Genomic DNA, 57,671 nt, shown 5'->3' with positions numbered 1-57,671 from the left:
TTTTGCCGTGTTCTTTTCATCATGGAGACATGGTTGGCTTAGAGAAAAGACCAAAGCCGTCATCCACGAGTTGTCTCGTTCATTCGCTGTCTAGCGACAAGTCTGCAAGGTCGATTTCCGATCCGTCTCTCGTTGTCAAAAGTGCTCATACACTAGCAAAAACAATCTTTTTGATGTTTTTTACTAATGCATGGGCACTTTAAATCCGGCGTTTGGTCTTATGTGCGAGGGATTGTAGGAATCTCTCAGTCGTGCAGCTCGATGCCGCGGGCGTCACGATGCCAGGAGGAACCGGGCCGGGAGCACATGATCGCGGCACCCTCGACGAACCCCCAGATGCCCATCGCGACCGGCGCGATGATCGTCGCCGCGCCGACAACGGTAATGCCGAGCTGGATGAACGCGCGAATCCGGCGGCCGCGGTAGAAGTTGTGGATGCCGAACGCACCGAGGAACAGGCCGGTGAAGCCGGCGATCAGCTTGCTCTTCGACTTGAGATACGGGGCAAGGTCGGCGTCGGTGACGGGCGAATCGTCACCGTTGCGAAGCCGCTGTTCCTCCAGCGCATGACGGACCTCGTCGGCATAGGAATCGAAGCGCTCGCGGCGTAGCTGCTCTTCCTGCTGGCAGAACAGGGCGGTGCCGGCAATCAGGCAGCCGGTGCCGATGACGAGCAGGAACATGCCGAAACCGTACGTCGAGCCGCTGCTCGTGCGGATCTCGACGACGGCGAGGGATAGCAGGAAGCCGAAGAAGACCGCCGCGATGGCCGAGCAGATCGGCGCGAACATCTGGCGGCGCTGCAGCATGCCGAACACGGCGACGATGGCGCAGCCGATCGGAATGATGATGAGCAGCGTCAGCGGCCATATGGCGCCGAGCATGTCGGCGAGGGAATACGAATAGGAATAGCTGCCGTAGCCTGACGTGTATTCCTCGACCGGCACGAACATGGCGATCGTCGCCAGGATGGCGCCGGCCAGCGTGAAGATGAAATCAAGTCCGATCGGATTGGTCGGTGGCAGGCTGCTGGTATCCGGTAGCTGCTGCATTGGTGGCATGCCCTGTGTCGGCGGCACGTTACCCATCGGCACGCCGGGCTGGCCGTACGGTTGCCGATACTGCTGCTGGTATGGAGACTGCCGGTACGGCTGCTGCGGATACTGCTGACGAACAGGTTGCTGCTGGATGGTCAGCTGCGGAGCGTGGGCTGGCTGCCGGTATTGCTGCGGCTGCGTTGGCCGGACGTATTGTTGCGTCGGTTGTTCGCTGATGTCGGGTTGACGATCCGTCCCGTCGCCGGAAATCGGTTGCTGGTCTGGATTGGTGTCGGATGAGGTCATGATGAAGTTCGAACCCTCTTTCCGGAACGTTTCCGGTCGCCGAACTGAAGCGTCGAGTCTGCCGTTGCGTTCCAACTGGAACGATACGTATGTCTTGCCGTGCATGAAAAGAAAGATCAGTGAAAGGCTGAATTGGGGTATTGATGGCTGGCACGATTCGGTTACGCAATTTGATCCTGCTCTAGAAAGCCGGGGATTATTTGAATTATGACGAGGATGATGATGAACGATTCGTGCTTAAATGGAGCGTGAATCCAGGACAAGGGGATGGCATGAAAAACGAAGCGGAGTTCGAAGAGGAACTGATCCACTATCTCGAGTCGATTGGCGGAACCAAGCAGTGGCGATATGAGCCAGGCATCAAGACCATCGACGGACTGTGGAACAACTTCCGGACCATCCTCAACCGCAACAATGCGGACAAGCTCGGCGGCCAACCCCTCACCGACAATGAATTCGCACAGATCAAGACAGTAATCAGCAGTCTCAAGACACCATATGATGCCGGACGCTGGATCTACGGCATGAACGGCGTCACCCAGGTCGAAATCGAGAGGGATGAACCCAATGACGCCGCTCCTAACGGCCATGCTTTCCTCACGGTCTTCGACCAGGATCAGGTCGGCGCCGGCAACACCGTCTACCAGATCGTCAACCAGATCCAGCGCCCGCACGTGCAGGCCGGGCGCAAGGACAGCAGGTTCGATACCACCCTGCTTATCAACGGCCTGCCGATCATTCACATCGAGGAAAAATTCGATGGCCACGACGCCATCGAAGCACTCAACCAGATCCACCAGTACATACAGGTCGGCGCCTTCTCCGAGATCTACTCGACGGTACAGATCTTCGTCGGCATGACACCGCACATGGCCCGGTACATGGCCAACACGACCGCCGAGAATTTCAACCTCGCCTTCGCCTTCCGCTGGCAGCGTGAACACGACAGCAAGCCGGTCTCGGACTGGAAGGAATTCTGCAACCTGATGCTGTCCATTCCCATGGCACACCAGATGGCCACCAACTACATGATCCTCGACAGCGATCCGCATCACAGGAACCTCATGGTCATGCGGCCCTATCAGGTGTATGCCACCCGTCGCGTCATCGACAAGCTGCGCACCCATGTCTTCGGTGTCGGTGGCAATCAGGAAGTCGGCTACGTGTGGCACACCACCGGCTCGGGCAAGACCATCAGCAGCTTCAAGACGGCATGGCTCGCCTCCCGCCTGCCCAACGTCGACAAGGTCGTCTTCGTCGTCGACCGCATCGCCCTCACCGACCAGACCTACGAAAAGTATCAGGCCTACGATCCAGACACCAGCGAGGAAAACGGCGAAGGAGTCATCGTCGACACCAACAACACCGGAGAACTGGCCAGAAAACTCAAGAGTCGCCTCAAGGCCAACTCCATCATCGTCACCTCCATCCAGAAACTGTCCCGCCTCGTCTCCCGCAAGAACTTCAAGGCACCCGATCAGAACATTGTCTTCATCGTCGACGAAGCCCACCGGTCGACCAACGGTCCGATGATGGAACAGATCAAGCATGCCTTCCCGCAATCCGCATGGGTCGGCTACACTGGCACACCGGTATTCGACGGCGACATGACCCATGGAGTCTTCGGCGACCTCATCCACGCCTACACCATCCGAGAAGCCATCGCCGACCGCAACGTCCTCGGCTTCAAGGTCGACTTCGAAAACACCATCGACGAAGACGACATCAAGGAACAGCTCCTGCCCGAACTCATCAAGCGTCGCTATCCGGACTGGGACGACAACCGCATCGAACACAAGATCGCCCGCATGAGTCCTGACGAAGTCGACGACTACATCGACTCCGGCATCTACGACGACAACCACGACCACGTCAAGGCCGTCGTCGACGATATTCTCAAGCACTGGCGCAACCGCTCCCACGACGGACGCTACAGCGCCATGCTCACCACCCACGTCGGCGGCGGCAAACCCTCCGCCAACATGGCCATGATGTACTTCGATGAATTCCAGAAACGCAACCAGCAACTCATCGACGAAGGCAAACGACCCCTCAACGTCGCCGTCACCTTCTCCTATGCCACCGACAACAGTGACTCCATGGTCGCCAAGAACAACGGACTACGCCGCGCCATCGAAACCTACAACGCCACCTTCGGCACTGCATTCGACGACACCACCGTCGACCAGTACTTCTCCGACGTCACCCAGCGACTCAAGGGCGAAGCCGAAGGCGAGAAACTCGACATCTGCATCGTCATCGACCAGCTCCTGACCGGTTTCGACGCCAAGATGGTCAACACCCTCTACGTCGACCGCACCCTCTCCGGCGCCAACCTTATCCAGGCCTACTCGCGCACCAACCGAATCGACAACTTCGACGACAAGCCCAACGGACGCATCGTCAACTACCGCTGGCCACAAACCTCCAAGAAACTCATGGACGCCGCGCTCGCGGTATATGCCAACCGTGATTCGGCCTTGGTGCAGGGCACTATTGGCGAAGCACTCAAGGACGAAGGTCTGCTCGCCAAGGACCATGCTGTTCTTGTCGACGAGGCCAGGGAAGTCGTCGAGTCTCTTGCCGAGCTGACCGACAATTTCACGCAGATTCCTCCGAGCGAAGCGGCACAGCAGAAACTCCTCACCGAGTACGCTCGGTATAACGGTCTCGTCGGCAAATTGAAGGAAGATGATTCCTACGACTATGACCGACCCGAGCTCCTGCTGGAACAACTCGGATTGACGGCAGATGACGAACATCGCGTGTATGGCTATGTCCTTGACGTCAAGCGTCGCATACAGGAACGCTCCGGCGAAGAAGACCTTCCCGTCGACTTGGACTTCTCGGTCCAGCACATCGCCGAAGTGGAAATCAACTACGACTACATCAACGAACTGCTTGCCGCACTCATCAACTGCAAACACAGTGGCGATGACGAGAATACAGAAAACGCCTTCCAGCGCGTGGTTCGTGCCATCGACCAGCTTCCCGACCGCAAGCAGGCGGAACAGTACAAGGCCGTCGCTTCGGGCATTGTCGACGGCAGCATGGAACTCGATGACGTCTCCTATCCCGTCGAGGCCGATGATGTTCCGGAAATCGTTCGCAACGTAGCGGGCCAGAGCCGACGCCGCGCCATCCTCAAATTCAAGGAAAAGTGGGGACTGGTGGACATCGTCACCGCGAATTTCCTGATCGACAAGATGCTGGAACGCCATGTTGTCGGAGACGACGACACTAACCTCGGCAACGAACTCACCGACCTGGTAACGGAAGCCCAGAAATACTACAAGGAAGACGCCGCGGACGAAGACATTCGCAAGCTATCCAAGATCAAGTACAACACCAGCCTGAAAAAGGCCTTCCGCGAATTCGCCGACTACATTGTCAACCACTACGGCGAATAAAATCGCCGATGATCAGGCAAAAGGCGTAACGAAGATGAAACCGCTAAGCTTACGCCTAGACTGAGCGTAAGTTCGGATATGCGAAGGAGTACAGACAATGGCGGGTTCCGCGAAGCAATTGACATCGCAGCTTTGGGACATGGCAAACGCCCTGCGAGGCAAGATGGACGCTTCCATGTACCAGAACTACATTCTCGGCTTCATCTTCTACCGGTACCTCTCCGAATATCAGGAACACTATCTTGTCGACAGCGGCCTGCTCGACGTGCGGGACAGTGAAACGGTCAACGCCGCCTATGTCCGGGAAGCGACCGGCGAGGAACTCGATGACTGGCGCGAAAACCTCAGCGACGAACTCGGCTACGCCATCGACCCCGAATACACATGGGAATCTCTCATCGGAAAAATCCAGAACCAGACACTCAAGCCCGAAGACTTCCAGGAGATGCTCATCCGCTTCAACCGGAACACGCAACTCAACAAGAACGCCGAAGCAGACTTCTCGCACGTCTTCGACGACATCAACCTCAACGACTCCAAGCTTGGCAACAACACCAACGAACGCGCCAAGAGCCTGGCAACTCTGATGGACAAGATCAACGGCATCCAGTTCATCGACGACAACGGCCACGACATCCTCGGAGACGTCTACGAATACCTCATCGCGGAATTCGCCGGCAACTCCGGCAAGAAGGCCGGAGAATTCTACACGCCGCACGAAGTCTCGCGCATCCTCGCCAAGCTCGTCAGCTACGGACGCGAGAAAGACAGGGAAGTAGCCGACGAATTCTCCGTCTACGACCCAACCATGGGATCGGGTTCGCTACTGCTCACCGTCGAATCCGAAATGCCCCAAATCGACGGCAACAAGCCAATCGTGCAATTCTACGGTCAGGAACTCAACAGCACCACCTTCAACCTGGCACGAATGAACCTCATGATGCACAGCGTCCGCTACGACCGAATGACACTGCGCAACGCGGACACCCTCGAAATGGACTGGCCGGACAGTGCCGACACCAACGGCATCGACTACCCGCTCCTGTTCGACGGCGTCGTCGCCAACCCGCCATACTCCCAGCACTGGGACAACAATGCAAGCAAGATGAAGGATCCCCGCTTCAAGGACTACGGCAAGCTCGCACCGAAGACCAAGGCCGACTACGCCTTCGTGGAACACGGCCTCTACCACCTGAAAGACACCGGCCGCATGGCCATCGTCCTGCCACACGGCGTCCTCTTCCGTGGAGCCGCCGAAGGAACCATCCGCAAGGCCATCATCGACAAGAACTACCTCGACGCCGTCATCGGCCTGCCCGCCAACCTCTTCTACTCAACCGGCATCCCCACGGTCGTGCTCGTCTTCGCCAAGAACCGCACGAACACGGACGTCCTGTTCATTGACGCCTCCAAGGACTTCGAAAAGAACAAGAACCGCAATCATCTCCGCGAAGAAGACATCGACAAGATCATCAAGACATACGGCGCTCGCGAAGACGTCGAGAAGTATGCCCATGTGGCCACGCTCGACGAAATCAAGGAGAACGACTACAACCTCAACATTCCGCGATACGTCGACACGTTCGAAGAAGAAGAGCCGATCGACATCAACGAGGTGAACCGTCAGCTCGCTGAAGTCGACAAGGAAATCGCCGATCTGACTGCCCAGTTCGAAGCCATGATCGCCGATCTGGTCTGGACCGATCCGGAGAAGCACAAGAACGATCATCTGCTGTGACGGCCGTGTCTTGTTGATGGTAAACGTAACGAATCTTTTGAGGTGATGACGATGTCGAAGAATGACGAGAACAAGAAACTGGTACCAGAGCTACGTTTCAAGGGGTTCACTGATCCTTGGGAACAGCGTAAGCTTTCTGAGATTGCTGAAACCTATTCTGGAGGAACTCCCACGGTGGGGAAAACAGAATACTACGGCGGGTCAATCCCCTTCATAAGGTCTGCCGAAATCAACTCGGATTCCACGGAGCTTTATCTAACAAAAGAAGGGCTGGGCAATTCATCTGCCCGTATGGTCGCCAAGGGAGATATTCTATATGCTCTTTATGGGGCGACAAGTGGAGAGGTTGGGATCAGTAAGGTAGAAGGAGCCATCAATCAAGCTGTTCTTGCAATTCTACCCATTTCAAAGGTTAAGAGAGAGTATCTCCTTCAATGGTTGCTGAAGAGCAAAAAGGCTATCATCTCAACATATCTTCAAGGTGGCCAAGGAAACTTATCAGGGCAGATTATAAAAGGATTGGAAGTGGATCTTCCCTCCGACGCAGAGCAGCAACGCATTGGTCAGATGCTACAGCTTTTGGATGAAGTTATCACCCTTCATCAGCGTAAGCTCGACCTCCTCAAGCAGAAAAAACAGTTCTTCCTGCAGGCTATTCTCTCCCAACAGCTGCGTTTCAAAGAATTCGCCGCTCCTTGGGAGCAACGTAAGCTGGGGCAGCTTGCTTCCAGAGTTAGTGAAAGACTCGTCAAATCGACTCTGCCGCGTGTTGAATATGAAGATATTATTTCAGGATCCGGAGAGCTTAATAAAGCTACTTCTGAGTTAGGGCAAGAGAAGGAGGGAATTCATTTTCAATATGAAGACATCTTATACGGGAAGTTGCGTCCCTATTTGCATAACTGGCTTCATGCCACATTTGAAGGTGTAGCAGTAGGAGATTTCTGGGTTTTAAGAGCCAAGGATGTTGAGCCAGCATTCCTTTATAGACTTATCAGCGGAAATCAGTTTGATTCCTTGGCTAATATTTCTTCAGGGTCGAAAATGCCGAGAGCGGATTGGTCTCTTGTCAGTCAAGCTAATTTTGCTGTTCCGCTCGATAGGGATGAGCAACGGAGCATAGGCAAACTCTTCAAGGTTCTTGATAACCTTATTGTCCTTCATCGGAAGCGAATGTTACTTTTAGAACAGTTGAAGGCTTTTCATTTGCAGAACCTCTTTGTCTAGAATTAGGCATCAAATAAAGAGATTCTGCAAATAATAATTCTTCAACTGTTCGAGGAGATTAATTTGTTTCTGGCCGAGAGCGACGAGGCGGTCAAGTAGATTAAATAGGTTGGATATGATTTCCTGCTCTTTCCTACCTGGTACCGCCACCGTGAGTTTTGCAAATTCTGGGTATTTAAGTGTCAACGTATCTTTTGAGTTTCCCTGAGAATAGCGAAGAAATATATTGAGCATTTTCGGGGAACTCAAACTTCTCACAAAGAAAGAAGAAACGGTATTTGAGTTTGGCTTCGCCACTACATAGGCCGGGCTTACTATGCCTTCGTAGTTGCTTGCGCCAAGAGCGCCTTGCCAAAGTCGCATGCTGTTGTAGACAAAATCTCCTTTTTGGACGACTTTGTAATTCGTTATGCTTGCACCCGGGTCCGTATGCCTATCCGAATTGCATGCCGGATAGATTCCGTTCCGCATGCTTACAGATAGAATTTCCATGTCAGAAGACTTCTCGTCGCGTTCGGAGAAATAATCTGCCAGCTTGCCCTTTTCCCAGGGTGCGGCGAATTCTTTGAAACGCAGCTGTTGGGAGAGAATAGCCTGCAGGAAGAACTGTTTTTTCTGCTTGAGGAGGTCGAGCTTACGCTGATGAAGAGTGATAGTTTTATCAAGTTTAGCCAAGAAAAAACCGATTTGTTGTTGTTCTTTAAAGTTTGGGAATAAAGCCTCCATTTGCTTAAACTTTTTCAATGATAAAACATGTTGACCCGTTCCTTCAGCGGCCTTTTCTAATTGTTGCCTCATGCCAGTATTTAGCCTATAAAGCAAGAAATCGGAATCAACTTTTCGTGGCTTGAAAACAGGATAGAAATAGCTAATAATTCCTTTGTTTATCACATTATTCCGATTAAAAACAAAAACGTTATTGTCGCTTCGACTACGATATGTAAAGTAGCCTATCGGTAATACGTAGTATCCAATATTACTGTCTCTAGTTACCTGATGATCAGCAAAATAGTCTTTCTGCAAAACTACGCCCATTTGTTGCGAAGATGTCAAAACCGGATATTGATTTTCGACAATGGTTTTTTCAAGATAATCTTCTATTACGTCTCCGAACTTACGCTGTTCCCAGAAGAGAGTAAGGCTTCGTCACAGGTGTGATGAAGCCATTTGGAATTGGGCTACAGCGTGCTCAGGAATTGCATGACTTTGTCGGTATCCTGATGCTCAAGCTCGCGAATGACATGCAGATATGTTGTCTGTGTTGTAGTCATGTTGGAATGGCCGAGTCGTTTGGCGACAGACGCCGTGGAGACTCCGGCATACAGCAACAATGAGGCGTGAGTATGACGAAGGCCGTGCAATGAGATTGTCGGCACTGATGCCTGTTCGCATAATCGTTCAAGTCTGTCGTTGACGGTGGTGTTGAAGACGCGAGAATCGTTCTTGATGAAGATTGGCTGGTCTGCTGGCAGATTCTTGATCAACTGGCTGAATTGCATGGCGAGTTGCCAATCGAGACGGATCTTGCGAATCGACGACGAATTCTTCGTCGGGGCGAACTTGCCGGTCGGCGACTTGTAATCCCAGGTCTTGCTGATCGACAGTGTCTGGCGCTGGAAATCAAAGTCGACAGGCGTCAGTCCAAGTGCTTCGGCAAAGCGGAGTCCGGTCTTGGCGATGAGCAGGATGAGGTAGTCCCAGTTGATTTCAGTGCCGAGGTCGAGCTTGCCGAGCAACTGTTGCAACTCTTGCTGATTGAGGAACTTGGGCTTGTGTTTACGCGAGATGGTGCCCTTGATGACGATTCGTCTTGTCGGATCCTTGCCAAGCATGCCTTCCTCGACGGCATCCAACAACGCGCTCTTGAGCTGATGATGAAAATCCATCGTCGTCTGCTTCTCGTGCGACTTGGCGTACCGGTTGAGCAGTCTCTGATATTCGAGTCTCGTTACTTTGCCGAGCCGAAGATCAGGGGCGAGCTCCTTGATTTTCCGATGGGTGATTTCGTATTTGTGGTAGGTGACATCAGTAACAGCGCCCAGCTTATATGTTTCCATCCACTCCTTGAAATAGGCATGAAGTGTCTGATTCTTATGCACGGTGTAACTCCTTTTTCAGAGGTGTACGAACCTGCCATGAAAATAGGCAGATATTGGACGAAACCGAGCGTAGGGGAGTAGCTGCGGTGGCTCCAAAGCAAAAAATATTCTGATAATTTTGCCGGATGAATACATGGTTTCAGCAGGGTCGTTCGTTGGTTCGGTGAGCACCATTTGGCTCTGCTATTGCTATGTTCGTAGACAGCCACTCGATATTGTTCTTGAGGGATATCTATGTCTCAGGCGATTTGGAAGCCAAAGGAGACGAAGATCCCCTCGCTGTTGCTAAATGAAAGACGCTCATCTTTCAGGCTGGTTGGGTATTCATTTTCTTGTTTTGCCTATAATTCGACTCATGTCACAAAGACGTGACAGGAGAAGGGGAAAATCCGGCACCCTGGAACCGGTGGAGGTTACTATGCGTGAAATGGTGAAGAGAATCCATCCCGTTGTTAAGACACTTGGTTTGCTAGCTACGATGGCCCTTGTAATGATCTCGGTAGTTATTGTGGTTAGGGGAGCGACATCAAGTTCTGAATACACTGCTATGGCTACGGCGCAGGAGTCCGGGAAAGCAAATGCCGATGAGATCGTAGAAATCGACAGAGGAGAACCCGACTTCACCTATATGGTGTCGAAAACCTATTCGACGGTCAAGAAATTTGTTGAGGATCTCAAAGAGGTAGGCTATGACTGTCCTATTTTCCATCAGACGAACATCGTGACGAATGCAGCCTCTTCAGGTTACTGCAGCGCAAATGATGTCGTAAGCGTGTATGCGAGTGCTGATCGACGCGACAACCAAGTCGACATTATGAAAGCTTTGTCCGAAGGAACAGATGTCGGAGGTCATCTTGTTATTGGCGGTAACTGGATGCTGAATACGAGTGATTCCAAGTATTGGTCGGAGGTCACAGGAGGCATTGAAGTTGTGTGGTAACGATGACGCGATCCTAGTCGGAAGAAATAACTGCAATATGGAAAGTGGTACATGCGGATTTGAAGAAGTGCATCCAATGCCTTGAGAATGATGTGTTCAAAAGACAGGCGACACTATGCATGAAATGCATCGAGGCCAGATTTGACCGGCAGGGAATGCTTATGATCGGTGAATTCCAAAACAGGTCAAAGCCTGTATCCTGCCGTTGCCTGAAATGCGGGGTGGAAGCCGACTATGTTCCTTATACGGTATGGGGCAGAGAAGATGGTAGAACTGGCCGCCCAGCTTGTGATGTCTGTTATTACAGATGGAAATTCTACGAACCGAGATATCATTCCTTTTTCCTGGAAAACCATACGGATAAACAAATTGCTGAGCGATGCGACAAAGCAAAGTTGGATCTCATTAAGGTATTTCGCGAAAACGGACATGATTACGCAGCATTGGTCAAGTGTCGACGATGCCAGCGTCGGACAGTGAAAGACTGGGGCGATATTGGCTTTGGATGCGTATGCCTGAGCCGAACTGGTTCTCCGAAACCTCCTTCTCGTAAAAAGAGCAGTAGCCGGCTACCTGAAGACGATGCAGATAGTATGAGCAAACAATCGCCGCTGAGACAACCATTGTCAGAATGCTGTCCAGAAATTGCTGCTCAATGGGTCTATGAAATGAATGGTCGGTTTACGCCGGAAACAGTGAAGGGAACATCGCGAAGGAAAATCTGGTGGCGATGTGAGAGCTGCGGGAAAGTGTGGCAGGAAAATCCTTATGCAAGATTGCACAATAGGCCATTATGGCGCTGTAGGGATTGCGAAATTCCTTTGGGGTCGCTTGCCTATTGCGCACCCGATCTGGCCGAAGAATGGGCTCCCGAGAATCCAGTATCGGCGTGGCATGTGACGGCTACCGGACAAACGGTATTCATCCCAGAATGGATTTGTCGAAATGATCCATCCCACCGCTGGCACGCCAAGGTGGAAACGCGATATCACGGTGGCTCGCCATGTCCTGACTGCAAGGAACGTGGCAAGTCAAGGGTGGAATTGGAATATTGCGAAGCTGCCAAAGCAATGTTCAACGAGGTGAAGTCGGGACCGATATTGACAAATCAGAAATTTAGTCGGGGCACGCGATGGCGCCCAGACATCCTCTTTTTATTTGAGGAAGCCGAAGTCGCTGTGGAGTATGACGGTGCTTACTGGCATCAGGACAAGCGCGAAACTGATCTTCGAAAATCCTTGGATTTACTTGATGCCGGGTATCGTGTGGTACGGCTGAGAGAAGACAGCCTGCCTGGGCTGGATATCACAGATGCAGCTTATCTGGAATTGCATATTGACTCGGCACATCCGATGCCGGAATCCGCGATGCTCGCCATTAAGGACTGGCTCTTGAAATAAGATATGTGTAAAACTGCGCATTCCTGATTGCACTAACTGATCTACATGGGACAGTGTGCAACGTAATGCTCCTGATATGAAACACCGGTCTGCGCTCGCAATCGCCTGTGAGCGCAGGAATCGTTCTGTATTCTTCCTGTCACTATCCGGCTGGCCGAATTGACGACGATCGCCGCCGGCCGCCAATACAATGAAGCCAGTTTGACGTGACGGGAGATAAGAATCATGGGCGATACGGACCTGAACGTGATGACGGTGACAATGCAGATCATCGACGGCAATCCCGACGGCATACGCATCTGCCGGTGGGAAGGCGAGTCGATGATCACTGTTGTCGTGCCGCGCACACTCGTCGCCCAGGCCGGACGGTTGCCGGGATTGCCATATCGCGGCGTCTACTATCTGCTCGACGACATGCACGGCCAAGTCGGCCGCATCTACATTGGCCAGACCACGCAGGGCATCAACCGGCTTGACGCCCACGTCGTCCGGAAGGATTTCTGGAAGGTCGCTGTCATGTTTCTCGACAGCGACGACAACCTCGACCGCGACGTGCTCGACGGACTCGAGGCCACGCTCATCGCACGCGCCCATCGCGACGGCCTCCACGACCTCGACAACCGCGCACGGCCGGCAGCCGCAACCAACCCGTACCGGAAACGTCGCATCCGCGAACTCGCCGACAACATCCAGCTGCGCATGCGAGTACTCGGATTCCCGGTGTCCGGACAGAGTAACTCCGACAACCGGAAACACGCGGGGAAGCGGCGACAAGACCCGACAGCCACCACGATGCCGCCGACAAACCGGCGAACCTCCCCACCGCCAACCAGTCATGCGACTAACAGAACACTTGAGTCGCCGCCGACGATTTTCCATACTCGACGCAACGGCATCACCGGCCGTGCCATCTACGATCCCGCCACCGGATCCATGACCGTCCTCGCCGGATCGCAAGTCGACCTGACCAGACCGGTAGTCAACTCAGCCACCGTCATCGGCGAACGCGAACGCCTGTTCCATGACATGACCGGCGTGACCCGGCTCGACGAAAACATCACGTTCACGTCCCCGTCCGCGGCAGCCACATTTGTCCTTGGCGGTTCAGTCAATGGATGGATCGAATGGGTCGACGACAACGATTACACCCTCGACCATCTCCACCGCCGCCGTGGCCTGTCCGACACGAAACTCGCGCTGCCAAACATCGACGGAATGGAAACGGGGAGGCCGGCGAAGGCACCTACTGCGACGAAATGACACCATGAAGAAACACGAACACCATGGAAATGCGTCATGAAGAGGCCCGGCAATCGCATCTGCCAATTTACTAGGGACAACAGGAACATATCTTCAAACCGATCATGCCTACAGAACGAGCATGATGACAGCGACACAGGACTCCCAGAGTTTTACCGGGTACCGGACATGAGAAAACAACTTGTCTACCTTCCCTCGACAGATAAGATGGTCTCCACGCAGCGCCGTCAACGAAGACAAACACCGCAACCAATAACGAAGGAGACCGGGAACCGATGAAACCGACAAATGACAACAATGACTCCGTTCGAAAAGATCTACCATCGAAAATTGGCGACCGGGCAATCCTATGCACTATCACATACGAAGAGAATGGCGCCTACGCCGTAACGGAACACTGCTCCACGCCCGACGATGCATCGGACAAATACCGGGAAGCGCATCGGATTTTCCCGCTCATCGCGGCAGACTGGTGGAGAAAATCACTGGACGACGGCAACCCCCTCGCCGAACAACACGCAGACATCATCCTGCCCGATCCCAAATGGAAATGCCGCATATGCATCGCCGAAGCCGTCGGCATCGACGAACACGGCAATATCGAGCTCGCAATCATCGAATCCGACCAGTTCGCGCTCGCGGACGCCGTCCCGCTGAGTTTCCTCTTCGAGGACTTCGAGGTCTCCCAGAAAGAAGAACTGGCAGCCGAGGCGGAACTCGTCGCCGCCCAGCAAACCGGCGACGAAACCGCCATCAGCCAGGCTCAACTCCACTTCGACACCATCGGAAAACAGGCCGAGGAGATCCATCAGCGCATGGAAGAACGGATCGCCAGACTATACGGCGAAAACGCGCCGAACTAAACCGAAGACATCACTTCGCGGAGTCGTCGCGTGGATGTTTCTACTTATTTTTGTTCCGCGGTGGCACGATAGCACTATCGAATGGTATCGCAAGGGGACAGGAGGAAATCATGTTCAGGCGCAGGGAGGTGGAGACCATGCATTGTTGGCACCAGCGTCCCGAATCCTCTTGTTGGTGGCATGGCGTTGCTTGCGGGGTATATAGCGGTCCTCGGTAAGCTGTCGGTCGATGATGCCGACGACGAGCTCGAACTTGCCACGCACCTAGCGGCCGACCGGCGGTGTTTCGGAACAGTCCTGAGTGTGGGCGTATCCGCCACGGTCTTGACGTTCAATTGCATTTCCTCTGCGATCCTGGCGAGCGGGATGCCGCGCGTCAAGGATCCTGATACGTTGTTGTATTGATACCGGTTCGGGTATGATGCCGGCTCCTTCGTCGCGATATTCTCGTGGAGGAACTGCTTTCACCGCTGAAACCTAGGAGTGGCTGCCGGCTCGGTATCGCCTCACGCGACCCGGCAAAATCATCCAAAAAGGAACGCCAACACCATCCGTTTTTGACGGCAACACCGACCTATTTAATTAGACTAAATACATCTGCTAAGGATCTGAAACAGCGAACACGCACGTGACGCAAAACCAAGAGTTTCCTAGATGGCTGGTCTGCTAAGGATCTGAAACAAAAAGCGGATCCGTATCGGGAGTCCGATAGTTTCCTAGATAGCTGGTCTGCTAAGGATCTGAAACCCAGTATTCGCCGGTACCCTTGTCGGCGTGGTTTCCTAGATAGCTGGTCTGCTAAGGATCTGAAACTCGACTCCATGTCGGTGCCGGCCGCGGCGGGTTTCCTAGATAGCTGGTCTGCTAAGGATCTGAAACGCAAATGCTGTGCGAAATGGCCATGAGCGAGTTTCCTAGATAGCTGGTCTGCTAAGGATCTGAAACCGCAAGTACGTGGGAGCGGCCGCATGAATCGTTTCCTAGATAGCTGGTCTGCTAAGGATCTGAAACTGTATCCGGCACGTTCGCCATCCGATGTGAGTTTCCTAGATAGCTGGTCTGCTAAGGATCTGAAACTCCACTGGCTGGGGGCTGGCGGTTATGCATGTTTCCTCGATAGCTGGTCTGCTAAGGATCTGAAACCACTGGAAGCTCGCGATCGACTCGTTCCTCGTTTCCTAGATAGCTGGTCTGCTAAGGATCTGAAACTGGCGATCTTGGTGATGTCGTCGTCGGTGAGTTTCCTAGATAGCTGGTCTGCTAAGGATCTGAAACCGACTGCCGTGCCCTTGTTGGCAATGAACTGTTTCCTAGATAGCTGGTCTGCTAAGGATCTGAAACTACTCCAGTGGAAATCGCTTTTGAGGCGATGTTTCCTAGATAGCTGGTCTGCTAAGGATCTGAAACTACCAGAACGCCGCATGGGGCAACACGACGGTTTCCTAGATAGCTGGTCTGCTAAGGATCTGAAACGGCGGGTCAGGTTCACGTTGCGGTCGTCGGGTTTCCTAGATAGCTGGTCTGCTAAGGATCTGAAACACACGACCGTGTAGGTGCGCGACTGGACGGGTTTCCTAGATAGCTGGTCTGCTAAGGATCTGAAACTGAAAACTTTAAAGAACGACGCCAATCATTGTTTCCTAGATAGCTGGTCTGCTAAGGATCTGAAACACAGAAGCTCACGCCTGAACAGGCGGAAATGTTTCCTAGATAGCTGGTCTGCTAAGGATCTGAAACTATTCCTCTGGCTGGGACTCTTGGCCGGCGGTTTCCTAGATAGCTGGTCTGCTAAGGATCTGAAACGTACGCGTCCAACGCCCAGACGTCCTATCAGTTTCCTAGATAGCTGGTCTGCTAAGGATCTGAAACACTGTCGGCCATCGTCCCGCCCGATGTTGTGTTTCCTAGATAGCTGGTCTGCTAAGGATCTGAAACCACCTTCTCGCTGTGCAAGATCTTGTGGCTGTTTCCTAGATAGCTGGTCTGCTAAGGATCTGAAACGTCGAATTTCATCAAGTATTTCGGGCTTGCGTTTCCTAGATAGCTGGTCTGCTAAGGATCTGAAACGGGGGACGCCCTTTTAAAATTTCGGCGTCAGTTTCCTAGATAGCTGGTCTGCTGAGGATCTGAAACGACATTGCCAATCGACAGTTCGACGGTCCCGTTTCCTAGATAGCTGGTCTGCTAAGGATCTGAAACCTGTTTTCGACCTTGTTGTTGTGGCGCGGGGTTTCCTAGATAGCTGGTCTGCTAAGGATCTGAAACCGTCCAGAAATTGCACAGGTACAGGTCGCCGTTTCCTAGATAGCTGGTCTGCTAAGGATCTGAAACACGAACCCGAACCCGACGAGGCGACGTTCGGTTTCCTAGATAGCTGGTCTGCTAAGGATCTGAAACATTCCGCCTTGCACTACGCCTTACGGTACCGTTTCCTAGATAGCTGGTCTGCTAAGGATCTGAAACGTTGACGGGGGTGCGCGATGAGCTGGCAGGGTTTCCTAGATAGCTGGTCTGCTAAGGATCTGAAACTAACCAACCGGGTTGAGCGCGAACCCGTACGTTTCCTAGATAGCTGGTCTGCTAAGGATCTGAAACCTTCCGACGGGCCCATCGTCTCCATCAGCTGTTTCCTAGATAGCTGGTCTGCTAAGGATCTGAAACTACGGGGCGAATGCGGTGCGCGAGGTCCATGTTTCCTAGATAGCTGGTCTGCTAAGGATCTGAAACAGCCGGTCCGTCCAGACTCGCTCGCCGACTGTTTCCTAGATAGCTGGTCTGCTAAGGATCTGAAACTCTCGCAGTTCGGCATCATGACGGATTCGGGTTTCCTAGATAGCTGGTCTGCTAAGGATCTGAAACTTACTTCACCAATGCCTTCCACAACTCACTGTTTCCTAGATAGCTGGTCTGCTAAGGATCTGAAACTCCTTGCCCGTTCGCGATCTGTCTCTCCGAGTTTCCTAGATAGCTGGTCTGCTAAGGATCTGAAACCCCGGTCACGATGATTTGGCAAACGCCCGCGTTTCCTAGATAGCTGGTCTGCTAAGGATCTGAAACATGGATTGAAGCCCAGCCTCAACTTACAGTGTTTCCTAGATAGCTGGTCTGCTAAGGATCTGAAACGCAACGTGAACGGGCTCGGCGCGGCCTACAGTTTCCTAGATAGCTGGTCTGCTAAGGATCTGAAACAGAAGGGGTGATGGCGGCGGCTAGTTGTCGGTTTCCTAGATAGCTGGTCTGCTAAGGATCTGAAACTGGTCACCATTAGGAAGAAAACAAAGAACAGTTTCCTAGATAGCTGGTCTGCTAAGGATCTGAAACAATCGTCCTGTACAACGTCGCAGCATATTCGTTTCCTAGATAGCTGGTCTGCTAAGGATCTGAAACCACCGACGTGTACGTCAACGCCCAGCTGATGTTTCCTAGATAGCTGGTCTGCTAAGGATCTGAAACCAGAGCGCGGAGGCGATGCACCAGGCGGAAGTTTCCTAGATAGCTGGTCTGCTAAGGATCTGAAACGCCACTCGCACAAATCAGCCCAGCAGCCGCGTTTCCTAGATAGCTGGTCTGCTAAGGATCTGAAACCATGGCCCTAGCCTATGGACCGGCCGGCTCGTTTCCTAGATAGCTGGTCTGCTAAGGATCTGAAACGTTCCAGACGTTCCGCACCAGCCCGAAGAAGTTTCCTAGATAGCTGGTCTGCTAAGGATCTGAAACATCCGCGCCGCGCCAACGGCTACCGCCGCGGTTTCCTAGATAGCTGGTCTGCTAAGGATCTGAAACGACGGGCGATGCTGTCTTCTCCATTGGCTCGTTTCCTAGATAGCTGGTCTGCTAAGGATCTGAAACCGGCAGCTCGGCCGCAAAACCGTCGACCTGGTTTCCTAGATAGCTGGTCTGCTAAGGATCTGAAACGACATTGATGTTTTCTCGTTCGCCGGATTCGTTTCCTAGATAGCTGGTCTGCTAAGGATCTGAAACCGCACATCCACGCCGGCATCCTCGCCGACATGTTTCCTAGATAGCTGGTCTGCTAAGGATCTGAAACACGGCATCCAGGTCCTCGACACCCTCACCGGTTTCCTAGATAGCTGGTCTGCTAAGGATCTGAAACGTGGGCGCTGAATACGGCGACGGCGGTGCTGTTTCCTAGATAGCTGGTCTGCTAAGGATCTGAAACGTGCGACGCCGCTATCTGACGCTCGATGAAGTTTCCTAGATAGCTGGTCTGCTAAGGATCTGAAACTCGGATACAGGCTGGCGGCAGCCTTCTGCAGTTTCCTAGATAGCTGGTCTGCTAAGGATCTGAAACCTCCGCCAGTGTTCGACGTGACCAGAAGAAGTTTCCTAGATAGCTGGTCTGCTAAGGATCTGAAACCCGCCCTCGACACGTTCGACACCGAACAGTGTTTCCTAGATAGCTGGTCTGCTAAGGATCTGAAACTCGTCTTGGCGAGCTGTTCGGCCTGCTTTTGTTTCCTAGATAGCTGGTCTGCTAAGGATCTGAAACCATAGAGCAGAAGGGGATCACGCAGAAGGAGTTTCCTAGATAGCTGGTCTGCTAAGGATCTGAAACGCGGCCGACGGACGGCCACGCTACCAGATCGTTTCCTAGATAGCTGGTCTGCTAAGGATCTGAAACAAGACCGGCGAGTTTGCGCGGTTCAAGCAGGTTTCCTAGATAGCTGGTCTGCTAAGGATCTGAAACTGCTCGTCGCGCACGTACTCGCTGCGCTGCGTTTCCTAGATAGCTGGTCTGCTAAGGATCTGAAACTATTCGCGTGGTGACGGTCTCGAGATCGTCGTTTCCTAGATAGCTGGTCTGCTAAGGATCTGAAACCGGCCCGAATTCCTTGCGGACGGCCTTGTAGTTTCCTAGATAGCTGGTCTGCTAAGGATCTGAAACGGAGACTCCTTCTACAACCTGTAGACGAGCGTTTCCTAGATAGCTGGTCTGCTAAGGATCTGAAACTGTGGTTGTGGTCGAAAACTGTTGGGCAGCGTTTCCTAGATAGCTGGTCTGCTAAGGATCTGAAACTGATCAAGTTCAACTGGGGCGAAACCGCGTGTTTCCTAGATAGCTGGTCTGCTAAGGATCTGAAACTACCCGTTCGTCACCGTCCAGCGGACGGGGGTTTCCTAGATAGCTGGTCTGCTAAGGATCTGAAACTACAGCCGCAACTGGTAACATAGGGGCATAGTTTCCTAGATAGCTGGTCTGCTAAGGATCTGAAACTCCAGCGACGAGCTGATTTTCTGCACCGACGTTTCCTAGATAGCTGGTCTGCTAAGGATCTGAAACCGATAGCCTTAGAGATTCCTGAACGGTTCACGTGAACTGAACATAATCTCTATCGACATAATGGTCTCGTATTCCTTCCAAACCAGAGTGCTGGTCAGTGCACTCGATATCTAGGAGTTGTATCTCTTGGTCAAGAAGATACTGATGTAGCGATTTTATTTGTGCTATCTGACAATATTGAGTTATATGAAGCATCACGAGCGTCCGCTGTTCATGCAGAGCCCCCATAAGCTCTACAATATCCCGGATCTCCTCAAAAATCGATGCTGGCTCTTCCAGCATGATAGACGGCTTGTATAGCGATATTATCTTTTTGACGTCGAACGTTGATGCGAGCGTCAGTGGAAGGTCTTCCATCCATACTTTTTGCTGAATTTGATTATGCAAATTAGCATAGAGGTCATGGATTTCCATTAACTCGATGTCGGCAAACGACTCTGTGAGCTTTGCGAGGACATCTTTCAGCAGGAGACTGTTGAGATCAGGGGGAGTGGCTGCGTCCCCAAGAAATAACATGACATGATTAGCTGAAACAGGATTGTTGTCTAGGGACAAAATCACGTTGTCTTGTTCCGACCGTAAGCCTCTGATGAACTGGAAGAAAAGGCGTGGGTTGCCGAGCGTGATGCGGTTGAATCCTGTCGTCAGGCTCATGGGCTCGTATGGGAAAACAGTGATGTTGTCGATCATAGGAAAATAGTTCTTTCGTCGCTGTTACGTATATCATCAACGGGAGTTCCAGACAGGAAACGCATAGATGCATATTGTTTTTCTGTTACAAGTAGCGACTGGACAACGCCCTCCGACGGTACGATCTCCGCGATTCGTTTTTCCAGTGCAATCGCACTGACGCGGTTCGTGGTAATGCGAATATAGACGGACTCTTGGATCATGAGGAATCCTTCCTCTAAGAGGTTTTTCCGGAAATCTCGATAAGCACGGCGTTGCCTGGCAGTTGTGACCGGCAGATCAAAGAAGATCACGACTCTCATGACTTGGTACCTCATTCCGCGAACGACCTAACTTGCGGCAGCTCCGCGTTTTCTTCTCGTAGGTATCGCAATGCCTTACTGACGAACCCCTCGATGGCGACGGCAAGAGAGGTGCGAAGTCGATCATTGTCTCTTCGTAACAATCGTATGAGTCGCTGTTTGATTTCGGGCGTCAGCGGTGTGCTACCAATGGCGAAGGCTTCCTCGTCTACGAAGGGGCGGAAAGGCTCCATGAGGTCACATGCAAGATTGTATGGATTGTGGTCGTTGTCATGATGGATGCCGAATTCGTTGAGGTAGCCGTGCAGTGCGATGCAACGCGATACTTCGGAGAGAATGATGGCATAGCCGTAATTGAGCAGTGAGTTGATGTTCTGCTCTTCATCGTTACGAGTGAATTCGTAACTAAATAGTCTGGGAAAATACAGATGGGAGGCCACGGCTTCCCTGTTATCGGCATCTCCTGGCGTAACTTGAGCAATTAGAGAAAAGAGCTCGGAGGTTTTCCCGATATCGAGGTATTCGAGAGTCTGGGCTTGAATGCGAATTTTTTCCTGAATGATGTGCTGCCAAAGTCTGTCCTTGCGTAGTTGATCCCAATGCATTTGCATCATGATTTTCTGTCGACGTCCAGTACTGGAACGTTTTGGCATGATTTGCCCGTTAGGGAAGCCTTTGTCATCGCAACAGATAATTCTGATGTCTTTCTTGAGGAGCTCGTCTATGGCGTGAGTGGTGATTACCGAGCGGGTAGAGTTAATGAGTACGGTGCCGATATCGGAGAGAGGGACGGAATGGACACCGTCGTCGTTCTGGATGATAAGCAGATTGTTTTTCGAGGAAATCTTACTTTGGGTAATGATGGCTACAGTTCTCCAAGTCATAGGCGCCCTTTCAGTTGTTATCTCGTTTTCTAGATAAATGGTTGGCAAAGCACTGAAGTACTGCTATTATTGCTAGCGGATCGTTTGGTCGATGATCCACAGTTTCCTATAGCTGGTCTGCTAGGGATACATTGAAATAAAACAAGGCGAAAGCTGCGTTTCACAGGATTGAAAAATCCAGCCTTATGGCCTTGATGGCCCCGGAGCTTGCCTCCGGGGCCATCCTTTTGTCAGGAGAGTCCAGCTTTCTTTTTTAACTCGGAAACCGAAATAGACTGTACAGTCAGACCACTGGGGGTTTGCATGATGAAGCAATCGTCATCAGCCGGCTTGAAGGTGCGGTAACGACCAAAATCGGAACCCAGACCAATATCCTGCAGGTTGGCGCGGCTCCCCGCGGCATGCAAAACTTTGTGAAGCAGATTTTGCAGGTCGGTATGCTGCTTGTCGATGGGAAGTTCGGCGAATTTACGTAGAGCCTCAGCGCGCTTTTCACTTGTTATCGGATAAAGCGGATAGAAACGCTGCATGGCATCTAGAATCGTCTCGAAGGCATGCTGGATGCTGTTGGGATCTACAGATTCAGGATTCTTGAGAAAAGCGTGCACGGTGTCATAGGTCGGCCCGTCAAGCCAAAGCTGCTGTGCATTGCCGAGTTCGGTAGCGGAGAGGAATAGCATATATGCATTTCGGTATTTCATGAGCTGATTCTTGGGTAGATGATTGAGTAGAATCGATGCTCCCTTGATTTTCTTAGGATCAAGCGGCATCAGCAGCGCCAGCAGGAGATCATTGTCCTCCCGGCAATTCAGATATTCCTGATACATGCTCATTGGAATATTTACGCCGAATGCATTGCCCTTTCGATCCGCGAGGAGCACCGCGCATGCGACCGTACCGTTGGTAAACCCACCATAAAGGGCAGTTTCCTCCTGTTCTTTATGGGCGGGAATCAGTTTCTTGCCGCCACGGGGTTGACGAGTCTCATCGTAAAGTTTCCCAATATCGTCGTAGGTCTTGTAGGTGACAAGCATCTTCCTGTAGCCCATGACGTGCCGCAGATAACTGGCATTGTCGTCATTCCACACCACCTCTCCCGTAGCGGGATTGGTGCGCAATACTTCGTTATGTGAGCACATGGAACCGACTACGAATCCGAATGGGTTGGCGCGTTTGCCATTGCTCAGCGACTCACGATAATCCTGCAAATAGTTGTTGAGGTATATGCTGAACGAGTTTGTGAAGAGAGGGTTGGCTCCGGTATCTGTCGCCTGTTGGTTGTCGAAAAATCCACGGTTGCTCATGAAATAGCCCGCTGCTGTGATGCACAGGGCGTCTTGTGCATGGTGGTAGTCGTTAATGTCGCGATCTTTGACGAATCCCAGATACTGCCGCATATCGCCCGTAATGGAGGAGTTCATTCCGGTGACTGCAGTGCTGGTCCCGTATCGTTGGCGTAGCAGTGTGGAGACGTTTCGGATGATTTGACGGGTATCCACCAACGACCGGTTGACAAATCTTTCCTGCTCATAGAGACTCAGTTCCTCGGTTCGGGTGAGTGATTGGAACTTTTTCTGGCTGATAAGCCCCATATCGAGCAGTTGCTTCCAGAAGTCACGCATTCTGTTTATGGTGTTTGTCGTGTATAGCATGGAATCGGACTTGCGTGCGTTTTCCTTGCGGCTGACTAAGACACGATTGTCGAACGAATCGTTCTTGGTCTTTGCCTGCGGAACGATATGGTCGATGTCGTACGCGGTGGAGATTCGATCGATGTCGATGGGTTCGCCGGTATACATGTCCTTGCCGAGTTGGGTGTAGTACAGATACATCCGGTCGGTGAATTCTCTGTTATTCGTCGCTTGCAGTTGGTTGAACAGTTCCTTGTACTCCTTGTTCAGGGCGCTGTTCTTGTACAGGCTTTCAAGTTTGGACTTCCTCGAGGCGGCTCGTCTGCTGGGCTGCATGTCATCTGCGGTCTCGAGGAAGATGCGCGATGGATAATGTCCAACAGCATCAGCGATGTCGTCGATGACGTTGATGGCCTGCCTGACGCCCCTCTTGGCAGCGGGGGATACACGCATGTCATCGATCTGCTCCTCGAGGGAGACGCCGAGGTCGGCATTGCGATTCTGCTTGTCGATCCACGCATGCACGCCATTACCGGTATCGGCAAGGATTTCCATGAGATTGGAACCACTGTTTCGCATGATTTCCAGGATGCTGTGCATGGTGGGTTCGAAGTCGTCTGACAGCTTGGTCTTGGCGATGCGGCTGGTCAGGAGCTTGCGGGAAAGACGTCCCCATCCTGTATATGAGACGCGAGAGATCCTGTCGATGTCATCGCTGGTCAGTCCTTCGATCATGCCGAGTTGATGGGCGATCATAGTTTGGTCCTCGAAAACGGTTTGGATTTCGATGCACTGTTCCATCTGGGCACGGTGCGACTCTACATACGCCGATCCGAATATCTCTGACAGGTTGATATAGCTTGACAGTGAGCTGACGAACTTGGTCGGATCCGATAGTCCGCTGATCGTGTATGTGGTGCCCATTTCCGTGAGCAATGCGTTCTGCGCCCTCTTGCAGGTCACTGTCTTGTGGCGTTTAAAGACTTCGACGAGGCAGTCCTTTTCAAGTGGCGTCAGTCGGCGCGGATGCGAGCGTTTGTCAGAGCTGTTTTGGACGCGACAATTGTTTAGCTCGCTGAGTACCTCGTATTCCTGATAGATCAACGAATTCTTCGGTAATGTTGGTTCGCCTATGAGATATGTGTCGTCCTCGGTTAACCGTTCAATGAATTGGCGTGCGGAAGCGTCGTAGTCGATAACCTTGCCGATATTCCATGGAGTGATCGCTGTCTTGTCCGAAGGGTCCTTGCGGATCATCCAGTGATTTTCGGCGTTCTCGCCACTCTTCATATTGTCGGGAGCCACCAATGGCCCCACATAGTAGGGGACGCGGAACTTAAGGAGCGCTTCGAGCCTGTTTTCGGTGTGTTTCTTGCCGAATCCGTCATCAACATCGACGGTGTCAGCAAGGAACGGATAATACTTACGTTGACGTTCAATGATGACGTGAAGTTCATGCAGATGTAGCTGATGTGGAATGACGCCATTATCCGAACTGCGTTCTAGCGGGAACAGTGCGTCGTCCGCCAGTTGCCTGAGAAGATCCTTCTTGTCATCAAGACTTGAATCGGTAATGAGTTTTTCGAAAAATTTCTTGGCCTTTGCGCATTCATTGTCGCGCTGGGTCATCGAAATTGGTTTTTCTAGCTTGTTCCATTGATGCGTGAGAACTAGATAGTTGTGGTTCACCACTTCCTTATTGAAGTCGTTGCGCAGATATGTCTTGCACGTTTCCCAGTTTCTCTTGTGCGTCTCATAGCGTTGGATCATCGCGTCCGATAACGTTGTATTTTCTCCAAGAAGCTGCATCAATGTGATAGCGTCGTACATCTGTCGAAGGGCCCGGAATGATTCAGTATCGTCTTCGTCGAGCAGGTTCTCCAGTTCGGTGCTCTTGGAATCGATGTTCTTGTCATTGAACGGGAACTTGTATTTGTTGTTGTCACTGGATTCTATATCGGTCAGACCAAAGATTTTCGCGAAATCGGGCTTGTTACCGACAATGGCGACAAGTGCTTGCTTCACGATTTCTTTTTGAGTCTTGGACAGCGTACCGAACAGGGTGAGCGTATTGTTGACGCGAGCGGAACGGGAATGATGCGTGTCGATCAGGGCCGCTTTTATCTCGTTCGCGTCAACGTCATTGAAGTTCGCCGGATGCTCTTCCGTAGCGAACTCATGCACCAGCTGTTGCAGAAGCGTGATTAGTTGTTTTGCATCGAACGTTTTCGAGGCATCAAATGATCCGGAAATCAGGAAATGACCACGGAACTTGATGAGGTGATGAATCGCCATGTATATTTCGCGAATATCAAAGGGCTGCCCCGTACGCGGATCGGTGTCGTGCTCCATGAGATCTTTGCGCAGGTGATACATGGTGGGGTAACACGCATAGAAACGCTTATCATCCTCAAGTGAATCGAAGATGAGTCCCTGATAGTAATGATCCCTATTCTGGGCATCTTTCCTATGCACCCATGAATACTGACGGCGCTTAAAGAAATTTGGATCTTGTCCGGTGATAGCGGAGGCGAAGATATTGTCGACAAACCGCAATCGCCACTTCCTCCGAGCTAGACGACGACGCGTAGTACGGTATGTTCGACGCTTCGCTGCACTGTCTGCCGAATTGAATAGTCGGACTCCGATGATTTCTCTGCCTTTGGCCCTGACAAGCTTGTAATCTGGCTTCATTGCGACAAATCCAACCGAGGTTGTACCCAAATCCAATCCGATCGCATACTCAAAATCCGCTGACTTCTCTGTCATGTCGTATCTCTTTTCGTTCTCCCCAAAATGAACGTCATAGACGAGCATAGAATAAATAAGACCGATCTTGCCAAAAACATATTGAAACTATCTCAACCATCGGTCCGGGGCCTAACAGAATAAACAGTGAATCAGCGAGGTAAACCGAAACCTCGGAACAGTAATCCGCCTACAGTGGGCACAGTGGACATGACGACTCTTTACAGAGAATTCTACAGAAAAATAGAGGGTTAATCCTCTGTCTTTTAGCTGCTATTTCAAGTAGACATGGGCCTCTACATGTAACGAGAGTGCCAGCATCATTAGTCGACTGACGAGGGAGAATCGTCACCATCCCACAATGAGAAAATGGCTCGCCGATTCCTCTTCGACAGATACGATGAGCACTCTATCCATGCCATGACGCCAACGAAGACAGGTGCGGCAACAAACAGCAACGAAACACGGGAGACGAATGAACGACAACGAGAACACCGTCCAGAAAGAATCGCTGCCACAACCCGGCGACCTCGTAGTCCAAACCACCATCATGCACGACCGGGAAACCGTCTACAGCCAGACACTATACCCATTCACGTCATACGACCAGGCACTCGACGTCTACCACGACAACCTCAACATGTTCCCCGTCGCCGCGGGAGGAATGTGGCAGGACATGCTCGACGCCGACGAACCACACGCCCAGAAACACAGGGACGGCATACTGCCCACACCCGAATGGGCCGGCATCGTCTCCCTCGCCACCATCAAGACCGTCTACGACGACGGCCGAGCCGACCTCAACGAACCGATACAATCCAACTGGTTCGCGCTCGCGGACGCCGTCGTCATGGTCCTCCTCGTCGACGACGTGGAATCCTGTCGGGAACGACAGGTGGCGGCCGAGGCGGAGCTGTTCACGGCACAGCAATCCGGCGACGACATCGCGATCCATCAGGTGCAGCATCTTGTCGACACTGAACGCGAACAATTCGAGACGCTCGGCCGGCGCGTGGGCGAGCTCTTCGGCAAACTGTACCGGGGAACCGAATCGGAATAGTTCGGGCCAGCACGGAAAGGCCCGTGCGTTTTAGTCTTCAACGACTGGTTCCGGCATCGGCTCGGTCGGGCGAATCGTTCTTTTCTGCCAATACGACCACGCCAGCAGCGCGAACATTGCGACGGCGGCACAGGCGAACAGTGCTGCCGACAGCAGTGCCGACTGTCCTGTCGAGACGCTCAGCAGGCCGAGCAGGATGAGCAGCGCCACCGGCAGGCCGGCGGTCCAGTGAATACGCATGGTCGTCATTCCTTCCGTCATTAGCGTTCCGTTGACCGACCCAAGAATAGGGGAGTCGGAACGGCCGCGGGGAAACTGCTTGCCAGCCGAGACAGGACATCGCGACAGGACATGCGCAAAATGGTTGGTGGCCGGCACAATGCGCGAGATGATAATACCAACCGAGCGCCCCCGCTACCGCCCTTCTTGGTGGTAGCCGAGGCGCTCGTCTTATTCTCCCTCCAGCCGGCTCCCGCCCGCGACAAATGTTCATGGACATTCCTGCCGAACGCTGACTGGACATCTCTCCGATGTTTACCCGTTGTCACGACGGAACCAATCCGCTAATCAGTTGTTGATAGGACCCAGCGACAGAAGCTACAAGAAGGATTGACGATCATGAAGACGATTCGACTGCTGTATCCGGACTATCTCAGCGGCGGACTCGACACCTACTATTTCGGCGCGAACCTGCTCGTGCACATCCTTCCCGACAACGACCGGCAGCCGCTCGTCAAGGTGAACCTGACGCCGCCGGACGGCAAGAATCGCACCGTCACTGACGGCATGTACGCGCGAAACGAAGTTCTCGACGGCGTGCACAAGGCGCAGGAAGCCATCGCGGGGGAGCGGCCCGACAGGATCATCACCATCGGCGGCAACTGCGTCGTGTCCCTCGCGCCATTCGATTACCTGCATGGCCTGTACGACAATCTCGGCATCATCTGGATCGACGCTCACCCCGACGTGTCCAACCCGCATGACAACTACCCCTACGCCCACGCCATGGTCCTCGCGTCACTGATGGGCGACGGCGACACAGAACTCGCCGCACAGATGCGGCATCCCAGGTTCGACGCCGACGACATCCTCTACGTCGGCCTCCAGCAACTCCACGACTACCAGAAGAAATTCCTCGACGACAGCGGCGTCGACTACCGCATACAGACCGAACGATTCCTGACAGACGACGCAATCCGCGAATTCACCGGCCGGTTCGACCATATTCTCGTCCATCTCGATATCGACGTGCTCGACGCCAACCTCTTCCACTCCACCTACTTCGCCAACAAGAACCTCGTCGGCGATGGCAGCGGCAGCGGTGCCATGACCATGGAGCAGCTCGCCCACACGCTCAAGCTCATCACTGACAACTCCGACGTCGTCGGATTCACGATCGCCGAATACCTCCCGTTCGACGAACAGAACCTGCACAACATGCTCGAGAGTCTCCCGCTGTTCACGGAATAGGGAGTGCAACAGGGGCAAGCGGAAAACGGAATGAATGCACGGGGAAGGAGCACTGTCATGTCGCCGACAATGCGTCATCGGGTCATCATCGTCCTGAGGTGGACCAAGCTCGCATGCGGCATCGTCCTGATCATCATCGGGATCGCTGTCTACGCCGTCCAGCCACACGGCTGGATGGCGATACCATTGCTCCTGCTGGCCGACCTGTGCTTCTTTCTGCCCGATCCACGCGACCCTGATGAACCCGACCTTATGACACGCTGCATGGCCTACAAGAAACAACTGGAACAAGCGAAGTCGACAGATTCTTCCGAATATGATGGACAGTCCGGTCACGTGACCGATGACGGGCGCAAGAACTGATCTGATTCAGGACTAGATGGACTCTCGTATGCGCAGCAATTGAATTCGGCCACCTCATCCCGACACCAAGCCGGACAACAACGAACGAGCAGCGCTCGCGAACGGTTCGCCGGCAATACGCCGGTCGAACTGAATGACGAAGCTGCGGAATTCCTGCTCCGGCGGTTCGGCAATTGAATGACGGTGACTGACTAGGCGACGACTGACTGGGTGGCGGCTGACTGGGTGGCGGCTGACTGGGTGGCGGGTCGGATCATTTCGACGTGGGGAATACCGTCCTCGTCGAATGGTTCCGAGCACGGCACGAATCCCTCGCGGGCGTAGAAGCCGGTGGCGTGCTGCTGGGCGGCGAGACGAATGATCGGATGGTCGTAGATGTCGTCGATGGCGGCGACGGCGGCGCGAAGCAGGCGGCCGCCCAGGCCGGTGCCGCGTTCGCCGTCGGTGAGCACGCGGCCGATGCCGACGGCGCCCGGATAGGCGACACCCGCCGGCATGATGCGCAGGTATGCGACGAGTTCAGTATGATCGGCATTCCATGCGAACAGGTGAAGCGACGCTTCGTCGAGGCCGTCGACATCCTGATAGGGACAATGCTGCTCGACAACGAAGACGGCGGCGCGCACGCGCAGGATGGCATACAGCTCCGCAGTCGTCAGTTCTGCGAAGGACTTGAGTTCAAACGGGGCCGGAACGGCGTGATCGGTTTCATGCATGGTGCCCGAGTATAGGACGGCGCCGGCCGTGTGGCCAGCGCCGAATCATGAAGGTGCGGGAAAAATAGTTTCCAATGGTTAAATTGTCCGTATTTACGGGCTGAAAAGCTGATACTCAGCGGCCAATTTCCCGATAGCCGTCGGCCGGTTGGGACGACGAAGGCGTGCTGACCGTCGTGTCGACGACGTCGGCGTAGTCGCCGTAACCGGTGCCGCGACCGCCGAACGACTGGGTGCCGGGCGCCTGTGCGGCAAAGGCGGCGCGCATCTTCCTGAGGTTCCTGCGCATGCGGAAATACGTCCACGCGCCAACGACGACGAGCAGCAGAAGCAGTGGCCAGAACAGCTTCAGGAACACGACTGCGAGCGCGGCGTAGACGATGACGGTGAGTGCGATGCTGAGAACCTTGCGGACCATGAACGACCTTTCTGATGGCAACCGTCGACCGGGAAGCGGCATTGCGCCCCGGGGACTCTGGACGACGATACTGCCTGCCCCAACCGGAACGGCGGCGGAGTTATTCCGGACCGATGGTCCGGAACCCATGCGTCGAGCATGGCAGAGAGACCTTGGAAATGCGTCGGGAATGCATTGGAGTCTCCTCGGTTTTCAGCGCGGGCGGCCGCAACCGGAACCGAAAACGATAGACGATGGTGGCCGCGATGACGATGACGACGAGGGTATTTCGGTCCGGTCCTTGCGGCAACTGTCCTGAAGCAATCGTCTTCTGGCTCTGTCTGCCCGTACATCCAGTTGCGGCGATACTGTGATTCCATGAGTATGGAGAGGACGAATATGACGGCGGCCGGCAACAGTCTGCGCGATCGGGCGCTGGCGTTGCTGGATGACGCGAACGTGGAGTACCGCGTCGTCCGGCATCCGGCGATCGACAATGTGCAGGAAGGATTCGACAGGGGAGTCGTCGAGCTGCTCGGCCTCGAACCGGGCGGCATCGTGCGCAACCTGCTGGTTGTCGACACGCATGGGAATCCCGTATTGATCGTCACGGGGGATGAAGGACGCGTGGATCTCAAGGCCGTCAAGGCGGCTGCCGGCACGACGAGGCTGAGCTTCGCGTCGCCGGAGATCATGATGTCGGCACTGAACACCGAGCTGGGACGTGTGTCGCTGTTTGACGTGTTGACGACGACCCATGACAACAATGATGCAGACAGTGAGGAGGGCCGGCCGGTGACGGTGGCCGTGTCGGCGGCGTTGCAACGCTACGCGGGAGCAATCGCATTTCCGTTGTTTAGCAACGCCGAATCGATCGTTTTCGACGCCGGCCATCTTGTCGACGTCCTCCAGTTCCTGGCCGAACAATGTTCCATCGCCGTCGTGACGTTCTGAAGGACGGCAGGATCGTTCTCTCGGCCGGAACGAAATTCAGAGCGGCCGGCCGCCGCCGGAGACGAAGCGGTAGACAATGGCGACCGCGATGATGATGACGGCGACGACGAACAGCAGCCACAGCAGCTTCGTCAGGATCGTGACCACGATGCCGACGATCAACAGCACGATGATGGCGGCGATGACCGGATGTTCGTCCATGGTGTGCTCCTTGTGACAACCCGTGAATATGTTTTCGGGGATATTCCCGAGAATTCATTGTAGGGGAGAGGGGATGATGGAAAAATCCTCGCCCCGTGGTATATTTCTTCTTTGTATGTCCTAATAGGTAATTAGTCGTTTGGAGATTAACAATTGGCTAACATCAAGTCGCAGAAGAAGCGCGTTCTCACCAACGAGAAGGCTCACAAGCGCAACGTTGCCGTGAAGTCGGCTATCAAGACCGCTGTCCGTCACACCCGCGAAGCCATCGCCGCCGGCGACAAGGCCCTCGCGCAGGAGAAGTTCGCGATCGCCGCCAAGAAGCTCGACAAGGCCGCCAGCGCCGGTGTCATCCACAAGAACCAGGCTGCGAACCGCAAGTCCAGCCTCGCCCTGCAGATCAACGCCCTGTGAGTTCGATCTGCCGCAAGTGACGGCACTGCTTCAGGCTTAGACCTATTTGAGTCCCGGAAAACCGCAAGCTTCCGGGACTTTTTGTTTGTCCGGACTATCTTGCCGGGAATGAAACGCCGCGATCGCGATGTTGGGTAGAATCGTGGACGTATCAAGACTTTCGAGGAGGAATGCGTGAGCCAGCCCAAGCCGCAGCATAATCAGCCGGGAGCGACCGACCAGTCGCTCATCCGCAATTTCTGCATCATCGCCCACATCGACCATGGCAAGTCGACGGTGGCCGACCGCATCCTGCAGCTGAGCGGCATCGTGCCGGAGCGCGAAATGCATGACCGGTTCCTCGACCGCATGGACATCGAGCAGGAACGCGGCATCACGATCAAGTCGCAGGCCGTGCGCGTGCCGTGGACGTACGACGGCGTCGAATACACGCTTGGCATGATCGACACCCCGGGCCACGTCGACTTCACCTACGAGGTCTCGCGCGCGCTGGCCGCATGCGAGGGCGCCGTGCTGCTCGTCGACGCGACGCAGGGCATCGAGGCGCAGACGCTGTCCAACCTGTACATGGCGATCGACCATGACCTGACGATCATTCCCGTGCTCAACAAGATCGACCTGCCGAGTGCCGAACCGGACAAGCATGCCGAGGAAATCGCCGGCCTGATCGGCTGCGATCCGTCCGACGTGCTGCGCGTTTCCGGCAAGACCGGCGAAGGCGTCGCCGAACTGCTCGACCGCATCGTCATCGACATTCCCGAGCCGAAGGGCGATCCGGATGCCGAGGCCCGCGCATTGATCTTCGATTCGGTCTACGACTCCTACCGCGGCATCGTCACCTACATCCGCATGGTCGACGGCGAACTGCGCAGCCGCGAGAAGCTGCACATGATGGGCATCGGCATGACGCACGATCCGATCGAGATCGGCGTCATCTCGCCGGACATGATGCCGACGAAGGCGCTCGGCGCCGGCGAGGTCGGCTATGTCATCACCGGCGCGAAGGACGTGTCCCAGTCGAAGGTCGGCGACACGATCACGTCGGCCGCCAACCCGGCGAAGGAAGCACTGCCCGGCTACCGTGATCCGCAGCCGATGGTCTATGCCGGCCTGTTCCCGATCGACAACGCCCAGTTCCCCGAACTGCGCGAGGCGCTCGACAAGCTCAAGCTGAACGACGCGGCGTTGATCTATGAACCGGAAACGTCCGTCGCACTGGGCTTCGGTTTCCGCTGCGGCTTCCTTGGACTCCTGCACATGGAGATCGTTTCCGAACGACTCTCGCGCGAATTCGGCCTCGACCTCATCTCGACCGCCCCGAACGTCCCGTACGAGGTCACGTCCGAGGACGGCACCGTCCACCGCGTCACCAACCCGAGCGAATTCCCGGACGGCAAGATCAAGAAGATTGTCGAACCGATGGTCGCCGCCGACATCATCACGCCGAAGGAATTCATCGGCGCCGTCATGGACCTGTGCCAGGACCACCGCGGCATCATGGGCACGATGGAATACATCTCGACCGACCGCGTGGAAATGCACTACCGCATTCCGCTCGCCGAAATCGTCTTCGACTTCTTCGACCAGTTGAAGAGCCGCACCAAGGGCTACGCGTCACTCGACTATCACGAGGACGGTGAACAGGCCGCGGACCTCGTCAAGGTCGACATCCTCATTCAGGGCGAGCGCGTGGACGCGTTCTCGGCGATCGTACACCGCGACAAGGCGTATTCGTACGGCGTCATGATGACGAAGAAGCTGCGCGAGCTCATTCCGCGCCAGCAGTTCGAAATCCCGATTCAGGCCGCGATCGGCTCGCGCATCATTGCCCGCGAGAACATCCGCGCGCTGCGCAAGGACGTGCTTGCCAAGTGCTACGGCGGCGACATCACCCGCAAGCGCAAGCTTCTCGAGAAGCAGAAGGCCGGCAAGAAGCGCATGAAGATGCTCGGCCATGTCGAGGTGCCGCAGGAGGCGTTCATCGCCGCCCTGCAGACCGGCGACTCCGCCAACGATCGCGACACGAAGGACAAGATCCGCGCCGCCCAGAAGACCGAAGGCTGAGTCCGGAGGCCATTGAGCCTGCACTTCGCCGAATCGACGTTCTTTCGTGGACGCAATACCGGCATGACGCCGCGTCACCACGCCGGACAACCCGTGCCGATCCGGCATCGACACGCCGTGGATTTGCCCGTGACGTCGCGTCATGCACTGCAATGGCTCTACGAAAGGAGGTAGGCCATTGTCTACTTACACCACCGGAGACGTCGCTAAGCTGTGCGGCGTATCCGTACGCACCATTCAGTACTACGACCGTCAGGGCCTGCTGAATCCGTCGTCCATGAGCACGGGAGGCAAGCGCCTCTACGATGACGCCGACGTGCGTGCTCTCGAGTACATCCTCATGCTCAAGGACACCGGACTGAGCCTCGCCGCGATCCGCACTGTCATGGAGAGTCCGTACAGCACGCGGATGCTGCAGGACCTGCTCGGCGAGCAGCGGCAGAAGCTGGAATCTGGCATCGCCGAGGCGCAGCGCAGGATCACTGCGATAGACGCCCTCGACGACGACCTGGCATTGCATGGCACGCTCACGGTGGCCGACCGAACGGACATGGCGAACCACATGGCAAGCAAAACACTCTCGCACCGTTTCTTCGCGCTGATGATCATCGTCAGCATCCTGGCCGACATTGCCTGGATCGGCACGCTGGTCTGGTCCATCCACACCGGAATCTGGTGGATCTTCAGCATCGGGCTCGCGGCGGCGGTCATCATGATGGCCGCAATGACCGCCAGCTACTACCGTCACGTCGTCTACTGGGATCCGGCGACCCGCCGGGAATTCAGGCCGGCGTTCTGGTCATGGTTCTTCGCGCGCCACACGTTGCACACCCGCTTGCTGCGTGCCCCCGGCAGCAATGAGAAAGTTTGGTGCGTCGAGCACTTCCAGGGACGAGTGCCAGTCAGGAAGTAGCACCTCGCTTGTTCCGTGCCGTCGTCCTGCCCTCGTCGGGAATGACCGTGTTGGCATACCATGGGGGGCGGTACGGTCTGCGACGAAGCGTTGCACGACGATTTTGCCGGGAACGGGCGCTTCGACGACGAATGGGAGGGCATGCAATGACGGACGGAAACATGAACCTGCGGATCGCATTGCTACAGCTGCTGCCGGAACGCGACACGGCAGCCAATCTGGCCAAGGGGATTGCCGCATGTCGGGCTGCCGGCGAACAGGGCGCCGACATTGCGCTGTTCCCGGAAATGTGGAGCAGCGGATACCGCATTCCGGAGGATTCGGATGAATTGAAGGCGCTTGCCGTTGACGGCCATGGTGCCTTTGTGCAGGCATTCGCTGACCTTGCCCGCGAACTGGACATGGCTATCGCCATCACGTTCTTGGAGCGCCGGGATCCGTTGCCGCGCAATACGGTCGTGCTGTTCGACCGCCATGGCAGTGAGGCGTTGCGGTACGCCAAGGTGCATACCTGTGATTTTTCCGACGAGATCCGCCTGAGCCTGGGCGACAGGTTCTACGTGGCCGATCTCGACACGCGCCTCGGGACTGTGAGGGTCGGATCGATGATCTGTTTCGACCGTGAATTTCCGGAAAGCGCACGCCTGCTCATGCTGCAGGGCGCGGAAGTCATTCTCGCGCCGAATGCGTGCCCCATGGAAATCAACCGGCTCTCGTGCCTGCGCACGCGCGCCTACGAGAACATGGTGGCCATCGCCACCTGCAACTATCCGGCGTCGCACCCGGACTGCAACGGGCATTCCACCATCTTCGACGGCGTCGCATGGCTGGACGAGGAACCATGGTCGCGCGATATGTGCGTGCTGGAAGCTCCCGAAGACGAGGGGATCCATATCGGCTCCGTCGACTTGGCCATGCTGCGTGCCTACCGTGCCCATGAAGTGATGGGCAACGCCTATCGGCATCCCCGTTGTTACGGGGCGCTTATGGACACGGCAGTGCATTCCCCGTTCATTCGCCCGGATGCCCGGCGGTAGCGGCGGTTCTCGTCGATCGGCGCCGTGGTGTACAGGTACACGTCGTAATCCGATTTCGCGTCGCTGTTGCCACTCGCGCGGGAACCGCCCAGCGCGATGGCTTCGACTTCGGGCCATTGGGCGATCTTCGAGAAGAGTTCGTCGACGTCGACGGTTTCGGTGGGATGGTGTGCCATGTGGCTCCTTTCTCGGTGTCACGGTTTTGAATCCAGACGTTCTGCCACGGCGACGCGCTCGAACACGACGAGGGCGTCGCCGGTAATGGGGAAACCGGATCCGTGCATGTCTCGCGGTATTCTCACGAATTCCGGAGCGCTTCATGCGACTTTCGCCATGCTACCCGAGAATGGACTGGAATATCGCCCACACGAACGATTATGAGCAGACCAGTTCCCGCAGCAGTAGTTCGTCGTGGGTGACGATCACCAGTGCGCCCGGATACTCCTTCAGCAATGTCGCGAGCGCCTGCTTGCTGGACAGGTCAAGATGATTCGTCGGTTCGTCGAACACCATGATCTGCGGCTTGGCGACCAATCCCAGTGCGAGCATGAGCTTGCGACGCTCGCCGGCCGACAACGATGTTCCCGGCCGCAGGGCTTCCGGTTTGCCGTTCAACGCCGCGAAATACTGGATGACTTGCTGCCGTTGCGTGGCCGCATGGTCGGCAAACCGGGCAAGCAGCAGGTCGGCATCCGGCGTGTGCTGCGGGCAGAGCAGATGCGGCACGTCGGGATCCAGGGAGTTCAGTAATGCGTTGAGCACCGTGGTTTTTCCGGCACCATTCGTCCCGGTGATGACCAGTCGGTCGCGTGGTCCCACGCTGATCTTCGGAATGGCGACGCCCGTGGCGTCCGCAACGGTGTCGATATGGAGACGACAGCCATCCAATACCGCCTGGTTGTACGAAGCGGCGTCCACATGGAGACCGCCATCCCCGTCGAATGGCAGGAACTGCGCGTCAAGATGGAGCAGTTCGCGGCGGATGCTCGGTTCGATGTTGACGGCGATGTCGCCGGTGTACTGTTTCGCGGCCACGTCAATGCCCTGCGCGGCTTGCCTGGCGTCGGCGATCCTGCCTGCCAGCTGGCCGGCGCTGCGCCCGACGCCGCCGTCCAGACCGCCCTTTGCGAACTTTTTCCGCTTGCTGGCGTCGTGGTCCTTCCGGTCCGGCGTGCGCAGGCTGTGGGCGGCTGCCTGACGCACTTTCTCCTGACGCCGGTGTTGTTCCGCCGTCAGTCGCCGCACTTCCTGGCGGCTGCGTTGCAGTTGTTGCCGCTGCGTGGTGTTCCGTGCGTCCAGTTGGCTGGAGATGTCGTCCCAGTTGCCGGCAAACAGATCGATGACGGTATGGTTGCGATGGCCGGCATGTACCCGGTGCAGCAGATAGCTGCGGGAAGCGAGATTGTCGATGACAGCCACGTCGTGCGTGATGACGATGCCGATGCCGTCAAACTGGCGCAGCGCCTGGATTACCGCATCGCGGGTGGACATGTCGAGATGGTTCGTCGGTTCGTCGGCGATCAGCAGTTCCGGACCGGCGGACAATGCGCAGGCCACCTGCAGTTTCTTGCGTTCGCCTCCTGAAAGCGACTTCCAGCGGTACGGCCAGTCGTCGCCGATATTCAGCAGTGTCCGCAGCCGCATGGCTTCCTGCGACCAGTCGACGGCGAAATCGTCGAGATTGGACGGTTGCCGGTCGGTTTGCTGTTCGATCCATCCGGCCAGCGTGGACGCGGGGGAGATGTCTCCGCTGTCCGGTTCGAGGTCGCCGGCTACCAGCCGGCAGAACGTGGTTTTGCCAATCCCGTTGTCGCCGAGCATTGCCGTCCATCCTGTCGAAAATGTTGCGGACAGGCCGGCGAACAATGGTTCGGCGGAAGTTGGCGGCGTATAGGAGAGATCGTGAATGTGGATATGCTGCACCATGGCACCTCGCAGGTTGATTCTCAAGGCGCACTGCTTATGTCGAAATCCGCATGCGAATATGACTTGGCCGCGGAACAATGGAAAATCCGGAACCGATGAAAACAGGCAGGCTGACGCGAAGCAGTGCGCACGATCACGCGCACGGTTCCGGCAGTCAGCGCTTCAAAATCCCTGGTTCCTTTCAATGGGGACTTGTCTGGCATATCGACAATCCCGACTTGCCCACGCCACTATACCACGCAGCCAGGGTCCGACGATTCCCGCTGTCAGTTCCGGAAATGCGGGGAAACCAATAGGGATTTTTGGTTATATAAAGCTATATAAGGTTATATGAAGGTATACGAAGATATAAAAGGGTATACTTGGGCATAGCCAGTAGTCAGTCGACGAAAGGTGGCATCGCATGGACAATTCCGCGCAGTCTCCGGCCCTGATCAATCCATTCATGCCGGGAGCCGGCCTGCAGCCGGTCGAACTTGCCGGCCGCAATTACGAGTTGACGCTGATGCGCACCCTGCTCGGCCAAATCTCCCTTGGATACCAGGGTGTCGGCATGGTGTTCTTCGGCTTGCGCGGGGTCGGCAAGACGGTATTGCTCAGGCGCTTTGCCGCAATGGCGGAGGAAGCCGGCATGATTGTCATGCAGATGGAAGCCGACGGCAACGCGGAGACGGAAAGCAGCGTCCTGCGAGAGCAGGTGCAGCGTGCACGGAAAGCAGTGTCGTCCGGAGAAACCCTTGCCGAAGCCGGACGGCACATCGCGTCGGTGGAAGTCGGATTGCCGCTGAAACTTGCCGTTGGCTTCACTGCCGACGACACGACGGAAAGCGATCCCTACTCGAACCTCGAGAAGTTGGCGGAGGCGCTCAAGGGCTCGAACCGGGGCCTCTTCCTGTTCATTGACGAATTCCAGCAGATGAATCCCGACATGATGGGAAGGCTCATCACGCTCCAGCACACGCTCGGACAGGAAGGATTGCCCTTCTACATCATCGCCGCGGGCCTGCCGAATCTTCCCGGAGTGCTTTCCGAATCGCGTTCGTATGCGGAACGACTGTTCCGATATCGGCAACTCGACAATCTTTCCGGCGAGGAATCGAGGAATGTCTTCCAGCAGACCGCCCGACAGGCGGGTCGTTCCTTCACTGACGAAGCCCTGGATGCGTTGCAGGAGTATGCCGACGGCTATCCCTATGCCATCCAGGCCTTTGGTTCCAGTGCCTGGGATGCTTCCAGCTCGACACCCATGGACCGTGATGCCGTGGCGAATGGCCTGCCCGAGGCACGGGAACTGCTGGACGAAGGCCTGTACCACTCCCGTTGGCAGCGCGCGACTCCCGCGGGACGTCGTTACATGGAGGCATTGGCCGCGGTGGGCGGGGATGCGGCTTCGTCCGCGGGTGTTGCCGCGTACCTGGGGAAAACCAGCAGCCAGCTTTCCAAGACCAGGGCCCAGCTCATCGAGCAGGGACTGATCTACATGCCGCTCCGTGGCGAAGTCGCCTTCACGGTGCCGGGGATGGGGGACTATATCAACAGGAATCATCCGCCGAGCTCGGAACCGTATGACCGCGAACACCAGTAGGCAGATCGCTCGAGCCGGATTGCGGGGAAAGGGCGGCGTCGAACGCCTAGTCGCGCGAGGCGGACAGGTCCTCCGGATCCATCCGTTCCCGGAACATTCCGATCAGGTCGTCCAGTGTCTTCGAGGCGTAGGCCGGACTCGTGGACGGCAGCGGCGTTGCCGGAATGTCGCCAAGGCCTTCCGATTCGAGTATCGGGTGACAGTAGCGCTTGTATAGCTGGGCTGCCTTGGCGCCGGTGGGGTAGATGTGGCGGATCCTCGATCCCCGGATCATCGGACCGAGGTCGGACGGCACGACATTGCGGATGGAAGAGTCGGAGGCGCCGAGGATATCGCACGATTCCACCGTGTCCCACAGCGCTATGCCGTGTCGCAGCGCGAATTGTCGCCGCTCGTCGGCCGTCGTGCCGACCCGGTCGGCGGGATCGTCCATGTCGGCGAACAACGCCTCCATGATCGGCCAGAACCGGTTGCGTGGATGCATGTAGAAGAAACCCGCCTCCCGGCTCTTCGGGCTCGCCATCGTTCCGAGAAACAGAACCCGTGAGTTGTTGTTCCAGAGCGGCCCGAAGCCGTGTTCGACATGCTGCCAATCCATACCGGCCATCATAGGGACATTGTTGCCCCGTTCTTGCGGTAGATTGGGGACAGCGAACATTCACCGGGACACATCAGGAAGGACTGTCCATGACCCGCGCACTCATCATCGTCGACGTCCAGCCCACGTTCTGCGAAGGCGGCGAACTCGCCGTCGCCGGCGGCAACGCCGTGGCCGAACGGATCGGCAAGTATATTCGCCGGTTCGGCAAGGACTACACCGTCATCGCCACCACGCAGGACTGGCATGTCGAGCCGGGGTCGCACTGGTCGGAGGAGCCGGACTTCGTCGACACGTGGCCGGTGCACGGCGTCGCCGGCTCACCGAACGCCGCCATCCATCCGGCCGTCGCCAAGGCGCTGGCGGCCACGTTCCCCGCGGACGATCCATTCGCCACGCCGGTTCACCACTTCAAGAAGGGCCAGTACTCGGCGGCCTATTCGGGATTCGAGGGCGTGGAGGACAACCGCGCCGACGCCCTGCCGACGCGCGAGGAAGTCGAGGCCGCGCAGGAAGCCGGCGCCACGCTCGCCAACCTGCTCGACGACGCGATGATCCTCGACGTCGACGTCGTCGGCCTCGCCCAGTCCCACTGCGTCAAGGACACGGCGCTGGATGCCGCCAGGCTCGGCTACAACGTCCGCGTCCTGTCCGACCTGACCGCCCCGGTCAGCGAGGAACTGGGCAAGGACGCCAGCAAGCAGCTGATGGCCGCCGGAGTCCGGGAGAAGCCCTCGGCGCTGTGAATTCCGAGCCGATACGGCCTGTACGCTATCGTGTGCATCGCATGATCTTGAAGGGGGATGCGACATCATGACCGATTACTTTGCCGGTGACAACCGCACGAACAGGCAGCGCATGCTGGACGGCGACTTCTACATTGCGGACGATCCCGACAACGAGCGGATCGCGAGGAAGGCCGTCCAGCTCGCCGACGAATACTACCGGGCCGAAGTCGACGGCGAGCCGGACTCGCGCAAGATTCTCGAACAGCTCGTCGGCCATCTCGGCGACGGCGCGTATGTCAAGCCGCCGCTGTACGTCGACTACGGCGAGAACATCTCGATCGGCGACCGCACGTTCGTCAACTACAACCTGACGGCGCTCGATGTGCAGCCGATCGTCATCGGCGAGGACTGCCAGATCGGTCCGAACGTCCAGCTGCTTACGCCGGTCCATCCGATCGACCCGCAGCCGCGCCGCGACAAGCTCGAAGCCGCCAAGCCGATCACGATCGGCGACAACGTGTGGCTCGGCGGCGGTGTCATCGTCTGTCCCGGAGTGACGATCGGCGAGAATTCGGTGATCGGCGCCGGCTCCGTCGTCACGAAGGACATTCCGGCCAACGTCGTCGCCGTCGGCAATCCTGCGCGGGTCCTGCGACACATCGGCAAGGAGGATGCCCTGCCATGCTGAAGAAGAACGGAATGCCGACGAGGGACAACGTACTGGTGAAGACCGCGACCGGCGCCGATCTCGAAGTGGTCAGGACACTTGGAGCGCAGTGCTTCACGGAGACGTTCGCGGCCGACAACACTGCCGAGGACATGGAACGATACCTGGCCGAGTCGTTCTCCGCCGAGCGGGTGCGTGCGGAACTGGAAAATCCGGATTCGGCGTTTGCCGTCGCGTATGTCGACGGCGAGCCGGCGGGATATCTCAAGACGAATGTCGGCGCCGCCCAGACGGAGAAGCAGGGCGCCGATTCGCTGGAAGTCGAACGTATCTACCTGCTGCGCCGGTTCAAGGGACTCGGCATTGGCGGCCTGCTGATGGACGAGGCGCTGGCACGCGCTGCCCGGCTGGACAAGCGACGCGTCTGGCTCGGCGTCTGGGAACACAATGACGCCGCGCGCGGATTCTACGAACACCGGGGCTTCCGCCCGTTTGGCGACCATGTCTTCGTGCTCGGAGACGATCGCCAGCGGGACGTGCTGATGGAACGGGAAGTTCCCGGAACCAGATAGGCGGTCGCCGGCTTGTTCGTGACATCAGGACGACATGTGCACATGCAGGCGAGCCGCTGTTGCCGGCTATAGATTTTGGTGATACCCGGAGGCGGAAGAATCGTCCCATGTCCCGTGGAAACGTGATAGGTTGCATGGCGAACGGTTACGGCAGCGTAACCCGAGAGCAAGAGGTCTATCAAGGAGCGACATGACCGCAACGGCAAACCGCAACGAACTCAACAAGAACCTCGCGCAAATGCTCAAGGGCGGCGTCATCATGGACGTCACCACGCCCGAGCAGGCGCGCATTGCCGAGGATGCCGGCGCATGCGCCGTCATGGCGCTCGAGCGCATCCCGGCCGACATCCGCGCGGCGGGCGGCGTCTCCCGCATGTCCGACCCGGCGATGATCAAGGGCATCCAGGAAGCCGTGTCCATTCCGGTCATGGCGAAGGTGCGCATCGGACACATCGCCGAGGCGCGCATCCTGCAGGCCATCGAGATCGACTACATCGACGAATCCGAGGTACTGAGCCCGGCCGACGACGTCTATCACATCGACAAGCGCATGTTCGACGTGCCGTTCGTCTGCGGCGCGAAGAACCTCGGCGAGGCGCTGCGCCGCATCGGGGAAGGCGCGGCGATGATTCGCACCAAGGGCGAACCCGGCACCGGCGACGTCATCCAGGCCGTCCGTCACATGCGCACGATGAACCGCGAGATCGGCGAGCTCGCCGCGCTGCGCGACGACGAAGTCTACGAGGCCGCCAAGAAACTCGCCGTGCCGTACGAGCTCGCCCTCTACGTCCACGAGAACCGCCGCCTTCCCGTCGTCAACTTCGCCGCAGGCGGCGTCGCCACCCCGGCCGACGCGGCGCTCATGATGGAACTCGGCGCCGAGGGCGTCTTTGTCGGCTCCGGCATCTTCAAGTCCGGCGACCCGGCCAAGCGTGCCGCCGCTATCGTCCAGGCGACCGCCAACTGGCGCGACGCCGACCTGCTCGCCCGCCTGTCCGAAAACCTCGGCGAGGCGATGGTCGGCATCAACGAGGACGAAATCGAGACGATCATGGCCGCCCGCGGAGAGTGACCGATGGTCGTCAGCGCCGAATACATCACCCGCGAACACTCCCGGACAGATGGTGATCCGAGCGGCGGGACGCCGGGATCCGGCGAAGTGACCGGCATCCTCGCCCTCCAGGGTGCCTTCGCCGAACACGCCGCCATGCTCGACCGCCTCGGCGCCCCGTGGCGACTCGTCCGCGACCTCGACGATCTCGACGACTCGATCGGCCGCCTCATCCTGCCCGGCGGTGAAAGCACCACGCAGGGCAAGCTGCTCAAGTCGACTGGACTGATGGAGCCGATCGCCGCCCGAATCGCCGACGGCATGCCGGTCTTCGGCACCTGCGCCGGCATGATCCTGCTTGCCAGCCATCTCGACAACGATCCCAACGTCTACTTCGCGGCGCTGGACGCAACCGTCCGCCGCAACGCGTACGGACGCCAACTGGGAAGTTTCGCGACGACGGCGACGCTGACCCTCGGTGACGATTCGCGGATCGCCGACTTCCCGGTCGTCTTCATCCGCGGGCCTTTCGTCGCGCAAGTCGGATCCGAGGCGCATGTCGTCGCCGAAGTCGACGGCAACGTCGTCGCGCTGCGGCAGGGCAATGTCCTCGCGACGGCGTTCCATCCGGAGCTCACGGAAGATACCAGGCTGCACGAGTACTTCCTGTCGCTCTAGTCGGCGGGAAAGGGGATGACGGCTTCCGGCGGCGGGAGTTCGCGGACGTGACTTTCTCCCGCCCGGCCGCGCGTTATAGTGGAACCTGTTCTGTGCGCCGGCCTGGGAGGATCGTTCCGTGTTCGAAGTCTACATTCATGTCCCCTTCTGCATGCGGCGATGCGGGTACTGCGATTTCAACACGTACACGGCGAGCGACCTCGGCGCCGGCGCGTCGCGGGTCAACTACGCGACGATGGCGCGTCGCGAAATGGCGCTCGTGAAGCAGTGGCAGCTGGAACACGGCGTCGCCGAGCCGCCGGCTGCGACGGTGTTCTTCGGCGGCGGCACGCCGACGATCCTGCCGGCCGCCGACCTCGTGCGCATGCTCGACGGCATTCGCGAGACGTGGGGCGTCGAGGACGGCGCCGAGATCACGACGGAAGCCAATCCGGACACCGTCGACGCCGACTACATCCGCGAGCTCGCCGACGGCGGCTTCACGCGCATCTCGTTCGGCATGCAGTCGGCAGTCCCGCACGTGCTGGAGACGCTCGATCGCACGCACACGCCGGCGAACGTCGCCGCCGGCGTCGAGGCAGCGAACGCCGCCGGCCTGCGCTCGTCGGTCGACCTGATCTACGGAGCACCGGGGGAGAGCCTCGACGACTGGCGCACGTCGCTGAAAACGGCGATCGACCTCGGCGTCGACCACATTTCCGCGTACGCGCTAACCGTCGAGCCGACGACGAAAATGGGCCGGCAGATCGCCGCCGGCACGTTGCCGAAGCCGGACGACGACGACGAGGCCGCCAAGTACGACATCGCCGACGAAATGCTGTCGGCCGCGGGCCTGCAATGGTACGAGGTGAGCAACTGGGCGCGCCCCGGCTACGAAAGCCGCCACAACCTCGGCTACTGGAGAAACGTCGACTGGGCCGGTCTCGGCCCCGGCGCCCATTCGCACGTCAACGCCGCCGACGGCAGGAATTTCGGCGTGAACGATTCGGGCGATTTGGACGATTCCCGCAACGCCGGCGTATTCCGCGCCACCGGCCGGAACGACGACGGGTTGCCGGGCATCCCCGTCGGTGCCGCGCCGCGCAACGAGCCGGACGGCGACGCCGTCGAGACGGCGCAGGGCAACGCCCATGCCGTCGCCGGACTGCGCAGCTGGGACATCGCCCATCCGAAGCGGTGGGCGACGGCGATCAACGCGGGCCGCCTGCCGTGGGCCGACAGCGAGACGATCGACATGACCGAGGACTTCGAGGAACGCCTGATGCTCGGCCTGCGCATCCGCGACGGCTTCGACATGGCCCAGACCGAAGGCATCGTGCCGCCGCGGACGTGGGACAACTTCGTGCACGACGGCCTGCTAACCGTCGAGAACGGCCGCGCCATCCCCACCCGTCGCGGACGCCTGCTCAACGACGCGATCATCACCGACCTGATGGAATACCTCTAGGATTCAGGACTTCTCCCATGTGTGCTGCCATTCCGTGGTCGCATCCCGGGCTGGCGACATGCAGCTGGAATGGCATGCGGGAAAGGGGACCTTTCACCGGCGGCGCAACAGGATCGGCTATAACCGGTACTGGTGCAAGACACGCATTGTCAAGTACTTGACAATTTCTGGCCGATCATCGAGAATGATTGTCAGTCAAAGACGGATTCCCGATGTCATGGAGGGGTGCATGGAAAACGAAATCGTCGCGGTGCCCGGGGCGCTGCCGGAAGCGGTCGGCCTGGCGCCGATCGAGAACAGGATCAGCTCGACGGCGGCCCGCGTGCCGGACATCGCGGCGTGCTGTTCCGGCATCCGCGTCCAGGGACGCGACCTGCACACGTTCGCGTACTCGACCGACGTCGCCGTCATCCGCAACACGAATGCCGACGCCATCCTCGCCGTCTACCCGTTCACCGGCGAACCCGTCATCACGTCGGCATTGCTGGCCGTCGCGCAGGCTCCGCTGTTCGTCGGCGTCGGCGGCGGCACGACGACCGGTCCGCGCGTGCTCCAGCTGGCCATGACAGCCGAGATGCAGGGCGCCGCCGGCGTCATCCTCAACGCGCCGTCGCCGGCCGAGACCGTCGCCGACGTCGCGCGCATCGTCAACATTCCGGTCATCGCGACGGTGACGACCTATGACGAGACGCTCGAGGAAAAAATCGCCGCCGGCGCCGCGATCATCAACATCGCGGCCGGCCGGCGCACGGCCGATGTCGTGCGCGAGGTGCGCGCGGTGCATCCGACGCTGCCGATCCTCGCGAGCGGCGGCGGCACCGACGACTCGATGGCCGCGACGATCGTCGCCGGCGCCAACGCGCTGTCGTGGACGCCGCCGAGCTCGATCGACCTGCAGCACAACATGATGGAACGCTACCGCGCCGCCGAAACGCGATTCGCCGAGGCCGAGGAAGCCGAGGCCCAGGCCCAGGCGCAGGCTCAGGCCGAAGCGGCCGCGGCGATGGGCGGCATGGCCGGCATGGCGGCCGCCGAAGCGATCGCCGAGGACCTTGCTGACAGTGGCGCCAGCGACGCCTCGTGGGGTGACGAATGAGCGCCGCGAACGGGGACGTCGTCGTTCCCGGCGACGTCATCGTGCCGGATGTCGCGGCAACGTCCGACGCTTCGGCGATGTCTAACGCTTCGCGAATCCCCGGCAATGCCGACATCGCAGCCGCTCCGGACGACGGCGACGTCGCCGGGGAGACGGGCCGCGACATCGAGGAGTCGATCGTCGAGGACCTCAACCGGATCGCCCGCATCGCTGCCTACCGGACCGTGCGCGAACATGTCAAGTCGGCCGCCGGCCGCCAGGCGCGACTGTTCAACCCGATGCGGGGCCAGGGCCGCGTGCTGATGGCCCTCAGGCTCGGCCGACGCGTCAGCCAGCGCGACCTTGCGCTGCGGCTCGGACTGAGCCGGCAGGCCGTCGCCGAAGTCGTCAAGAAACTCGAGGCCGGCGGCTTCCTCGTGCGCGAACCCTCCGCCGCCGACAACCGCATGATGCTCGTCAGCCTCACGCGCAAGGGCCACGAGGTCGCCGCAACGCTCGGTACCGAGGAGACGACAACCGAATCGATGGTCGCCTGCCTGTCGCCGGACGAACGGCGCACGTTGCTCGGCTATCTCGAACGCATGCTCGCGACGGTGCGCAAACAAGGCTAAAATTAGACGTCATCCCGGTCAGTGCACGGACGCTTGAGGGAGGTGCCCCGCATGACCCGACAACGACGTCGAATTCCACGACATGGCCACGCGGGCCACATCGGTCATGCCGGCCGTGACGGCCGTCCCGCCCGTGGCAAGTCGATGCTGCGCCGCCGATTCGCGCGCACGCTGGCGGCCTCGAGGGGCCGATTCCTGTCGATCGTCGCGCTGATGGCGCTCGGGTCGTTCGCGCTCGTCGGCCTGAGCGTGACCGGTCCCGACATGGTGGCGACCGGCACGGCGTTCTATGGCGAGCACAATCTCGCCGACGTCACCGTCGTCGGCGACTACGGCCTGACCGACGACGACATCGACGTCATCGCGGCCGCCGATGACGTCAGGATCGTCGAATCCCAGTACTTCGCCGATGTCGTCGTCGCCAACAGCGACCATGCGCTCAGGATCTTCTCGCTGCCGCAGGCCGTCTCCACGCCCGCGCTCGTCGAGGGACGAATGCCGGAACAGTCCGGCGAAATCGCGTTGAGCGCCGGCGAACGCGAATCGTTCGCCGTCGGCAGCACCATCACCGTCGACGAGCCGGCCGGCCTCGCCGGCGACACGGTGCTCACGGCGACGAAATACACCGTCGTCGGCTTCGCGGACGCCAGTGACATCGTCTCGCGCGCCGCGCTCGGCCAGTCGACAGCCGGCAGCGGCGAACTGTCCGGATACGGATACGTGACGGACGAATCGTTCGACAGCGACGTCACCATGGTCGCCAACGTCGTCTTCGACGACACGGCCGGCATGTCCTACGACGGCGACGACTACCGGCTCGCCGTCGAGGCGCACAAGGCCGACCTCGAGACACGGCTCGCCGACCGTCCGGCCGTGCGGCTCGCCGACATCGTCGCCTCCCGCACCGAACAGATCGCCGCCGCCCGCGAGCGGCTCGCCGATGCGAAGGCCGAACTCGCCGACGCCGAACAGCAGCTCGCCGACGCGAAGACGGCAATCGAGACGGCCAAGGACCAGCTCGTCGACGGCGCCAGGAAGGCCGCCGACCAGACGGCCGACGCCGTCTCGGCGCTGTCGTCGGCCGCCGCGCAGCTCGGCTCGGCGACGGCGACGATCACGGCGTCGCAGACGCGGCTGATGGGCGCCGCCCGCAAGCTCGCATCGTCGCAGGCCACGCTCGACCGCTCGTGGACGCAGCTGCAGGACGCCGCCGCCGACCTCGACGAGGCGAGAAGCCAGCTCGAGTCGACGAAGACGTCGCTCGACGCCGTCGGCGGCGTGCTGGCCGCCTGGCACGACCGGCTGTCCGGCGACGATTCGTCCGCGACGGCCACCTCGAGTACGACGACGTCGCTGTACAACACCGTCCGCGCCCAGTACCAGTCGGCCCTCGACTCCTACAACACCGCCGTCGCCGACTACAACGGGGGACTCGCGGCCTATGCGGCGAAGCTGGACGACTGGAACATGGCCGCCGCCGAGCTCGTGTCCGGCGACGACGACTATCTCGACAACGCCGACGCGATCGCCGAGGCCGCCGGACGACTCGCGAACCTGCCCGCGTCGCTCGCCGGGGCCGTCGACCAGGCGGCCGGCGAGCTGGCCGACGGCGTCGGCGACCTGCTCGACGGCCAGCGCGACATCGAGAAGGCCGAGGAGGAATACGCCGCGAAACTCGCCGAATTCGAGGACGCCAGGCCGGCCGCCGAACAGGCGATCGCCGACGCCGAAGAGCGGATCTCGACGGCGCAGCAGCGACTCGCGAACCTGTCCGTCGACGCCTACTCGGTCAGCTCGCGCACCGAGGGCCTGACGTCGAAGGGCTATTCGATCTACCTGACGATCGGCACGATCGTCGGCAAGCTCGCGATGGTCTTTCCCTGGTTCCTGTACGTCGTCGCCGCGCTCGTCACGTTCACGACGATGGGCAGGATGGTCGACGAGGAGCGCGGCGAATGCGGCACGCTCAAGGCGCTCGGCTACTCGAACGCCGACGTCATGGCGATGTTCGCCGCCTACGGCTTCCTGGCGTCGACGGCCGGCACGCTCGTCGGCGTCGTCGCCGGCCACGTGCTGATGCCGCTCATCGTCCACGCCGCCTACGGCGACGCGTTCGTGCTGCCGACGATCCAGCTGCGGTTCCATCCGGCCGTCACGCTCGTCGCCGTGCTGCTCGGCTGGCTGTCCGCCGTGCTGCCGGCCGTGCTCGTCGCGATGTCCAGGCTGCGCCGGCCACCGGCTGAGCTCATGCGGCCGAAGCCGCCGGCGAACGGCTCGACCATCCTGCTCGAGCATGTCGGCCCCGTCTGGCGACGGCTCGACTTCGCGCACAAGGTGACGGCCCGCAACATTTTCCGGTACAAGTCCAGGATGGCGATGACGGTGTTCGGCGTCTGCGGCGCTGTCGCGATGCTCGTCGCCGGACTTGGCGTGCAGGCGTCCATCCGCGGCATCGAGGCAAGCCAGTTCGGACCGATTGTCCACTACGACCTGATCGTCGCCGAGCGCAGCGACAACTCGGACGCCCAGTCCGACGAGATCGCCGCCGCGCTCGACGGCGCCGCCGACGCGGCACGCATCCGCTACGAGGAACTCGTCGTCGAGACGGCCGACGACGGCAAGCAGGCGATCACGATGATCGCGACCGACGACGCGTTCAACTTCACGTCGTTCATGACGCTGCGCGACCGCGTGTCCGGCGAGCCGGTCGTGCTGACCGACAACGCCGTCGTCGCCAGCGAGGGACTGGCCGACCTGCTTGGCATGGCAGTGGGAGAGACGTTCACCGTGCGCGACTCGTCCGGCATCGACCGGACGATGACTCTCGGCGGCACCGCCGAAATGTACATCGGCCACTTCGCGTTCCTCACCGCCGATGGCTACGAGGCGGTATTCGGCGCCGACTACGAACCGAACGCCTTCATCGCCAACCTCGACGGGACCGGCGACAGTACCGGCGACGACGTCGCGACGACGGCCGCCGCGCTGACGGCGCTCGACGGGGTCAGGAGCGTGGTGCAGGACACGGCGACCAGACAGCAGGTCGGGCGCGTCGTCAACGCCCTCGACATGATCATGACGGTGCTCGTCATCGTCGCCGTGCTGCTCGCCTGCGTCATCCTCTACAACCTGACAAACCTCAACGTCGCCGAGCGGCTGCGAGAGCTGTCGACGGTCAAGGTGCTCGGCTTCACCGACCGCGAGACGACGCTGTACATCTACCGCGAAACGGCGTGGCTGTCCGTCGCCGGCATCCTCGCCGGCTTCGCGTCCGGCGAGCTGCTGCGCCGCTACATCATCGCCGAGGTGACGCCGGCCGACGTCATGTTTGATCCGGCGGCCTCGTGGATGGCGTTCGCCGTGCCGGCGCTGCTCGTCGTCGCCGTGCTCGCCGGCCTCGGCGCCGTCGTCCACTGCCGGCTGCGCGATCTTGACATGCTCGGGGCGCTGGGGTCCGTCGAATGAGCGGCCTCGGGGTAATTGGTTCCGGAGAGATTCCAGAAAGGGGGCAGTTTCTCTTGTCGTAACATTTCGTTTCCTAGAATGGCACTTCGGTGCCGGGACACCGCCGGCCGCCGTGGTTGGATCGTGAAAAATCGGCGGAAACGGTTGACAAGGCCGGCGTCGCCGGTATATGGACACGCCGCCTTGGCGCCCCGGCGGGTTCGCTAGTCTGTGAAGGCAATTTGTGCCGGCCCGGCCGGCACGTGACCAAAGAGAGGTGATAGAGGTGACATTTGGAGCCCCGCTAGACTTGACGGTCCATCGTCCCGATGGACTGTACGATCCGGCCGCCGAGCACGATGCCTGCGGCGTGGGCATGGTCACGACGCTGAACGGCAAGCCCGAACGCAGGATTGTCGAGGACGCGATCGAGGTGCTCGTGAACCTCAACCACCGCGGCGCCGTCGGCGCCGAGGAGAACACCGGCGACGGCGCCGGCATCCTGATGAGCATGCCCGATGAATTCATGCGAGCGACGGTCGACGTCGAGTTGCCGGAGCCGGGCCACTATGCCGCCGGCATCGCGTTCCTCGACCGCGACATCGCCACGTCCGGCCAGCAGGAGCAGGCCATCGCCGCGATTGCCGCCGAGGAGGGCCTCGAAGTGCTCGCCTGGCGCGTGGTGCCGACGAATCCGGACGGCCTGGGGCTGCAGGCGCTGGCCAGCATGCCGGGCTTCAAGACGCTTGTCCTCGCCGACCCCGAACGCAAGCTCGCCGGCATCGACCTCGACCGCAGGACGTTCCGCGTGCGCAAGCGCGTGGAGCACGAAGTCGGCGTCTACTTCGCGTCGCTCTCGTCCCGCACGATCACCTACAAGGGCATGCTGACGACAATGCAGCTCGTCCCGTTCTTCCCGGACCTGTCCGACGAGCGCATGAAGGCGACGATCGCCACCGTCCATTCGCGTTTCTCGACGAACACGTTCCCGAGCTGGCCGCTGGCCCAGCCGTTCCGCCTGCTCGCCCACAACGGCGAGATCAACACGATCCAGGGCAACCGCAACTGGCTCAAGGCCCGCGAAGGCAGCCTCGACTCGCCGCTGCTCGGCGACATCAAGGACCTGCTGCCGATCCTGACGCCCGGCTACTCGGATTCCGGCAGCTTCGACGAGGTCCTCGAGCTGCTGCACCTCGCCGGCCGCTCGCTGCCGCACGCCATCCTGATGATGGTGCCGCCGGCCTGGGAGAAGGATCCCGACCTCGACCCCGACGTCCGCGCCTTCTACGAATACAACAACACGCTGATCGAGCCATGGGACGGTCCGGCCGACATCATCTTCACCGACGGCACGCTCGTCGGCGCCGTGCTCGACCGCAACGGTTTCCGCCCCGGCCGCTGGCAGGTGACGAAGGACGGCTACGTCGTCCTCGCCTCCGAAGCCGGCGTGCTCCCGCAGACGCCGGACGAGAACATCGCCGCCAAGGGCAGGCTCGAGCCGGGCAGGATGTTCCTCGTGGACACCGCCGCCGGACGAATCGTCCCCGACGACGAAATCAAGCAGAAGCTCGCCCACCAGCATCCGTACCGCCAGTGGATCGACGGCAACACCGTCGGCATGGAGGAACTGCCGGCGCGCGAGCACATCAACTACAACAACCACTCGGTCGTCCGCCGCCAGCGCGCGTTCGGCTACACCGAGGAAGACCTGAAGATCGTCCTGACGCCAATGGCCAACACCGGCAAGGAGCCGCTCGGCTCGATGGGCAACGACACCCCGCTGTCGGTGCTGTCCGGACGCAGCCGCATGCTGTTCGACTACTTCCAGCAGAAGTTCGCGCAGGTCACGAACCCGCCGCTCGACTGGGAACGCGAGAAGATCGTCACGTCGCTCGAATCGGCGATCGGTCCCGAGCCGAACCTGCTCGAGGACTCGCCGCTGCACGCCAAGAAGATCCTCATCCCGCAGCCGGTGCTCGACTCGGTCCAGATGAGCCAGCTGAAGCGACTCGACCGCGCGAAGGAACTCGACGGCTACTACCGGCCGTACGTCGTCAAGGGCCTGTACCAGGTCGACGGCGGCGGCAAGGCGCTGCGCGAGCGCATGGCGGAAATCTACGCGGAAATCGACGCGGCGATCGCCGACGGCAAGAACTTCCTGATCCTGTCCGACCGCGACTCGAACCACACGTGGGCGCCGATCCCGTCGCTGCTGCTGACGAGCGCCGTCCAGCACCATCTCGTCGACAACCACAACCGCACGAAGATCTCGATGGTCGTCGAGACCGGCGACGTGCGCGAGATCCACCACGTCGCGCTGCTCATCGCCTACGGCGCGGCCGCCGTCAACCCGTACCTGGCGCTCGACTCGGTCGAGGAGCTGGCGCGCGACGGCTACGTGTCCGTGCCGCCGGAGCGAGCCGTCGAGAACCTCAAGAAGGCACTGTCGACCGGCGTGCTCAAGATCATGTCGAAGATGGGCGTCTCGACGATCATGTCGTACCGCGGCGCCCAGCTGTTCGAGGCCGTCGGCCTCGACGACGAGGTCATCGACGACTACTTCGCCGGCACCGTCTCGCGCGTCTCCGGCGCCTTGCTCGACGATCTCGCCGAGGAAGTCGCCATCCGCCACCGCGTGGCCTATCCGACCCAGTGGACGGCGACACCGCACCGCCAGTTGCGCACCGGCGGCGACTACAAGTGGCGTCGCACCGGCGAGGACCACCTTAACGATCCCGAGGCGATTTTCCTGCTGCAGCAGTCGACGCAGCGCGGCGACTACGACATGTTCAAGCAGTATTCGCACCACATCAACGACACGTCGAACCGCCTGATGACGCTGCGCGGCCTGATGAAGTTCACGCCGACCAGGAAGCCGGTCGACATCTCCGAAGTCGAGCCGGCCACCGAGATCGTCAAGCGCTTCTCGACCGGCGCGATGTCGTACGGCTCCATCTCGCAGGAAGCCCACGAGACGCTCGCCATCGCGATGAACACGATCGGCGCCCGCTCGAATTCCGGCGAGGGCGGCGAATCGCTCGACCGCCTCGTCGACCCGCTGCGCTGCTCGAAGATCAAGCAGATCGCGTCGGCCCGCTTCGGCGTGACGTCGAACTACCTCGTCCACGCCACCGACCTGCAGATCAAGCTCGCCCAGGGCGCCAAGCCGGGCGAGGGCGGCCACCTGCCGGGAGCCAAGGTACCGCCGTGGATCGCGAAGGTCCGCCACGCGACGCCGGGCACCGAGCTGATCTCGCCGCCGCCGCACCACGACATCTACTCGATCGAGGACCTCAAGCAGCTCATCAACGACGCGAAGATGAGCAATCCGAAGGCCCGCGTCCATGTCAAGCTCGTCTCCGAGTTCGGCGTCGGCACGATCGCGGCCGGCGTGGCCAAGTGCCATGCCGACGTCGTGCTGATCTCCGGCTATGACGGCGGCACCGGCGCGGCCCCGCTCAACGCCATCCGCCATGCCGGCACGCCGTGGGAGATCGGCCTGTCGGAAACGCAGCAGACGCTGATCCTCAACGGCCTGCGCTCCCGCGTCACCGTCCAGTGCGACGGCGAGCTCAAGACCGGCCGCGACGTTGTCGTCGCCGCGCTGCTCGGCGCCGAGGAATTCGGCTTCGCGACAGCCGCGCTGATCGTCGAGGGCTGCGTGATGATGCGCGCATGCCAGAAGAACACGTGCCCGCAGGGCGTCGCCACGCAGGATCCGGAGCTGCGCGCCCGGTTCACCGGCAAGCCCGAACACGTCATCAACTTCTTCATGTTCATCGCCGAGGAAGTGCGCGAGATCCTCGCGCAGCTCGGCTTCAGGACGCTCGAGGAAGCCGTCGGACACGTCGAGTGCCTCGACCAGGACGAGGCCGTGCGTCGCTGGAAGTCGGAAGGCATCGACCTGACGAACGTGCTGATGCAGCCGGGCCCGGTGCCGGGCACCGTCCTGCACAAGACGATCGACCAGAACCACGAGCTCGACAAGGCGCTCGACAACAAGCTCGTCGCGCTGGCCGAACCGGCCCTGAAGCGCAAGGAGAAGGTGACGATCGACCTGCCGATCCGCAACGTCAACCGCACGCTCGGCACGATGGTCGGTTACGAGATCACGAAGGCGTACGGCGAGGACGGCCTGCCGGACGACACGATCGACATGACGCTGCACGGTTCCGGCGGCCAGTCGATCGGCGCGTTCATTCCGCGCGGCGAGACGCTGCGGATTGTCGGCGAGGTCAACGACTACGCCGGCAAGGGCCTGTCCGGCGGACGCATCGTCGTCAAGGCGCCGGCCAACGTCACGTTCGATCCGCACGAGAACGTCATCGCCGGCAACGTCACCGGCTTCGGCGCGACGAGCGGCCAGATGTTCGTTGCCGGCCGCGCCGGCGAACGCTTCGGCGTGCGCAACGGCGGCGCGACGTTCGTCGTCGAGGGCGTCGGCGACCACGGCTGCGAATACATGACCGGCGGCACCGTCGTCGTGCTCGGCCCGACCGGCCGCAACTTCGGCGCCGGCTTCTCCGGCGGCCACTGCTACGTCCTCGACCTCGACATGGACAAGGTCAATCCGGACGCCCGCGCCGGCGCGCTGCTGTTCGAGAAGCTGGACGATTCGACCGCGACGGTCGTGCGGGCGCTTGTCGCGCAGCACGCGAAGGAGACCGGCTCGGCGTTCGCCGGAACGCTGCTCGCCGACTGGGACAACGCCCGCGCGCGCTTCACGCACGTCGTGCCGAAGACCTATGTCGCGATGACCGAGGCGATGGAACAGGCCGAGGCCGACCACGTCGATTTCAACGAACCAGGCGTCTGGGACCAGACCTACGCCGCCGTGATGGAAGGAGCCCGCTGACATGGCTGACCCACGTGGATTTCTCAAGGTGCGCACCCGCCACGAGCTGGCCGAACGCCCCGTCGACGAGCGCATCCATGACTGGAACGACGTCCATGCCGAACAGGGCCTGCAGCCGTGGACGCAGCAGCAGGCCGCCCGCTGCATGGACTGCGGAACGCCGTTCTGCATGACCGGCTGTCCGCTCGGCAACCTCATTCCCGAATGGAACGACCTGGTCCGCCAGGGCCAGTGGGAGGACGCCTACAACCGCCTGTCGATGACGAACAACTTCCCGGAAGTCACCGGCCGCATCTGCCCGGCACTGTGCGAAAGCGCCTGCGTGCTCGGCATTCACCAGCCGCCGACGATGATCAAGAACGACGAGTGCACGATCATCGACCAGGCCTGGGAACTCGAGATCGTCAAGCCCCTGCCGCCGCAGCGCATCTCCGACCAGACCGTCGCCGTCGTCGGCTCCGGTCCGGCCGGACTGGCCTGCGCCCAGCAGCTGACCCGCGCCGGCCACACCGTCGTCGTCTACGAACGCGACGACGCGATCGGCGGCCTGATGCGCTACGGCATTCCGAACTTCAAGCTCGACAAGACGATCCTCGACCGCCGCGTGGAGCAGATGAAGGCCGAGGGCACGGTGTTCCGCACGAACACCGAGATCGGCAAGGACATCTCGTGGGACGAGCTGCGCGCCCGCTACGACGCCGTCGTCGTCGCGATCGGCTCGACGGTGCCGCGCGACATGAGCCTGCCGGGCCGGCAGATGAACGGCATCCACTTCGCGATGGAGTTCCTGCCGGACGCCACGCGCCGCGTCTACGGCGTGGAGCCGGTCAACGACATCACCGCGAAGGACAAGCACGTCGTCATCATCGGCGGCGGTGACACCGGCTCCGACTGCCTCGGCACGTCGATCCGCCAGGGCGCCAGGGACGTCACGGTGCTGCAGATCATGCCGAAGGAACCGGCCACGCGCCCCGACAACCAGCCGTGGCCGACGTTCGCCCGTCTCTATCAGGAAACCTCCTCGATGGAGGAGGGCGGCGAGTACGTCTACAACACCGACTCCGTCAACTTCGTCGGCGAGACCGACGAGGACGCCGCGAAGATCACCGTCGAGACCGGCACGGCGACCGAGGGTTTCGTCGCCGACGAGCACGGTCACGTCACCGGCCTGAAGGTCGTCTCGGTCGCGCCGGGCGACGACGGTCCGTTCACCCGCCAGCCGGGCACCGAAAGGATCATTCCGGCCGACCTCGTGCTGATTTCCGTCGGCTTCCTGCACCCGGACACCGCGACGCTCGAGGAACAGCTGCCGGTCGACCTCGACGGGCGCGGCAACGTCGCCCGCGACGACATGTTCCAGACATCGCAGGACGGCGTCTTCGCGTGCGGCGACGCCGGACGCGGCCAGTCGCTCGTCGTCTGGGCCATCGCCGAGGGCCGCTCGTGCGCGGCCGCCGTCGACAACTACCTGATGGGCTCCACCGAGCTGCCGGCGCCGATCGTCGCCAGCGCCCGCGGCATGACGCTGCCGCGCAGGTAATCCGCAGGGACTGCCCGGCTGCATCCGCCCGCTTCTCCCCGATGTCGTGAACCCGAGCCCGCAGGCTCGGGTTCACGACATCGGCAGGGGAGAGGACGGCATGTGGTCGGAGGAATCGTGTTCCGTGGTCCTTGCGTTTGCTAGTATCTTTCCAGAAACCAGTACTATGGTGAGCTGGAACTGATGAGTGTACAAAGGAGAACTGATCATGCCTAACCGTGCCGAACGCCGAGCAGCCGCCAGGAAGGGGAAAGGCGGCGTCCCGAAGCAGTATGATGCGACGAAGGGTCGCGCCCGCTCCGGCATGATCGACGAAACCGGACTGCAGGACAAGTCCGTACGTATCCAGCAGAAGGAAGAGGAGTGGACGCCGACGAGCTCCGAGCTCAAGGCCGAGGAAGTCCGCGCGATGGACACCGACCCGAACGACTACGATCCCCAGAAGGTCATCAAGGCGCCGCACTCCGCCCGCCAGGTCTGCAGGATCATCACCTGGTGCGTCATTGTGCTGTCGGCGATCATGTTCTTCATCGTCATGTGGCTGCCGAACCACCCGACCTGGTCGATCATCACCGTGTCCGCCGTCTTCGCCGTCGGCGTGCTGTCGCTGTTCTTCGATGCCGGCGACTGGCACAACAACCCCAATCTCGACCAGAACGGCACCGCCGTCTGATTCCCGGCCACATGCGCGGCATACGAAAGATGCCCGCGGAACCTTGGTTCCGCGGGCATCTTTCGTATGCCGAATGGGCTACCGGTTACTTCTCGAGCTTCTTCAGTTCGGCGAGCAGGCGGTCGACGTGACCCTTCGCGTCGACGCCGTACTCGGCGATGACGATCTTGCCGTTGCCGTCGATGACGAAGGTCGAGCGGGTGCACTCGTATTCCTTCTTGCCGTCGACCATCGTCTCCTTGACCGCGCCGTACAGCTCGTGGGCCTTGTAGTGCGGATCGGAGAGCAGCGTGAACGTCAGGTTGTTCTTCTCGCGGAACTCCTGCAGGTCGCTCATGTCGTCGCTGGACACGCCGATGACGGTGTAGCCGGCCGCGGACAGGCGCTCGAGGTTGTCGCGGAAGTCGCAGGCCTCGGTCGTGCAGTCCGGAGACATCGCCTTCGGGTAGAAGTAGAGGACGATGTTCTGGTGCTTGAAGTCGGCCAGCGCGTAGTGCTTGTATTCGTCGGATTCCAGTTCGAAGTTCGGCGCGGTCTCGCCCGCCGTCAGATGGACCGGATGCTCATAGGACGGCTTCTCGCCGCCGGGATAGTTTTTATCGCTCATGTCTGCCATCGTAAAGTGGCCGGCCGGCCGTACCGCGCGGTTTTGCGTTCCGCGCAAGCTGGCGGCCGGCGGCGCCTTTCCGTTATTCTGGACGATTCCCGCGGTTTGTAGGCCGGGCGTCCTATATTGCATGCCGTACATTGTTGAACGCGAGGTTGAGTGATGAG

45 protein-coding genes and 1 CRISPR repeat array (1 of these 46 only partly in view) are annotated in these 57,671 nt (G+C 58.8%); of the genes, 30 read left to right on the top strand and 15 right to left on the bottom strand.

Annotation, left to right across the window (positions count from 1 at the left end; all coding sequences use genetic code 11):
• Positions 1-245: 245 nt before the first annotated feature.
• Positions 246-1,343, bottom strand: a complete 1,098-nt coding sequence (locus F6S87_RS01000; protein ID WP_163226817.1) for a TM2 domain-containing protein — start codon at positions 1,341-1,343, stop codon at positions 246-248.
• Between F6S87_RS01000 and F6S87_RS00995 the strand changes: the two genes are divergently transcribed.
• From F6S87_RS00995 to F6S87_RS08670, 4 genes are all read left to right on the top strand, one after another.
• Positions 1,342-1,554, top strand: a complete 213-nt coding sequence (locus F6S87_RS00995; protein ID WP_163226816.1) for a hypothetical protein — start codon at positions 1,342-1,344, stop codon at positions 1,552-1,554. The genes F6S87_RS01000 and F6S87_RS00995 overlap by 2 nt on opposite strands.
• Complete coding sequence (locus tag F6S87_RS00990; RefSeq protein WP_196779057.1) at positions 1,544-4,753, top strand: type I restriction endonuclease subunit R; 3,210 nt, start codon at positions 1,544-1,546, stop codon at positions 4,751-4,753. The genes F6S87_RS00995 and F6S87_RS00990 overlap by 11 nt, the downstream gene beginning before the upstream one ends.
• Positions 4,754-4,850: 97 nt before the next feature.
• Positions 4,851-6,491 (top strand): type I restriction-modification system subunit M, encoded by a 1,641-nt coding sequence (locus F6S87_RS00985; RefSeq protein ID WP_163226815.1) that lies wholly within the window; start codon positions 4,851-4,853, stop codon positions 6,489-6,491.
• A 51-nt stretch (positions 6,492-6,542) separates the two neighbouring features.
• Positions 6,543-7,718, top strand: coding sequence for a restriction endonuclease subunit S (locus F6S87_RS08670; RefSeq protein ID WP_163226814.1), 1,176 nt, complete (start codon positions 6,543-6,545; stop codon positions 7,716-7,718).
• Positions 7,719-7,727: 9 nt separating this feature from the next.
• On the opposite strand, the gene F6S87_RS08665 is transcribed toward F6S87_RS08670, so the two are convergent.
• Complete coding sequence (locus F6S87_RS08665; RefSeq protein ID WP_331270756.1) at positions 7,728-8,795, bottom strand: restriction endonuclease subunit S; 1,068 nt, start codon at positions 8,793-8,795, stop codon at positions 7,728-7,730.
• A 101-nt stretch (positions 8,796-8,896) separates the two neighbouring features.
• Positions 8,897-9,817 (bottom strand): site-specific integrase, encoded by a 921-nt coding sequence (locus F6S87_RS00970; protein WP_163226813.1) that lies wholly within the window; start codon positions 9,815-9,817, stop codon positions 8,897-8,899.
• Between the two features lie 418 nt (positions 9,818-10,235).
• On the opposite strand from F6S87_RS00970, the gene F6S87_RS00965 reads away from it, so the two are divergent.
• The 4 genes from F6S87_RS00965 (at position 10,236) to F6S87_RS00950 (ending at position 14,280) form a co-directional block, all read left to right on the top strand.
• The gene (locus F6S87_RS00965) at positions 10,236-10,757 is read left to right on the top strand and encodes a hypothetical protein (protein ID WP_163226812.1); all 522 of its coding nucleotides are present in this window, start codon (positions 10,236-10,238) and stop codon (positions 10,755-10,757) included.
• A 161-nt stretch (positions 10,758-10,918) separates the two neighbouring features.
• A complete protein-coding gene (locus tag F6S87_RS00960; protein ID WP_163226811.1) occupies positions 10,919-12,157 on the top strand; it encodes a zinc-ribbon domain-containing protein in 1,239 nt (412 codons plus the stop codon).
• Positions 12,158-12,382: 225 nt separating this feature from the next.
• Positions 12,383-13,417 carry a GIY-YIG nuclease family protein gene (locus F6S87_RS00955; protein WP_163226810.1) on the top strand — a complete coding sequence of 345 codons (1,035 nt, stop codon included), beginning with the start codon at positions 12,383-12,385 and terminating at the stop codon, positions 13,415-13,417.
• Positions 13,418-13,692: 275 nt separating this feature from the next.
• Entirely contained in the window at positions 13,693-14,280 is a 588-nt protein-coding gene (locus tag F6S87_RS00950) for a hypothetical protein (RefSeq protein ID WP_163226809.1), read from the top strand.
• A 645-nt stretch (positions 14,281-14,925) separates the two neighbouring features.
• Positions 14,926-19,582: direct repeats of the CRISPR family, unit length 36 nt; unit sequence GTTTCCTAGATAGCTGGTCTGCTAAGGATCTGAAAC.
• 27 nt (positions 19,583-19,609) lie between these two features.
• Here the strand turns inward: F6S87_RS00950 and csn2 are convergent.
• From csn2 to cas9, 4 genes are all read right to left on the bottom strand, one after another.
• Complete coding sequence (csn2, locus tag F6S87_RS00945; protein ID WP_163226808.1) at positions 19,610-20,272, bottom strand: type II-A CRISPR-associated protein Csn2; 663 nt, start codon at positions 20,270-20,272, stop codon at positions 19,610-19,612.
• Positions 20,269-20,574, bottom strand: a complete 306-nt coding sequence (cas2, locus tag F6S87_RS00940) for a CRISPR-associated endonuclease Cas2 (protein ID WP_163226807.1) — start codon at positions 20,572-20,574, stop codon at positions 20,269-20,271. Before cas2 ends, csn2 begins: the two co-directional genes overlap by 4 nt.
• Positions 20,575-20,585: 11 nt before the next feature.
• Positions 20,586-21,458, bottom strand: a complete 873-nt coding sequence (gene cas1 / locus F6S87_RS00935) for a type II CRISPR-associated endonuclease Cas1 (protein ID WP_163226806.1) — start codon at positions 21,456-21,458, stop codon at positions 20,586-20,588.
• Positions 21,459-21,688: 230 nt separating this feature from the next.
• Positions 21,689-25,858: a type II CRISPR RNA-guided endonuclease Cas9 gene (cas9, locus tag F6S87_RS00930; RefSeq protein ID WP_163226805.1), complete on the bottom strand. Its 4,170-nt coding sequence runs from the start codon at positions 25,856-25,858 to the stop codon at positions 21,689-21,691.
• A gap of 454 nt (positions 25,859-26,312) precedes the next feature.
• Between cas9 and F6S87_RS00925 the strand changes: the two genes are divergently transcribed.
• On the top strand, positions 26,313-26,897 hold the full coding sequence (locus tag F6S87_RS00925) for a hypothetical protein (RefSeq protein WP_163226804.1): 585 nt from the start codon (positions 26,313-26,315) through the stop codon (positions 26,895-26,897).
• 30 nt (positions 26,898-26,927) lie between these two features.
• Here the strand turns inward: F6S87_RS00925 and F6S87_RS00920 are convergent, their stop codons facing one another.
• Positions 26,928-27,137 carry a hypothetical protein gene (locus F6S87_RS00920; protein WP_163226803.1) on the bottom strand — a complete coding sequence of 70 codons (210 nt, stop codon included), beginning with the start codon at positions 27,135-27,137 and terminating at the stop codon, positions 26,928-26,930.
• Positions 27,138-27,515: 378 nt separating this feature from the next.
• Here F6S87_RS00920 and F6S87_RS00915 point away from each other — a divergent pair, with 378 nt between their 5' ends.
• Both F6S87_RS00915 and F6S87_RS00910 read left to right on the top strand, forming a co-directional pair.
• Positions 27,516-28,367, top strand: coding sequence for an arginase family protein (locus F6S87_RS00915; RefSeq protein ID WP_163226802.1), 852 nt, complete (start codon positions 27,516-27,518; stop codon positions 28,365-28,367).
• A gap of 57 nt (positions 28,368-28,424) precedes the next feature.
• Positions 28,425-28,730 (top strand): hypothetical protein, encoded by a 306-nt coding sequence (locus tag F6S87_RS00910; protein WP_163226801.1) that lies wholly within the window; start codon positions 28,425-28,427, stop codon positions 28,728-28,730.
• Between the two features lie 191 nt (positions 28,731-28,921).
• On the opposite strand, the gene F6S87_RS00905 is transcribed toward F6S87_RS00910, so the two are convergent.
• Together F6S87_RS00905 and F6S87_RS00900 are read right to left on the bottom strand one after the other, a co-directional pair.
• Entirely contained in the window at positions 28,922-29,446 is a 525-nt protein-coding gene (locus tag F6S87_RS00905; protein ID WP_163226800.1) for a GNAT family N-acetyltransferase, read from the bottom strand.
• Positions 29,447-29,561: 115 nt separating this feature from the next.
• The gene (locus F6S87_RS00900; protein WP_163226799.1) at positions 29,562-29,864 is read right to left on the bottom strand and encodes a hypothetical protein; all 303 of its coding nucleotides are present in this window, start codon (positions 29,862-29,864) and stop codon (positions 29,562-29,564) included.
• A 378-nt stretch (positions 29,865-30,242) separates the two neighbouring features.
• On the opposite strand from F6S87_RS00900, the gene F6S87_RS00895 reads away from it, so the two are divergent.
• A complete protein-coding gene (locus F6S87_RS00895) occupies positions 30,243-30,797 on the top strand; it encodes a YbaK/EbsC family protein (RefSeq protein ID WP_163226798.1) in 555 nt (184 codons plus the stop codon).
• 36 nt (positions 30,798-30,833) lie between these two features.
• Here the strand turns inward: F6S87_RS00895 and F6S87_RS00890 are convergent, their stop codons facing one another.
• The gene (locus F6S87_RS00890; RefSeq protein ID WP_163226797.1) at positions 30,834-30,998 is read right to left on the bottom strand and encodes a hypothetical protein; all 165 of its coding nucleotides are present in this window, start codon (positions 30,996-30,998) and stop codon (positions 30,834-30,836) included.
• A gap of 153 nt (positions 30,999-31,151) precedes the next feature.
• Between F6S87_RS00890 and rpsT the strand changes: the two genes are divergently transcribed.
• The 4 genes from rpsT (at position 31,152) to F6S87_RS00870 (ending at position 35,426) form a co-directional block, all read left to right on the top strand.
• Entirely contained in the window at positions 31,152-31,412 is a 261-nt protein-coding gene (gene rpsT, locus F6S87_RS00885; RefSeq protein WP_163226796.1) for a 30S ribosomal protein S20, read from the top strand.
• Positions 31,413-31,586: 174 nt separating this feature from the next.
• Positions 31,587-33,476 (top strand): translation elongation factor 4, encoded by a 1,890-nt coding sequence (gene lepA / locus F6S87_RS00880; protein WP_163226795.1) that lies wholly within the window; start codon positions 31,587-31,589, stop codon positions 33,474-33,476.
• A 178-nt stretch (positions 33,477-33,654) separates the two neighbouring features.
• A complete protein-coding gene (locus F6S87_RS00875) occupies positions 33,655-34,389 on the top strand; it encodes a MerR family transcriptional regulator (protein ID WP_163226794.1) in 735 nt (244 codons plus the stop codon).
• Between the two features lie 146 nt (positions 34,390-34,535).
• On the top strand, positions 34,536-35,426 hold the full coding sequence (locus F6S87_RS00870) for a carbon-nitrogen hydrolase family protein (protein WP_196779056.1): 891 nt from the start codon (positions 34,536-34,538) through the stop codon (positions 35,424-35,426).
• On the opposite strand, the gene F6S87_RS00865 is transcribed toward F6S87_RS00870, so the two are convergent.
• Together F6S87_RS00865 and F6S87_RS00860 are read right to left on the bottom strand one after the other, a co-directional pair.
• Positions 35,363-35,602, bottom strand: a complete 240-nt coding sequence (locus tag F6S87_RS00865; protein ID WP_231129296.1) for a nucleotidyltransferase domain-containing protein — start codon at positions 35,600-35,602, stop codon at positions 35,363-35,365. The genes F6S87_RS00870 and F6S87_RS00865 overlap by 64 nt on opposite strands.
• 199 nt (positions 35,603-35,801) lie before the next feature.
• Positions 35,802-37,352: an ATP-binding cassette domain-containing protein gene (locus tag F6S87_RS00860; RefSeq protein ID WP_163226793.1), complete on the bottom strand. Its 1,551-nt coding sequence runs from the start codon at positions 37,350-37,352 to the stop codon at positions 35,802-35,804.
• 403 nt (positions 37,353-37,755) lie between these two features.
• Here F6S87_RS00860 and F6S87_RS00855 point away from each other — a divergent pair, with 403 nt between their 5' ends.
• Positions 37,756-38,937 (top strand): ATP-binding protein, encoded by a 1,182-nt coding sequence (locus F6S87_RS00855; protein WP_163226792.1) that lies wholly within the window; start codon positions 37,756-37,758, stop codon positions 38,935-38,937.
• A gap of 46 nt (positions 38,938-38,983) precedes the next feature.
• Here the strand turns inward: F6S87_RS00855 and F6S87_RS00850 are convergent, their stop codons facing one another.
• Positions 38,984-39,535, bottom strand: coding sequence for a DNA-deoxyinosine glycosylase (locus F6S87_RS00850; protein WP_163227516.1), 552 nt, complete (start codon positions 39,533-39,535; stop codon positions 38,984-38,986).
• Positions 39,536-39,624: 89 nt separating this feature from the next.
• On the opposite strand from F6S87_RS00850, the gene F6S87_RS00845 reads away from it, so the two are divergent.
• The 12 genes from F6S87_RS00845 (at position 39,625) to F6S87_RS00790 (ending at position 56,897) form a co-directional block, all read left to right on the top strand.
• Positions 39,625-40,281, top strand: coding sequence for an isochorismatase family protein (locus F6S87_RS00845; protein ID WP_163226791.1), 657 nt, complete (start codon positions 39,625-39,627; stop codon positions 40,279-40,281).
• Between the two features lie 67 nt (positions 40,282-40,348).
• Positions 40,349-40,951 (top strand): sugar O-acetyltransferase, encoded by a 603-nt coding sequence (locus F6S87_RS00840; protein WP_163226790.1) that lies wholly within the window; start codon positions 40,349-40,351, stop codon positions 40,949-40,951.
• Positions 40,945-41,502 carry a GNAT family N-acetyltransferase gene (locus F6S87_RS00835; RefSeq protein WP_196779055.1) on the top strand — a complete coding sequence of 186 codons (558 nt, stop codon included), beginning with the start codon at positions 40,945-40,947 and terminating at the stop codon, positions 41,500-41,502. Before F6S87_RS00840 ends, F6S87_RS00835 begins: the two co-directional genes overlap by 7 nt.
• A gap of 190 nt (positions 41,503-41,692) precedes the next feature.
• On the top strand, positions 41,693-42,574 hold the full coding sequence (gene pdxS / locus F6S87_RS00830; RefSeq protein ID WP_163226789.1) for a pyridoxal 5'-phosphate synthase lyase subunit PdxS: 882 nt from the start codon (positions 41,693-41,695) through the stop codon (positions 42,572-42,574).
• A gap of 3 nt (positions 42,575-42,577) precedes the next feature.
• Positions 42,578-43,231 carry a pyridoxal 5'-phosphate synthase glutaminase subunit PdxT gene (gene pdxT, locus F6S87_RS00825; protein WP_163226788.1) on the top strand — a complete coding sequence of 218 codons (654 nt, stop codon included), beginning with the start codon at positions 42,578-42,580 and terminating at the stop codon, positions 43,229-43,231.
• A gap of 118 nt (positions 43,232-43,349) precedes the next feature.
• Positions 43,350-44,678 (top strand): radical SAM family heme chaperone HemW, encoded by a 1,329-nt coding sequence (gene hemW, locus F6S87_RS00820; RefSeq protein ID WP_163226787.1) that lies wholly within the window; start codon positions 43,350-43,352, stop codon positions 44,676-44,678.
• Between the two features lie 229 nt (positions 44,679-44,907).
• The gene (locus F6S87_RS00815) at positions 44,908-45,774 is read left to right on the top strand and encodes a dioxygenase (RefSeq protein WP_231129295.1); all 867 of its coding nucleotides are present in this window, start codon (positions 44,908-44,910) and stop codon (positions 45,772-45,774) included.
• Positions 45,771-46,385 carry a MarR family winged helix-turn-helix transcriptional regulator gene (locus F6S87_RS00810; RefSeq protein ID WP_163226786.1) on the top strand — a complete coding sequence of 205 codons (615 nt, stop codon included), beginning with the start codon at positions 45,771-45,773 and terminating at the stop codon, positions 46,383-46,385. Before F6S87_RS00815 ends, F6S87_RS00810 begins: the two co-directional genes overlap by 4 nt.
• A gap of 51 nt (positions 46,386-46,436) precedes the next feature.
• Positions 46,437-49,850, top strand: a complete 3,414-nt coding sequence (locus tag F6S87_RS00805) for an ABC transporter permease (protein ID WP_231129294.1) — start codon at positions 46,437-46,439, stop codon at positions 49,848-49,850.
• A gap of 265 nt (positions 49,851-50,115) precedes the next feature.
• Positions 50,116-54,684 (top strand): glutamate synthase large subunit, encoded by a 4,569-nt coding sequence (gene gltB / locus F6S87_RS00800; protein ID WP_163226785.1) that lies wholly within the window; start codon positions 50,116-50,118, stop codon positions 54,682-54,684.
• Between the two features lies 1 nt (position 54,685).
• Positions 54,686-56,224, top strand: coding sequence for a glutamate synthase subunit beta (locus tag F6S87_RS00795; RefSeq protein ID WP_163226784.1), 1,539 nt, complete (start codon positions 54,686-54,688; stop codon positions 56,222-56,224).
• Between the two features lie 208 nt (positions 56,225-56,432).
• The gene (locus tag F6S87_RS00790; protein ID WP_163226783.1) at positions 56,433-56,897 is read left to right on the top strand and encodes a tripartite tricarboxylate transporter TctB family protein; all 465 of its coding nucleotides are present in this window, start codon (positions 56,433-56,435) and stop codon (positions 56,895-56,897) included.
• A gap of 85 nt (positions 56,898-56,982) precedes the next feature.
• Here F6S87_RS00790 and F6S87_RS00785 read toward each other — a convergent pair whose 3' ends face one another.
• Positions 56,983-57,504, bottom strand: coding sequence for a peroxiredoxin (locus tag F6S87_RS00785; RefSeq protein WP_163226782.1), 522 nt, complete (start codon positions 57,502-57,504; stop codon positions 56,983-56,985).
• Positions 57,505-57,666: 162 nt separating this feature from the next.
• Between F6S87_RS00785 and glgA the strand changes: the two genes are divergently transcribed.
• A protein-coding gene (gene glgA / locus F6S87_RS00780; RefSeq protein WP_163226781.1) for a glycogen synthase crosses the window boundary here: on the top strand, positions 57,667-57,671 show its 5' end (the start). Its footprint extends 1,267 nt past the window's final position; only the first 5 of its 1,272 coding nucleotides appear in the window; it begins with the start codon at positions 57,667-57,669; its stop codon lies off the right edge, out of view.

Source organism: Bifidobacterium choloepi, assembly GCF_010667615.1.
Taxonomy (GTDB): Bacteria; Actinomycetota; Actinomycetes; order Actinomycetales; family Bifidobacteriaceae; genus Bifidobacterium; species Bifidobacterium choloepi.
Note: the sequence above shows the minus strand (reverse complement) of the source record. Positions and strands in the feature narration are given on the sequence as shown.

Excerpts from the sequence above, each read along its gene's own strand:
- F6S87_RS00850 (WP_163227516.1), bottom strand. The coding sequence starts at position 39,535 with ATGGATTGGCAGCATGTCGAACACGGCTTCGGGCCGCTCTGGAACAAC.
- F6S87_RS00895 (WP_163226798.1), top strand. The coding sequence starts at position 30,243 with ATGACGGCGGCCGGCAACAGTCTGCGCGATCGGGCGCTGGCGTTGCTG.
- F6S87_RS00925 (WP_163226804.1), top strand. The coding sequence starts at position 26,313 with ATGAACGACAACGAGAACACCGTCCAGAAAGAATCGCTGCCACAACCC.
- F6S87_RS00810 (WP_163226786.1), top strand. The coding sequence starts at position 45,771 with ATGAGCGCCGCGAACGGGGACGTCGTCGTTCCCGGCGACGTCATCGTG.
- F6S87_RS00845 (WP_163226791.1), top strand. The coding sequence starts at position 39,625 with ATGACCCGCGCACTCATCATCGTCGACGTCCAGCCCACGTTCTGCGAA.
- F6S87_RS00790 (WP_163226783.1), top strand. The coding sequence starts at position 56,433 with ATGCCTAACCGTGCCGAACGCCGAGCAGCCGCCAGGAAGGGGAAAGGC.
- F6S87_RS00910 (WP_163226801.1), top strand. The coding sequence starts at position 28,425 with ATGTCGCCGACAATGCGTCATCGGGTCATCATCGTCCTGAGGTGGACC.
- F6S87_RS00915 (WP_163226802.1), top strand. The coding sequence starts at position 27,516 with ATGAAGACGATTCGACTGCTGTATCCGGACTATCTCAGCGGCGGACTC.
- F6S87_RS00785 (WP_163226782.1), bottom strand. The coding sequence starts at position 57,504 with ATGAGCGATAAAAACTATCCCGGCGGCGAGAAGCCGTCCTATGAGCAT.
- F6S87_RS00835 (WP_196779055.1), top strand. The coding sequence starts at position 40,945 with ATGCTGAAGAAGAACGGAATGCCGACGAGGGACAACGTACTGGTGAAG.
- F6S87_RS01000 (WP_163226817.1), bottom strand. The coding sequence starts at position 1,343 with ATGACCTCATCCGACACCAATCCAGACCAGCAACCGATTTCCGGCGAC.
- cas2 (WP_163226807.1), bottom strand. The coding sequence starts at position 20,574 with ATGAGAGTCGTGATCTTCTTTGATCTGCCGGTCACAACTGCCAGGCAA.
- F6S87_RS08670 (WP_163226814.1), top strand. The coding sequence starts at position 6,543 with ATGTCGAAGAATGACGAGAACAAGAAACTGGTACCAGAGCTACGTTTC.
- F6S87_RS00950 (WP_163226809.1), top strand. The coding sequence starts at position 13,693 with ATGAAACCGACAAATGACAACAATGACTCCGTTCGAAAAGATCTACCA.
- F6S87_RS00960 (WP_163226811.1), top strand. The coding sequence starts at position 10,919 with ATGATCGGTGAATTCCAAAACAGGTCAAAGCCTGTATCCTGCCGTTGC.
- F6S87_RS00905 (WP_163226800.1), bottom strand. The coding sequence starts at position 29,446 with ATGCATGAAACCGATCACGCCGTTCCGGCCCCGTTTGAACTCAAGTCC.
- F6S87_RS00795 (WP_163226784.1), top strand. The coding sequence starts at position 54,686 with ATGGCTGACCCACGTGGATTTCTCAAGGTGCGCACCCGCCACGAGCTG.
- F6S87_RS00900 (WP_163226799.1), bottom strand. The coding sequence starts at position 29,864 with ATGGTCCGCAAGGTTCTCAGCATCGCACTCACCGTCATCGTCTACGCC.
- F6S87_RS00955 (WP_163226810.1), top strand. The coding sequence starts at position 12,383 with ATGGGCGATACGGACCTGAACGTGATGACGGTGACAATGCAGATCATC.
- cas1 (WP_163226806.1), bottom strand. The coding sequence starts at position 21,458 with ATGACTTGGAGAACTGTAGCCATCATTACCCAAAGTAAGATTTCCTCG.
- F6S87_RS00840 (WP_163226790.1), top strand. The coding sequence starts at position 40,349 with ATGACCGATTACTTTGCCGGTGACAACCGCACGAACAGGCAGCGCATG.
- pdxT (WP_163226788.1), top strand. The coding sequence starts at position 42,578 with ATGGTCGTCAGCGCCGAATACATCACCCGCGAACACTCCCGGACAGAT.
- F6S87_RS00870 (WP_196779056.1), top strand. The coding sequence starts at position 34,536 with ATGACGGACGGAAACATGAACCTGCGGATCGCATTGCTACAGCTGCTG.
- F6S87_RS00805 (WP_231129294.1), top strand. The coding sequence starts at position 46,437 with ATGACCCGACAACGACGTCGAATTCCACGACATGGCCACGCGGGCCAC.
- F6S87_RS00985 (WP_163226815.1), top strand. The coding sequence starts at position 4,851 with ATGGCGGGTTCCGCGAAGCAATTGACATCGCAGCTTTGGGACATGGCA.
- F6S87_RS00865 (WP_231129296.1), bottom strand. The coding sequence starts at position 35,602 with ATGGCACACCATCCCACCGAAACCGTCGACGTCGACGAACTCTTCTCG.
- F6S87_RS00890 (WP_163226797.1), bottom strand. The coding sequence starts at position 30,998 with ATGGACGAACATCCGGTCATCGCCGCCATCATCGTGCTGTTGATCGTC.
- F6S87_RS00860 (WP_163226793.1), bottom strand. The coding sequence starts at position 37,352 with ATGGTGCAGCATATCCACATTCACGATCTCTCCTATACGCCGCCAACT.
- csn2 (WP_163226808.1), bottom strand. The coding sequence starts at position 20,272 with ATGATCGACAACATCACTGTTTTCCCATACGAGCCCATGAGCCTGACG.
- cas9 (WP_163226805.1), bottom strand. The coding sequence starts at position 25,858 with ATGACAGAGAAGTCAGCGGATTTTGAGTATGCGATCGGATTGGATTTG.
- F6S87_RS00920 (WP_163226803.1), bottom strand. The coding sequence starts at position 27,137 with ATGCGTATTCACTGGACCGCCGGCCTGCCGGTGGCGCTGCTCATCCTG.
- F6S87_RS00995 (WP_163226816.1), top strand. The coding sequence starts at position 1,342 with ATGATGAAGTTCGAACCCTCTTTCCGGAACGTTTCCGGTCGCCGAACT.
- pdxS (WP_163226789.1), top strand. The coding sequence starts at position 41,693 with ATGACCGCAACGGCAAACCGCAACGAACTCAACAAGAACCTCGCGCAA.
- F6S87_RS00965 (WP_163226812.1), top strand. The coding sequence starts at position 10,236 with ATGCGTGAAATGGTGAAGAGAATCCATCCCGTTGTTAAGACACTTGGT.
- F6S87_RS00815 (WP_231129295.1), top strand. The coding sequence starts at position 44,908 with ATGGAAAACGAAATCGTCGCGGTGCCCGGGGCGCTGCCGGAAGCGGTC.
- F6S87_RS00855 (WP_163226792.1), top strand. The coding sequence starts at position 37,756 with ATGGACAATTCCGCGCAGTCTCCGGCCCTGATCAATCCATTCATGCCG.